This is a genomic window from Nodosilinea nodulosa PCC 7104 (assembly GCF_000309385.1).
Taxonomy (GTDB): Bacteria; Cyanobacteriota; Cyanobacteriia; order Phormidesmidales; family Phormidesmidaceae; genus Nodosilinea; species Nodosilinea nodulosa.
In genome coordinates, this window is sequence record NZ_JH976537.1 from 4002069 (window position 1) to 4055684 (window position 53616).

A 53616-nucleotide genomic window follows, 5' to 3' on the forward strand; every position below is an offset into this window, starting at 1 on the left:
CGTCTGCGCAAGGCCCTCTATTTCCCAGCCCTCGTGATGATTCGCTATTGCCCTGAAATCCAAGCCTTTCGCCAACGGCTCCTCGCCGCTGGCAAGCAGAAGATGCAAGTCGTCGGTGCCGTTATGCACAAACTCATCCGCATCATCTACGGAGTGTTGTCTTCAGGGGAAAAGTTTGACGCCGCTAAATTAGTCCCACAGAACACTTGACCTACAGCGGTCTAAACAGTATCTACAAGGCTTAAACCCAACCTGATATGGCTGTCCACCTAACAACGCAGTTCGTCAGGCAGTGAGCGACCGTCGGAGCAGAAAAATCTGTATCAACCGCCGACCGATACAAAATCGTTATGCCGCTATATTGCAGACTGGACAAAGTATTGACGAATAAATTGATTGTATGCCCATCCTGAATCTTCCTTGAATCGGTCGTCAGGTTGACAACCGTTCTTTAATAGCGAAAGACCATGAAGGACGACATTGCAGAGTCGAATCATGTCCGAATCTTCGGGTACAAAATTTGATAGCGCCTCAGCAATCGCATCTTGGTGCTGACTGATCGATATTCCAGATCCATCAAACTCACTGTCGAGCATTGCCATAAAGAGAATGAGGATACCAGATCGAATTAAGCGATCGTCATCTTGTCCGGTATTGATGCGGTTGATGAGCAACCAGTATGGCCTTGGATAGTCCCCAGCGTAGTCCAAGTCTCCCATTAGACTACGGTATGCCGACAACTCATGAAACAGATAGCAAATGTCTTTAGTAAGCTGCTTGTACAAGACGTAGTCATCATCTTCGCGTTGAGAATCATCAAGACGTAAAGATGGTCGCATGAGAGATCGTGTTTTGCGGCATAACAAACGTTTACGGCAGACAGCTATAACTTAAAACTCAACTCAATCCTGGGCAGCAGCCACCGGAGCCACAAAATCCTCTGGCCCCAGCAGCGAAATGTAGGGGCTGTGGAAGAACTCCTGGGCCACGGCTTCGGCATCCAGAACCGTGACGGCGGCCACCATATCCTGGAACTGCTGGTCGTACTCGACCCCCAGGCCCAAAATTTCGTACCAGCCCAGCAGTTGGGCAATCTGGGCATTGGTCTGCTTGCCCAGGGCGTACTGGCCCAGCAGTTTGTTTTTGGCCGACTGTAGCTCCTCGTCGGAGAGCACCGTGGTTTGCAGGCGCTCGACCTCGAACCGCAGCCCCTCCAGGGCGGTGGCGGCGTTTTCAGGGGCGGTGCCAATGTAGGCCACAAACTGCGATGGCCCCAGCCGGGTGGGATAAAAGGCCGACACGTCGTAGGCCAGGCCGCGTTTTTCGCGCAGTTCCACAAACAGGCGGCTAGAGAGGCCGTTGCCCAGGTAGGTGTTGATTAGCTTCAGGGCCGCGTAGGCGGGATGCGTGACTGAGGCGGCGGGGTAGCCCACCATGACAATGGCCTGGTTGGTTTCCTGGGCGATCGCCGAGCAGGTGGGCGCTGTCGTCACCGCCGGCAGGGCTAGGACCGGGGCGGGCTGAGGTAGAACGGGCCAGTCGCCTAAGGCCTGCTCTACCTGGGCTAGGGCAGCTTCGGGGGTAATGCGACCGACGATGGTAACCACCACGTTGTCGGGGCGCATGTGCTGGTGGTGAAAGTCGATTAGATCGCTCTGGACGATCGCGCTGACCGTTGCCTCAGTGCCAATACCCGGCAGGGCGTAGGGGTGCTCGCCATACATAGCCTGACGCAGCTGGTTAAAGGCCAGCGTAAAGGGCTGCTCCTGCATAGAGCGAATTTGCTGCAGGGTGAGCTTGCGCTCTAGTTCGATTTCGTCGAGGGGGAAGCTGGGCTGCCGCAGCAGGGTGGCGGCCAGGGCAAAGATTTCGGCGAAGTCGGCGGAGACGGTCTTGAGGCTGATGACGCTGTAGTCGGCAGCCGCATCGGTACCCAGGCTGGCGCCTACCGACTCGACTGTTTCTGCGATCGCCATCGACGACAGCCGCTCGGTTCCCTTGGTCAATAGCCCCATCAAAAAGCTCACCAACCCGGCCTGGTGGGCTACTTCAAGGGTGCTGCCCGCCCGGATAAACAGCCGAGCTGAGACAATGTCGGCCACGGGGTTTTCTAAAACCAAAACCGTTAAGCCATTGGCTAAAACCGTGCGGTGCAGGCGAGGCGCTTGAAGAAGGGAGGCTGTCACAGGGTAAGAAATAGTCTATGTAGAGAACAGATTAGTAGGCCAGTCTAACTATAGACCGCCCAGGCTGTAGTCTGCCCGGGCGATCGCCCCAGGTGGCCTAGGCCGGGTGCAAAATAGTGGACACGTAGCGCAACGGCGTGAGGTATCGATCGGCCAGCGGTTGCAGGTGATCTGAGGTGTAGCCTTGCAGGGTGGGCACGTAGGCCAGGCAGCGATCGACGTTGGCAATGGTGCCGTAGTAGCCGTACAGCCCCGCCAGCTGCCCAGGGGCCTCGGTGGAGAAGGCGTAGTCGTTGCACAGCAGCCGCTTGGCCCGCGCTAGCTCGGCATCACTGATGGGTTTAGCGGCCAGCTCGTCGATGCGATCGCACACGATCGCCTCCACCCGATCGACATCGTCGCCCTCCAGCCAGGCCTGGATGGTAAACAGGCTGCACTCCCGCTGGAGCGAAAACCCGGCCCCGATGTCCTGCACTAGCTGCCGGTCTTCCCGCAGCTCGCGCACCAGCCGCGACGATCGCCCCTCGGCCAAAATGGCCGCCAGCAGGTCTAGCCCGTAGGCGGTTTCAAGCTGGTCGATGCCGGGGCCAACCCAGGCCATGGTCAGCCGCGACTGCTCCAGCCGCGGCAGGTGGAGAATTTCGCGCCGCACACCGGGGAGTTCGGGCACCGGGGCGATCGCGGCTGGGGGGCAGGCCGACGGCGCCGCAAAGCCCCGAAAGGCGTGTTTGACCATCGCCACCGTGGGCTCCAACGCAATGCCGCCCGTGATCACCACCGTCATTTGGTCGGGCTGGTAGTGGGCCTGGTGAAAGCAGCGCATTTCTTCAGGCGATCGCTGCTGCAAGATCTCGGCTGTGCCCAGCACCGGGCGACCGTAGGGATGATCCTGGTAGACCAGCTCCGACATGGCCTGGTAGCCCAGCCAGTCGGGGTCATCCTGAGCTTGGCGGATTTCTTCGAGCACCACCTGGCGCTCGCGGCTAAACTCATCGGCGGGGATCGCCGCGTGCAGCAGCAGATCGGCCAGATAGGGCAGTGTCTGGGCCAGCATGTCGGCGGCAATGGTGATGTAGAAATGGGCGTAATCGTGGCTGGTGGCCGCGTTAGTCATGCCCCCCTGGGTCTCGATCGCGTAGTCGAATACCCCCGGCGGCAGCTGGTCGGTGCCCTTAAAAATCATGTGCTCTAGAAAGTGGGCCATGCCCGCCCACTCCGCTGGCTCTGCAATTGCCCCGGCCCTCACCCACACATCGGCCACCACTACGGGGGTCGCCGCAATCTCTTGGTGGATCAGGGTAAGCCCATTCTCCAGACGAATGACACTGGCGGGAAAATCAACCGAATTCAACGGCACAGGCCCTACGAGAAAATACTCAGCAATCCTTTAGCTAGCCTGATCAGCCCTTGGGATATTCAGCTTGGGGGCTAGCTATGTTGTCAATACTAACGTCCAAGTAAGCCAAATCACATTCTTCCTAACCTGGAAACCGACTTTGCTGCTCCCTGACTGGGTTTTATCCCAATAGCTTTATCCCAATAAACAACGTTCCCCCGTCCAATCGGACAGGGGAACGTCAAAAAAATCGAAGGGCCTCACCGCAACGCCGTCTTACCTCAGTTTCCGACCTGGGAAAACCAGGTGGGTGCCTTGGCATCTGGCTTAAAGTTTCCGAGTACAAGCTCGGTCTACTGCCGCCGATACAGCTTGGCTCCCGTTCGGAAGAAACATAGATCGACAAACATTGTTGGTAGTCACCAACGCCGTAGTGAGACCTCCTCCACTATAACCAACAGCCCGGGGCAAACCGCAAGGGGAAACCCGACCGATCCGATCCGGCTATCCCAGCCGCCGTGATCTAATATGGCAGCACCGGGCCTGGCGTCGTTGTTTGTTCCCTGCTTGCTTCTATGGTTTCCGACAATTCTGCTTCCACCGCCCTGAATGAATCTGTGGTTGACCCCGATATGCCGTTGGCAGACTCGTCGGTTCCAGCCTATCCAGATACCCCACAAAAACCAGATGCTGAGGGCAGTTTAGACGGCTTGCCCCCGGCAGAGTTGCCATCTCCAGCGCCTGCCCCTCCTGTTGATCCCCGCACCCAGCTGCGGCTGCGCAGCGATGGGGATCACCTGGTGCTGCTGCTGCCCAGCGGGCCACAAATCGAGGCCGAAGGCGGTGCCCTGGCCTGGGGAGAGCTGTTGCAGCACTTCAAACAGCGGCTCAACGGCGGCGAACCCTTTTGGCAGCCCAATACCGTGGTGCATTTGGCCGCCCGCGATCGCCTGCTCGATGCCCGCCAGCTCCAGGCGCTGGAGGACGTGCTCACCGCCGCCCAGCTCACCCTCAAGCGGGTGGCGACCAGCCGCCGCCAAACCGCCATGGCGGCGGTGGCCGCAGGCTACTCCGTCGATCAGCTAGGGGCCGAAGACACGCTGGTGCAGTCGCCTCCGGCCCCCGGCCAGCCCCTGGCCGAACCGCTATACCTGCAAACCACGGTGCGATCGGGAGTCGAAATTCGCCACCCCGGTACCATTGTGGTGCTGGGGGACGCCAATCCGGGCAGCTCGCTGGTGGCAGGCGGCGATATTCTCGTCTGGGGACGGCTGCGGGGGACGGCCCATGCGGGGTCGGGGGGCGATCGCGATCGCTACATCATGGCCCTGCAAATGCAGCCCACCCAGCTGCGCCTGGCGGATCTGGTGGCCCGCGCCCCCGATGGACCCAGCACCCAATACCTGCCCGAGGTGGCCTACGTGGGCGACGGCGCCATCCGCATTGCCCAGGCCCAGGCCTTTGCCCGCCAGCACTTCGATGCCACCCTGGGGCAGGGGGCACAGCCCACCGACGCCTTTTAGTTGAGCAGATCGCTAAACTTTGGGGTTCTTAGCCTGCGGGCATGACGTATTATTAACGGTTGTTTTCGTCGAGTTGAACGGGTTGTTTAGGGAAAGTTGGTTTCGTCCATGACTCGCATTATCGTAATGACCTCGGGCAAAGGGGGTGTTGGCAAGAGCACCTGCACCGCCAACCTGGGCATGGCCCTGGCCCAGCGCAATCAGCGGGTCGCCGTTGTCGATGCCGACTTTGGCCTGCGCAATCTCGATCTGCTACTGGGCCTAGAGAACCGCATTGTCTACACCGCCCTGGATGTGCTGGCGGGCGACTGCACCGTCGATAAGGCCCTGGTCAAAGACAAGCGCCAGCCCACCCTGGGCCTGCTCGCCGCCGCCCAAAACCGCAACAAAGAAGCCATTACTCCCGAGCAGATGAAAGCGCTGGTGGCGGGCCTGGCCCCCAGCCACGACTTTATTTTGATCGACTGCCCGGCGGGGATTGAGATGGGGTTTCAAAATGCGATCGCCCCGGCCAAGGAGGCGATCGTCGTCACCACCCCCGAAATTTCGGCGGTGCGCGACGCCGACCGGGTGATTGGGCTGCTAGAGGCCAACGATGTCAAATTCACCAAGCTTTTGATCAACCGCATCAAGCCCAAAATGGTGCAGGAAGACCAGATGATGTCGGTTCGTGACGTGCTCGATATTCTGGCCGTGCCCCTGCTGGGAGTCGTGCCCGACGACGAGCGGGTGATCGTCTCTTCTAACCGGGGCGAACCCCTGGTGCTGGAAAAACAGCTCTCCCTGGCTGGGGTTGCCTTCAACAACATTGCCCGTCGCCTGCTGGGTGAAGAGGTGCCCCTGATTGACCTCACGGCGACCCACGACGATCTGTTCAGTCGCCTGCGGCGCTTCCTGCGGGGCAGCTAGCGCCTGCCAACCAGGTTCTTTATCCCTTCTTTTCCCGAGTGGTGTTTGATGTTGTCTCTACCCAGCGCCGATGCTAAGCGAACTTCTTGACAAGCTGTTTAACCGCAACCGCAACCTCTCCAGCCGAGTTGAGGTGAAACAGCGCCTGCAATTCGTGCTCGCCCACGATCGCGCCGATCTGACCCCCGAAGTGGTCGAAAAAATGCGCCAGGAAATTCTCGAAGTCGTCTCCCGCTACGTCGAGCTTGACCAAGAGCACCTGGAATTCACCCTCGAAAGCGACCAGCGCATGACCGCTCTGATCGCCAACCTGCCCATTCGCCGGGTTCGCCCCGAGTTGCCTACCGCCGAAGCCGCAGTTCCCGCTGGGCCTGAATCTGCCTCCGAGACCACCGCTGCTGCCGCTCCCAAACCTGAGACGGCGGAACCTGAGCCCGCTGAATCCACTGCCACCGAACCTGCCTCCACCGAATCTGCCTCCCCCGAACCCAAGCCCGCAGAACCCGCCGCCGCCACCGATGAGTAACCTTCCCAACGCCTGCGCTTCCCTGGCGGCCTGCGTAGACGCCCTGGCCCTAGACACGATTCAGCGCCACGTTTTGATCTGTGCCGACCAGACCAAGCCCAAGTGCTGTGACAAAGCCGAGAGCATTGTCGCCTGGGACTACCTTAAAAACCGGCTAAAAGAACTGGGCCTGGATCGACCCACGGCGCAGCGGCCTACATCGGTCTTTCGCACCAAGGCCAACTGCCTGCGGGTTTGCCACCAGGGGCCAATTTTGCTGGTCTACCCCGACGGGGTTTGGTACCACAGCGCCACCCCAGCGGTGATTGAGCGCATTATTCAAGAGCACCTGATCGGCGGTCGGGTGGTCGAAGACTTTGCTTTCTTGCAGCATCCCTTGCCCAATACCAGAGATTGATCGGATACTCCGAGCCAGAATCATCTTCACAGAGCTTGCTATAATCCCCGGCAGCACCTATGGAATAACAAAAACATGGCAGAGTGGCGGGTGATTGAGGGGGGCATTACAGCGCCCAAGGGCTTTCAGGCAGCGGGCATTGCGGCGGGGCTTAAACCCTCTGGATCGCCCGATTTGGCGCTGATTTACTCAGACTGTGAGGCGATCGCAGCGGGCGTCTTTACCACCAGCCACGTGCGCGCCGCCTGCGTCGACTACTGCCGTCAGCGCCTTGAGGCCCGCCCCAGCGCCCGCGCCATTCTCGTCAACGCTGGCCAGGCCAACGCCTGCACCGGCAACCAGGGCTGGATTGACACGGTTGAGAGCGCGGCCTCCCTCGGTGCGGCCCTGGGCCTGTCGCCCGACGCCGTGCTGATCGCCTCCACCGGGGTGATCGGCCAGCGAATCAAAATGGAGCAGCTGAAGGCGGGGATTCCTACCCTGGTTGAGAGCTTGTCTGCCGACGGCTCTGATGCCGCCGCTGGCGCGATCATTACCACCGACCTGGTGCCTAAAGTTGTCGCCATGGAAACCACCATCCACGATCGCCCTGTGCGCATCGGCGGCATTGCCAAAGGCTCCGGCATGATTCACCCCAACATGGCCACCATGCTGGCCTTCGTCACCTGCGACGCCACCGTGTCGCCCACCCTCTGGCAAGACATGCTGCGCCGCGCCGCCGATCGCAGCTTTAACCAGATCACCGTGGACGGCGACAGCAGCACCAACGACACCCTGATTGCCCTGGCCAACGGCGAGTCGCGCACCCCCGCCATCACCGACGAAGGCGCCGAGGCCGACCAGCTGGAGGCCATGCTAACCGCCGTGTGCCAGTACCTGGCCAAATCCGTGGCCCGCGACGGCGAAGGGGCCACCTGCCTGATCGAAGTCACCGTTAGCGGAGCCGCCAATACCGCCGCCGCTAACCAAGTTGCCCGGGCGATCGCCGGATCATCCCTGGTGAAATCGGCTATTTTTGGCCATGACCCCAACTGGGGCCGGATTGCCGCCGCCGCCGGGCGGGCCGGGGTCACCTTCGATCAGAGCGATCTGCGGGTGCAGCTGGGCGACTTTCTGCTGATGGAGCACGGTCAGCCCCTGGCCTTCGATCGCCCCGCCGCCAGCGCCTACCTGACCGCAGCCACCCAGGGCGAATACCTGAAGACCGACACCGTGGCTATTTACGTCACCCTGGGCGATGGTCCCGGTAAGGGACAGGCCTGGGGCTGCGACCTCAGCTACGACTACGTCAAAATTAACGCCGAATACACGACGTAACCCCACGCTATCGCTCCACGGCGGGGCTGCTGGCGTTGTCCCTAGGCTGGCCTCCTTGGCTTTAGCGCCAGCTGATGACGGCGGTGGGCCAGCCGCGAGTAGGTCTGCCAGTTTTGGGCTTTGCCCTGGAGCTGGGCCTTGAGCTGCTCAGCGGCCAGGGCATAGCCGCCGTCGGCTCCATCAATGAGGTGAAAGTGGCGATCGCGCCGGTCCATAATTAGGCAGGTCATCAGCGCCCGGTTAGAAACATGAACGCCGTAGACCAGATGCCCCTGGGCCAGGCGATCGTCCAGGTAGGCCACAATCTGTTCAGTCTGAGCAGGGCTGCCGGCAATCACCATGCGCAGCATATCGTCAATTTTTTGATAGTCGGAGGCGGCGCGGACGTCAGCTTTATAGCGCCCCCACTCCACCCCGCCGGCCTGCACGTCAAACCGCATCAGGCCCAGGCCCAACAGACTCTCCAAATAGGCCCCAGCCGTGTAGGTTACGCGATCGCGCCACTGCGGGCTGGATGCTCTGGCCTTAGCTTCCGCCTTCAGCCGCTGGGGGTTCAAAGATAGTTTTAGAGCCGCCAGGGATACGGGATGGTAGCTGTCCCCCTCCCCGTAAATGCTTTGGATAGTCTCTAACACCTCACTGTAGAGGAACTCATTCACGTAGCCGCCACTGGGCAGGGCGGCTACGATCAGGCTCAGGGTATGTCCCCCAGGGCTAGGAATATCCTGCCAGCGGCATTCTAGTCCAGCCAGATTGGCGACGGCGCGATCGCCAGGTACATTCAGCCGATAAGCCGGGTCTGTTTTCACCAGGTCGGTGGCATAGGTCAAACCGCCGCCGATAAAGCTGGCCTGACAGTAGGTGGGGCTGAGGCGAAATTTCGCCACCCGCACCGCCTGCTTAGACTCCAGCACGGCCAGGGGCACAATGCCCACGCGCAAATCGAGGCCAAAGGAGTCGTGGGCTAGCGCCCGAATGCCCAGCAGCGCCTCCCGAGCCGCATGCACCGCCGAGGGTGGCACCAGCAGCAGCGCTCCGTCCCCCCCAAATACAAAGGGCACATCCAGCGGAGCCGCGGCATTGAGCACTGCCATAATCGAGCTGGCCCCCAGCACGTTCACCTCTTTGTACTGACCCCGAGCGATCGCCTGGCCCGAGGACACCACGTCGGTAATCAGGGCGTACCAGTCCTGGGGAGCCTCGACGTAGTTGCGAGGGTTGGCTAACTCTAAAAATTGCTCTAGAGGCGGCAAGTCAGCATAAAACTGGTCAGAAGCCATGGAAAGCCAGGCCAAAACCTGATAGTAACGATTAGCTAAATCAACCTGAGTAGCACACCCGTCTCTCTCATTGTGAAGCTCAGATTGCTTCCATCAGGAGACTTATCCCGAGCTATACCAGATCTTTGTATACTGTCTTCAAACCCCAGCCAATCTCTTCGTATCACGTCTTTGTGACGTCACTGTGACATGCCTCCATGCTGTTTCTGGAGAGGGAAGAGACAGCATGCAGCCTAAGTTTTTAAGTCATCTTGACAGTAGCGCGGCTCGACCTGCTATATTATCAAAGCGAAAGCGTTGGGGTGTCGCCAAGTGGTAAGGCACCGGGTTTTGGTCCCGGCATTCCTAGGTTCGAATCCTAGCACCCCAGTTTCAGGTCAATCTTCGTCTTCTTCGTCCTCAATGGCTTGAATGGCGAGGAGAATTTCCTCCTCCTGTGCTTCAAAATCTTCCTCAGACAGCTCGCCCATATCAAAGGAGAGCTGTAGGGCCAAGAGCTGCTTTTGCAGACTCTCCAGGTCGTTGGTGGCAATATCGGCCTGCTCCAGCAGTTTGTTGGCGACCCAGCTCACCCCCTCAATGGGGCCCAGCACAGGGGCAAATAGAAGTTTCAGCAGCATAGTTTTAGCGGTTTAGGGGCAGCTAGTTGAGCTGGGCAAAGTTGTAGGGGGCGGTGAAGTTGTTGTAGCGAATGCGCAGGCGATCGCCAAAGGTGCTGTCTATGGCATCGACGGCCTGGCTGAACTGGGCTTCGCTCTCCCACGGAATCAGGTAGGCGGCATTGTAGATCATAACGTCGGTTTGGGGCGCATTTTCCAGCACGTCCTTTGCCAAAGGAGTCAGGGCCTGGCGGAACTGCTCAACAATGCCCTGCTTGCGCGCCTCCATGGCGGCCTCGATCTGCTGGCCAATGAAGATCACCTGCTCCATACCCAGCTGGGTGCCCTCAAGCTGGTCGCGCTGAGCGCGGAGGTCGGCGTCCTCGGCCATCATCATTTCTAGCTCTGTAGATGGCTCCCACTGCACCTTAACGCTCACCTCGCGGCAGCCGTCAAGCCGATTAAACAGCTGGCTCAGGTCTTCGGCATGGGGGATAACCAGATCTTCCTGCACCTGTTCCCAGCTCTCTACAATCAGGCCAAACTGAAGCGGCAGCAGGGTGCGGTGTCCCTGTTCCATAGCGGCTTCCAGCACCTTTTCGTGGCCCAGCAGGTTTTTGCGGCTCGACAGGTAGCGTTTCTGGCAGGCAATGGAATACAGAAACGTGAAATTGCCCAGCTGTTGGGTCTGCACCACCTGCTCATCTAAGCCGTTTAAGGGGAGCTCAACGGGGCCAGGGGCGGGGAAAATGCCGTACAAGTAGTAGCGATCAGCCATAGGTCGTCTCTGGAGGGCGTCTCTTGGGGGGAATGCCTCTAGGGTGCCCCAAACCTCGGGATTCTTCGACAGGGGCTGCGATCGCCCCATCGATTCACGTTGGCCCATTGCCTTGGGTATAGCTCTAACTCCGGCGGGGCCTGCATCGGCAATAGCGCCAAACCAGGCCCGCTCCCCCTTGACCCGTTACCATCCCATCGACTGGCCAGCTGAGGAGGGCACAGGGACGAGCATCGCCGGTCAAATCTCTGGGATGTAAATCCCTGGGGGTTAATCGCTATAGTGTTTGAGGCATTGTCTTGGCAGATAGGGAGACTAGCAACCGTGGCCATTGTACCTGGGGCAACCAATCGTTGGCCGATGATGAGCGCCTGGGCAACTTGGGGAAAGCAGGTTGTGGCCCTGCTGCTGGTGCTGGCTGTAGGCCTGGTCAGCGCCGGATGCAACCCCGCCCGGTTTGCCCAGGCCAGCGCCGATGTGCCTCGGCTGGTGCTCAGCACGCTCAGCGATCCCAAAACCTTTAACCCTATCCTGAGCCAGGAGTCGCCCAATGTTTTCAGCTTTACCTTTGAGGGGCTGACCACCACCGACGGGATTACCGGCGAAACCGTGCCCGCCCTGGCCGAGGGCTGGGAGATCTCTGAAGATGGCAAAATCTTGGTGTTTACCCTGCGCGATGGTCTGCGCTGGTCCGATGGCGAACCCCTCACCGTCGACGATGTGGTGTTTACCTACGACACCCTGTTCAACCCCGACATTCCGACAAACAGCCGCGATGGATTTCGCATTGGCACTCAGGGCCTATTGCCCAAAGTCAGCAAAGTAGACGATCGCCGGGTGCAGTTTACGCTGCCCGAGCCCTTTGCCCCGATGCTGGAAAACACCTCCCTAGAAATTATTCCGGCCCATATTCTCCAGCCTGCGGTAGAGGGTAAAGATGCCCAGGGCAAACCGCTGTTTTTATCTACCTGGGGCACCGACACGCCTCCGGCCCAGATCATTTGCAATGGCCCCTACCGCCTGGCCCAATACATCTCTGGTGAGCGGGTCATTTTTGAGCGCAATCCCTACTACTGGCAGCAAGACGACCAGGGCAACCCTCAGCCTTACATCGAGCAGGTTGTCTGGCAGATTGTCAGCTCTACCGATACGTCCTTTTTCCAGTTTCGCTCCGGCGGTCTAGACATGGAGAGCGTGCAGCCCGACTTTTTCTCGCTGCTCAAACGGGAGGAGGAGCGGGGCAACTTTACGATTTACAATGGCGGCCCTGGTATGGGCACAAACTTCTTTGCCTTTAACCTCAACCGGGCCAGCCGCAACGGCAAACCTCTGGTAGACCCGGTGCGATCGGCCTGGTTTAACAGCGTGGCTTTTCGCCAGGCTGTCTCCTACGGCATCGATCGCCAGACCATGGTCAACAACATCTTCCAGGGATTAGGGCAACCCCAAACCTCGCCGATCTCGGTGCCCAGCCCCTTCTTTGCCCCGCCGGAAATGGGTATTCGCACCTATGATTACAACCCCGAAAAAGCTAAGGAACTGCTGCTGGCCGACGGGTTTCAGTACAACAGCGGGGGGGAACTGCTGGATGCGGCGGGCAACCGGGTGCGGTTTGCTCTGATTACCAACTCCGGCAACAAAATTCGCGAATCGATTGGGGCACAGATCAAAAACGATTTGGCGCGGCTGGGTATTCAGGTTGATTTTCAACCCCTGGCCTTTAATGCCCTGGTCGATCGCCTCACCGACAGCCTGGAATGGGAAGCCCTGGTGCTGGGCCTGACCGGCGGCACCGAACCCAACGGCGGGGCCAACGTGTGGCTGCTCGACGGCGCTCTCCACGCCTTTAACCAAAACGCAGGCCCTGGTCAGGACCCGCTGGAGGGTTGGCAAGCCGCCGACTGGGAGCGTCGGATCGCCGACCTCTACATTGAAGCGGCCCAGATCATCGATGAAGACAAGCGCTTTGAGCTGTATAAAGAAACCCAGCAGCTTACCCAGGAGTACCTGCCCTTTACCTACCTCATCAACAACCTGTCCCTGACCGCCGTGCGCAACCGCGTGCAGGGGGTCAAGTACACCGCCCTGGGCGGCGCTCTGTGGAATATTCAGGAGCTAACCGTCGAGTAGGGGCGGCGTTTTCGCGAGGCTTGGGCATAGCACTGCCTTGGGCGCTGGGAGTAGAGCAAGCAAGCAGCAGGCTCAGTAGCGCTCTAGCAGCATATCCACCTCAGCCGCCAGGGTCATGCCTTCCATGGCGGCTACCTCAGCCTGGCGCACGGCCAGATGAGTTTGGGCTAGCGGTTCGCCGAGGGCGTCTAGCAGTACGCTGTCCTGTTGCAGGGCGGCCAGGGCTGCGGAGAGAGATTGGGGCAGCAGGGCGATGCCGCGATCGCGCCTTTCCTCCTCCGACAGTGCACCGGGGTCTTGCTGCACTGGTCTGGGGAGGGAGTGCTGCTGGGCAATCCCGTCCAGACCGGCTGCGATCGCGCCCCCCAGCGCCAGATAAGGATTGGCGGCCCCATCCACCGTCTTGAGTTCCAAATGGGTTGGGCTGGGCGGCGACGGATTACTCGGCACCCGCAGTGCTGCCTCCCGGTTGTCCATGCCCCAGGCACAGTAGGCCCCGCTCCAGCAGTGGGGCCGCAGGCGACGGTAGGAATTGGGACTAGGGGTCGTAATCGCCATCAGCGCTGGCAAGTGGTGCAAGAGCCCGGCGGCAAAGGATTGCGCGATCGCAGAGAGGCCGCCGCTGTCGTCAGGAATGAGGTTAACATCGCCTTGCCACAGGCTGAGATGCAGATGGCAGCCGCTGCCCGCGTGGGTGTCAAACAACTTCGGCACAAAGGAGGCGATTAAACCATGCCGGTGAGCCACGGCCTTGACGGTTTCACGGTAGACAAGGTGCTGATCGGCAGCGGTCAGGGCATCGGTGTAGCGCACGGAAATCTCCTGCTGCCCCGGCCCCGACTCAGGGTAGTACTGCTCAACGGCAATGCCCTGGGCACCGAGGGCAGCGGCGATCGCCCCAATCACCTCCTGATGCATATCCATCCCCAGGGTCGTGGCAAACGGCGTAGTGTCAGCCGGGAGAATCTTCTCTCCCTCCTTCCGCAGCAAATAAAACTCCGGCTCAAAAGCGGCTTTAACGGTGAAATCCAGATTTGCCGACCGCTGCACCATGCGCTTTAGGAACTGCCGCGAGCACCAAGGCCAGGGCTGCCCATCTTTTACCATTTCTCCTATTGCCCGCGCCTGCCCAGGTGCATAGGGGAGAACCTGTACCGTGCGCCAGTCGGGCACCAGCCAGACCTCCCCCACCGGTCCTAAGCCGCTGCCGGGGGCCACCGCATCCGCCACCACCGGAATCGCCTGCTGCGCCGCCGATAGGCCTAGGGCACAGTCTTCACCGCCCTCTAACCGTCGATTGAGAGCACCGATATGGATGGCCTTACCGCGAATGACATTGCCGTTATCGCACCACACCACCCGTAAGAAACGGATATCGCCCTCCAGCAAACTGGCCAAAACAGTAGGAGCGCTCTCAGGCATAACAAACTCTATCTAAAGTTTCTAAAACAACTCTGACGGCATCTGAACACACCCAGATATCTCAAATTTTCAGCTCAGCTGCGCCGTGCATTCCAAAATCAGCCGCTGGTTCGTAAGGGCATAGGGCTGCACCGCCAGAGCGCCCCGAAACGCCTGAATGGCCTTTTCATGCTGCCCTAGAGCAGCATGGCACAGTCCCAGCCCGTGGAGTGCGCCAAAGTGGTAGGGCACCAGTTCAATGACCCGCTGGCAGTCGACCATAGCCTCTAGGTAGCGGTGCTGCACAAAGTAGAGCACTGCCCGCCGATTCCAGGCTTCGGCAAAGTCCGGTAGCTCAGCTACCAGATCTGACAGAAGCGCCTCTGCTGCCTCGAACTGCCCCCCATCTACCAAAGTTTGGGCCGCTTGCAGCCGCTGGTTGCCTACGCTTCCCTTCTGATAAAACCAGCGCTGCCACAGGGCCGCTGTGGCTAACTCCCGCTGATATTCGTCATCTTGTTTCAGGCTCTGCAGCAGCACTTCCAGGGTTGAGTCATCCATCATGCCTTTGCCTAACCGTAGCCTTGCGACTTTATTATCTAGCATCCTAGCTGAGATTAGCTGTCCTAAGGCGTTCTGGCGTTTTTGACTCGGCCACAAAGCGCTGCAAGTAACAATAAGTGAACTGATTTTTTTAAAGTTGTGAGCTGTTCTAAGCAGATGGGCAGAATACAAATGTGCAAGGGATAAGTCCTAAACACCAGGGCTGTTTCTACCGCTTCTTTGCAGTGGCAACCGGGTGTATCCACAGGAGATTTTCTTGCAGTTTCATTGAACACATTAATTGTTTAGGGGTCCAAAATCATGGCTGTTGAAAAAGTAAACTCTTCCTCTAGCTTGGCTGAAGTTGTCGATCGCATTCTGGACAAAGGCATCGTTGTAGATGCTTGGGTTCGCGTTTCCCTGGTAGGTATTGAACTGCTGGCCATTGAAGCCCGCGTTGTGATCGCCTCTGTTGACACTTACCTCAAGTATGCTGAGGCCGTTGGCCTGACCGCCCAAGCCGCTGTGCCCGCCGCTTAGAAGTCACCTTCGCTCTAGGCTATCTGATGGGGCAGCAGAATGCTGGGCCAAACCTTTGCTAGCTGCCCCATAGTCCCGATTAAGCCAACATCTTTTATATCAACTGTTAACGGCGGTTTCGCCGTCGGCAACCTTCAGAAAAACGCTCCAAAATTGTACCAAGCTGCTCAAAAATAATTTGGTTTTAGGGCCTGGTAAAAAGTTCTTATCACCGCGCGATTTTCTCTCTTTGCCGCTCCAAAAAAACCTCCATACTCTTCATAGCGTTTCATTTTTACTCAAGGGAGAGCAGTCCTGTGACAGCACTTTATGACCAGTGGCAAGCCGCACGACAGCTGCGCCAGAGTGAGGTGGTTAACCGGCGCGACCAGGTTTCTACTGACCTGGGTCGTTGGCAGGCTGACCGGCTGACCCACGCTGTGCAGCTGCGTCAAGACCTCGATCAACTCATGGCCGACTTGCGCGCCAATACAGCGCTGTGGCTAGCCCAAACAACCGCCGATCGCGAGGCCGCAATTCTACCCCGGCAGCAGGCTCGCCAAGCCTATGTCGAACAGCTTCAGGCCGATACTGAAGTACTGCTGGCCAACTACCAGGCCGATCGCCAGATCAACGCCGCTGAGGTACGACAGCAGCTTGAATACGATTGTCAGGTGCTTCAGAACACCGTTAGCGACCTGCGCCTAGAGATTGCCCAGGAACTGCGCCAGGTGCAGCAGCAGGTGGCTGACATCCAGGCCCAAACGGCAGTCGATCGGGCTGGCTATCGCCAGCAGCAGGCCATGGTGCGGGCCGAACTGCTGCCTCAGCTCACCGCCTATGTCGAAGACCTACAGGTGCAGGTGCAGGCCACCCTAAAGGATTTGACCACAGTGCGCCAGCAGGCGGCGGTGCTCAACCAGGAACAGCGGCAGAGCGATCGCCAGGCTTTGGCCGATTCCGTAGACGCTATGTTTGACGAACTGGGTACCTTTCGCCACCAGCTCCAGGCCCAGCGAGCGCAGCTCTCCCACCTGGTGTGGGGCGGCAATGCTGCTGTCCAGCCTGCCGCTGCGCCAATCACCCGTCCCGCCGCAACTCGGCCTGCTGTAACCTCAGCCCCGGCCCGGACAGCGGCTACGTCTAAGCCCGCACCCAAAGCGGTGGCAAAACCCGCTCCATCAAAACCCGCTTTGGCTAAAACGGCTCCGGCCAAAGCCGAGGCTACCAAGGTACCCCCCGCCCGCACCGCAGCGGCAGCTCGCTCGATGCCCGTCGCCACCGCCACGGCTCCGGTTGCCCTGGCTGCGGTGGCCGTCGCTCCGCCCCCTGCTCCGGAGCCCCCTTCCCTTGAAGAGGTGGTGTACAACTACCTGCACCTGGCTCAGGGTGCCCGACTCAGCGAAATTGAAACAGAGCTGGGCATCAATCGATTTCAGGCTGTAGATACCCTGAAATCCCTCATTCAAAAAGACCTTGTGGTTAAGCAAGACCGTACCTATCTCGTGCAAGAGGAAGCCGTTCTGTGAACACTGTTCTACAAGCCCGCCCCCGCAATTTCGTCTCTACCCCCACCCTGGAGCGAACCACCCTGAGAGCCCTGCGATACCTGCAATCGGGCTACTCAATTCACCTCAAAGGACCGGCTGGTACCGGCAAAACCACCCTGGCCCTGCACCTGGCCGATCTGCTGGCTCGCCCAATCATGCTGCTGTTTGGGGATGATGAGTTTAAAACCTCCGATCTGATCGGCAACCAGTCGGGCTACACCCGCAAAAAAGTGGTCGATAACTACATCCACAGCGTCATGAAGGTGGAAGACGAGCTGCGCCACAACTGGATCGACTCGCGCCTTACCCTGGCCTGCCGCGAAGGGTTCACCATGGTGTACGACGAGTTCAACCGATCGCGCCCCGAGGTCAACAACGTGCTGCTGTCGGCCCTCGAAGAAAAGCTGCTGGTGCTGCCTCCCAGCAACAACCGGGCCGAGTACATTCGCGTCAGCCCTCACTTCCGCGCCATTCTCACCTCCAACCCCGAAGAGTACTGCGGTGTCCACGGCACCCAGGACGCCCTTCAAGACCGTCTGATCACTATCAACATGCCCGAGCCAGACGAGCTGGCCCAGCAGCAAATTTTGGTTCAAAAAGTCGGCATTGACGGCTCCGCCGCGCTGCAAATTGTGCAGTTAGTTAAGGCCTTCCAGGCGTCAGCCGCTCCAGACATGGTCTCTAGCCTGCGCCCCAGCCTGATGATTGCCACCATCTGTCACGATCACGGCATTCTGCCCTTAGCCGAAAACGCCGACTTTCGCGACGTGTGCAGCGACATTTTGCTGGCCCGTTCTAAAGAACCCGCCCCCGATGCCACCCGTCACCTGTGGAACCTGTTTAACCGCTTCGTAGTTTCCCAGGCCGAACTGGTCAACGATCTCACCCTCAAGCCCCAGGTTCAGCCTGCGGCCCGCTTGCACGGTGAAGAAGAGGATGACGCCCCAGTAGTTCCCCTTGAGAGCCTCGTCGAAACTGCCATTGAAGATGTTGTTGTCGGTGATAAACCTGGCTTAGTCAACGATGAACTTGCAGTAGCCAGAGATCCTATCCCCGAAGTTCGAGCTCCCCAGCCTGAGGAACCTGCTCCGGCAGTTGTCCCTGAAACTCAGATTGAAGCCATCGTGGAAGTACCTGAAGCCCTAGTAGAAGCACCTGCTGCGGTTAAGATTCCCGCTGAGCCAGAGATTCCCCAGACCGACGCTAGCCTCAACGACGACATCGAAACCCGGATTTTTGACTATTTGGATGTGACGGGCACCGTCTCTCTCGTTAACATCGAATCAGCCCTGGGTTTAAACCGCTTTCAGGCCGTCAACGCGATCAAGTCGATGCTCGATCAGGGCCTGATCGAAAAGCAGGAAACTGACGGGCAGCTCCAGGGCTATCAGCTGAGTTCTAACTGAAGGTAATACCGCTGTGACTTCCTCCACCCCCGCCCCCCGCCCCCAAAGCCGCAGCATGTCTACGGCTACTCAGGGCTCTTCCCTGGTGGATGTTATCGAGCGGGTGCTTGACAAAGGTATTGTGATTGCTGGCGATATTTCGGTTTCCGTTGGGTCTACCGAACTCCTGAGCATTCGCATTCGTTTGATTATTTCATCCGTTGATAAGGCCCGAGAAATCGGCATTAACTGGTGGGAGAGCGATCCTTATCTGAGTAGCCGAACCAACGAGCTGCTGGAGGCTAATCAGCAGCTCCAAACTCGCTTAGAGACCCTAGAGGCCGAACTCAAGGCCCTGCGACCCGCCGAGTCTACAAGCTAAACCTGGGATGTTTTTAGATTCGATTCAAAGCCCGGTTTCCTGGAAATCGGGTTTCTTTGTCTGGATGTTGGCTTAAAAAAATTTTGGAAATCGCCATGTTAACCCTCCGCACTCCACGCCATATTGCTAGCAGCCGTACGATTCCTAGCTTTCGTTCGGTGCCCAGCCGCAGCCAGGGCAATCGTCCTGTGGATCAGGGGCGCATGGGTCACCACCAAAGCCGTGTCCAGGCCGAAGAAGCCCGCCGCCAGTGGCTTCAGCACCAGTGGCAAAATCGATTCTAGCTCTGGCTGACAGGGCTCAAGGCCACCTCTGAGATGCACTAGACTGAGGCCATGACCCCCGAAAACATCGAGCCAGACCTATTGCCCAGCCTGGCGCTACAGCCCCCCGCCAAAACTGACGCGGGCCTAGCGCCGCTTTTGCTCACTGTCATTGAGCTAGTGCGCCAGCTCATGGAAGCCCAGGTGATCCGCCGGATGGAATCGGGCGATCTCAGTGACGACGACCTGGAACGGGCCGCCGACAGCCTGCGCAAGCTGGAAGAGCAGGTGGTTTCTATGTGCGAAATCTTTGACGTTGACCCCGCCGACCTGAATATCGACCTGGGGGAAATTGGCACCCTGCTGCCCAAAGAAGGCAACTATTACCCCGGCCAAAAAAACCAGAACCCCACTATTTTAGAACTGCTCGATCGCCTGCTCGATACCGGCGTAGTGGTTGAAGGTGATGTGGACTTGGGTATGGCTCGGCTCAACTTGATCCACGCCAAGCTAAGACTGGTGCTGACCTCCAAACCAATTTAGTAGCCCTATCGCCACTGCCACAGCTTAATGGTTTTATCGGCGCTGGCACTGGCGATGACAGTGCCGCTGGCCTCCACGGCCACCCGATGCAGCGGGTTTATGTGAGCCGACAGAGTTTCTTGAATGGTGCCATTGGAGCTGTTCCACAGGCGCAGGGTGCCGTCGCCGCTGCCGCTAACCAGTCGTTTGCCGTCAGGCAAAAAAGCCACGGTATTGACCTCCTGGGTGTGGCCTTGGAGGGTCTGTAGCAGAGCGCCAGTGGCTAAGTCCCACAGGCGGACGGTGCGATCTTTGCTGGCGCTGGCCATGAGCCTAGCGTCGGGGCTAACCGCCACCTGATTTACGGTGTTGGTGTGGCCTATGAACGTCTTTATGACGGCGGCTGTTTGCACATTCCACAGGCGAATGGTGTTGTCGAGGCCGCCGCTGACGAGCTGCTGGTCTGCCGAGGCCCAGGCCACAGTTTTGAGCATGCCTGCCAAGCTGGGCAGGGTTTTGTGCAGCGTGCCCTGGCTGAGGTTCCACAGTTTGAGGGTGCCATCTTCGCTGGCGCTGGCCAGCAGGTTGCCGCTGCTGCCTAACGCGATCGCCGTGACATCCCGCATGTGCCCTTTCAGCGTGTTTCGCAAGGTGCCATCGCCCAGGTTCCACACCTTGATGGTGGCGTCGTCGCCACAGCTGACCAGCATCTGCCCCCGTCGGTCGATGGCGACATCGTTCACCCCCCGGGCATGGCCCTTGATCGAGTGCAGCAAATCCCCTGACTGCCAGTTCCAAACCCGCAGGGTGTCGTCGAGGCTGCCGCTGACCAGAATGGGCTGTTGGGGGTTAAACGCCGCCGTGGTAACCCACGATTGGTGGCCGGTCAGGGTTTGCACCAGCTGCCAGCCGCCGCCTGCGATCGCCGCGCCAGAGCCAGGTGCCCTAGAGCTAACGGGCTTAGAGCTAACGGGTTTAGAACTGGGCGGCTTAGAGCTAGGGGCGCTAGCAACAACCGGCTGGGCAGGCCTGGAGACCGGTCGCCCCGACACCGGGCCTGAAATTGGCTTTGACACAGGTTTGGATGTAGGCTCTGCTGACTCAGCGGCATTGGGCAGCGATGTCGTAGGCATCGTTAAGCCTGCGCCTTGCCCCGGTCCACTCAGACGGGGAGAATCTAGCCCTGTAAATAAGTTTTGGCCCGACTGGCTAGAAACCCAGCCCGGCACAGTGCCCTCCAGCTTGGGCAGGCGTTGCAGATCGTCTAACACATCCCTGGCGGTTTGGTAGCGCTCGCTGACCAGATCCCTGGTCATACAGTTGAGCACCGCTGCCAGACCGGGAAGAATTGTGCGGCCCTGGTTTTGTAAGTACTCCTGCCACAGCCAGCGTCCCTCCTGGGGACTGTAGAGGTCTTCGGGCTTGCAGCCGGTCAGCAGGTGCAGGCAAGTCGCTCCTAAGCTGTAGATGTCGCTAGAGGGGTAGGCCTGACCGCTGCGCAACTGCTCGATGGGGGCGTAGCCTTCGGTGCCAATGCGGGTGCCTGGCTCGTAGCGAATTGCCTCGCTAAATTGCTTGGCCACGCCAAAGTCAATCAGCACTGGCTTTTGGTCAACCTTGCGGCGAATGATGTTGGAGGGGGTGATATCCCGGTGAATGACCCCGTGCTCGTGAATGAAGTGCAGCACCGGCAGCAGATCTTCCAGCAGCTGGCGCAGACTGCCTTCGCTGTAGGCGGCCTGGGCCGCAATTTCCTGGTGCAGAGTTCGCCCCTGGATCATCTGCTGCACCAGGTAGAGGTACTTATTTTGCTCGAAGTAGGCCAGCAGGGTAGGAATTTGCGGATGTTCCCCCAGCTCATGGAGTCGCACGGCTTCCTGCTCAAACAGCTGTACCGCTTTTAGAAAGGACTTGGTGCCCTGGGTTTGAGGCGCAAACTGTTTAATCACGCAGCGGCTGTTGAGGCGATCGGCATCAAGGGCAAAGTAGGTGCGCCCAAAGCCGCCGCGGCCAATGAGTTTGAGCGGGCGATAGCGGCCTCTTAGCCGAGCTTCTAGGGGGTTGCCGCAGGTAGGGCAAACTTCGGCCAGGGTGGCGTGATTGGGCTGGGCACAGTGGGGATTGAGGCAGCAGATCATCACAGCGGTAAACCCAGGGATGCAGAGGCATAGCTTTTGCTTATGCCCACTTCCATTTAACCTGCAATCGGTCGGAGAGGGGGGATTTTGCCCGTAGTCCAGGGCGTGGATGCCCTGCTAACTACGCGGCTGCAGGCGAGTAGCTACTGGCCCTGGGTTAACGGCGGGAGCGGTGGCATAGGTAGTCTTGTAGCAGTCTGTGGGGCGATCGCCCTCTAAACCTTTTCCCGACCGTGGGGCATTGGGCACCAGATACCCGGCCCAGCCCCACGGCCAGCGCTATATTTCGTAACAATATAGGGCGATCGCGCCAATCCTTCCAAACCCGTGCGGTATGGTGAAGAACAGTCCTTAACTGAGCAATTCACCGCCGCCCCTATGACCCTGGCCCAGCCTCCCCACAACAAAGCCAAAGCCCTGCGCCCAGGGGCCACCCGCCCCGCCAAAGAACTCTGTAGCGAGTGCGGCTTTTGCGATACCTACTACATTCACTACGTCAAAGAGGCCTGCGCCTTTCTCAATCAGCAGTTTCCTACCCTGGAGCAGCAGAGCCACGGGCGCAGCCGCGATTTAGAGACCGACAATGAGGTCTACTTTGGCGTTCATCAGGACATGATGGCCGCCCGCAAGCAGCAGCCCATTGAGGGGGCGCAGTGGACGGGCATTGTCAGCACCATTGCCATTGAGATGCTCAGCCGGGGCCTGGTAGAAGGGGTGGTGTGCGTGCAGAATACAGAACGCGATCGCTTTCAGCCCCAGCCCATCCTGGCCACCACCCCCGCAGAAATTCTGGCGGCGCGGGTCAACAAGCCCACGCTGTCGCCCAACCTGTCGGTGCTAGAGCAGGTCGAGCAGTCGGGCATGAAGCGGCTGCTGGTGATCGGGGTGGGGTGTCAGATTCAGGCGCTGCGGGCGATCGAAAAGCAGCTCGGGCTAGAGCAGCTCTACGTGCTGGGCACCCCCTGCGTAGACAACGTCAGCCGGGCGGGCCTGCAGAAATTTCTTGAAACCACCAGCCGATCGCCCGATACGGTAGTGCACTACGAGTTTATGCAAGACTTTCGGGTGCATTTCAAGCACGAAGACGGATCCACTGAAACCGTACCCTTCTTTGGCCTCAAGACTAACCAGCTCAAGGACGTATTCGCCCCCTCCTGCATGAGCTGCTTTGACTACGTAAATGGGTTGGCCGACCTGGTGGTGGGCTACATGGGTGCCCCCTTTGGCTGGCAGTGGATTGTCGTTCGCAACGATCGCGGCCAGCAAATGCTAGATACCGTCATGGATCAGCTTGATACCCAGCCGGTGATGTCCCAGGGCGATCGCAAGGCCGCCGTGCAGCAGAGCATTCCCGCCTACGATAAGGCCGTCACGCTGCCCATGTGGGCGGCCAAGCTGATGGGCGTGGTAATCGAGCGTATCGGCCCCAAGGGGTTAGAGTACGCCCGCTTTTCCATCGACTCCCACTTCACCCGCAACTACCTGTACGTGAAGCGCAACTATCCGCAAAAGCTGGCCGCCCACGTGCCCGAGTTCGCCAAGCGCATCGTCGGCCAGTACAAGCTGCCCGATTGACGAGAGGCTGCGCAAAAAAGATGCCGCAATTCCAAAGACTCTCGCATCAAAGGCTGATTACTCCTTAGAGATAGCTCGCACAATGCTCAGGCCTTGAGCCAGCGATCGCTATATAATAGGCCCCAAACATTCTCCCTGTTCCCATGGCCAAATTTGATGCGGTTCAGCTTACAGAGGTCTCCATTAGCCTGCCCTGGGGTATTGGCGCGGCCAAATGGAAGCCCGACACCACTGAGCGCTCTGCCGCCTGGGAACTCTATGTCGAATTAGTCACGCGCATTGCTGTACAGCCCCTTGATGCCGACGCTGGATTGGTGCGAGAAGCCCTCAACTCGCTCTACAGCCTATTCGGCTCTACCCGCGAGGTTTTGCGAACCGCAGGCCCGAAGGTGGGTGCCTCAAAGGAATCTGTAGGGGGTATCGCGATCGCTGTTCTCAACCACGGTCTGCGCCCCTTTCTCTCCAAATGGCACCCCATTCTGCAAGAGTGGGAAGCGCAAAAGCCCCAGGGGGTCAGTGCCGTTGCCCATGAGAAGGGGTGGGAGCTAGAGCCTATTCTGCGTCAAGAGCTTAGTGAACTCAGGAATGGCCTCGAAGCCTATGCCCAAGCCTTAGCGAAAATTGCGGGCATCAGCGATTAGCGGTCTACGTATATAACCGCCCACTGGGGTAGTAAAGTTACTCGAATTTGATTAAGTATCGAAAAAATACTCAGTGCACATCATAAAGTTCTCACTAAGATAGAAGCCTAGGTGCACACGTCTGAATCCGTTCATCTGCCTCCGGCGTATTGGGAGGAAGGTCACAAATATAGCCAGCGATCGAGGCCCCTGGTCAAACGACTTTACAGCCCTGATCGCTCCGCTACAATAGCTGGGTATTTTAGTAGGTAAACGCTGGTCGCTTCCGTAGAAGTGCCCACGACGTTTACTGGCCTTTACACGGCCAATGGAGCACGCCCGTTTTCTTAATCTGTCCCGTAGCCGTCTCAATTTTGGCGCCTGGCAATGGCCAGGGCCTACCAAATTTACTACCGCTGTAAGGCCAATGCCTCCCAACGGGGCCTTACCTCCCGCGATTTCTCGGTTTTGTCGTTTGGCACATCGGTCTTAAAAACATGAGTCGTCATCTACTGCGAAAAGCTTTGCGGCTTCCTCAAGCGGCAATCAAGCGATTGGTTACCGGGCTGCTACAACTTGTGCTGTTGGCCAACCGACCAAGCCGCCTGGCCCGGTCGGGTTTTGTGCTTCCCACCACAGTGCTACTGGTGCTCATGGTGGTGCTTACGGCTACTGCCCTTACCTATCGCTCCTTTACCCGCAGCGATATGGCCATTTCTCAGCGAGAGCAGCAGGTCATCTCAAACGCTGCCACTCCTGCCATCGACCGAGCCAAGGCCAAAATCGAGTTTCTATTTCAGACCGACAACCGATTCCCTAGCGGGGTGCCCGCCAGCGACATTCTGGCCGACCTCATGCTGATCACAAATAACTATGCGGGCTATACAGGACGGGTTACCCGCCTGCCCGGTGCCAATGACCCCTACACCCTCCCGGGCGAAACCCGGGTCGATATCAACGGCGATGGTGAGCTAGACAACGCCTGGTCATTTAATACCGACATCAATGGCGATGGCACAGTCGATGCCAACGAAATCGTTGTCTACTCCATTCTGGTAGACGATCAGGGGCTTAAGACCGCATCTACAACGAAAGTTGAAGGTCCCATCAACCAGGCGAAAGCCGATGCCCTGGTTACCCGCACTGGCCCTCTGGCTACTACTGAAGCCAGCGCAACCTGTGCTGGGGCAATCGCCGAGGGCGGCTGGCAGGTGGTGCAGCAGGGCAACAACTCCACCCTGCAAAAGAACTTCCAGGTCAATGCCTTTGTGGCCAACCTCAACGATGCCAACCGCACCTTTGAAACCCTAGAGTTTCAGCAGTCGCGCACCGCAGCTCGGGCCAACAAGTGGGGTGCCTGGTTCCGCTACGACTTAGATATCTCTCCTGGCCCAGAATTCAACTGGAACGGGGCCATGCACACCGATGGAAACTTTTTTACCATTAGCAGCGGCTACCGGGCTCATATGGTGAGTTCCCACAACTCTTGTCTCTACAGCAAAGAATCCTCTGAAATTTCGCTATCTGAAGTTGACCTCGATGGCGATGGTGCCGCGACCCCTGGCAAAGTTGTGAATGTCGCACCCTCCGGTGCACCTGTTAATAATAAGAAAGAATTCCAGGGCCAGGCCGTTAGGGGCACCTTGCGATACGACGATACAACTAGCGGCAGTAACCCCACAATCCACGTGTGGAATGGCGCTGGCGTAGCCGCCAAAATTGACTTAGCTCTTACCAATACTACCGACTCCGTCAAAAACGGTGGTTCGAACAACGTCCGCCCGACGGACGTTGCCATGAACCCTTTGGCCCTGTTTACGCGGGATGTTACCGAGCACGTTAACCCCTCGGGGTGGCAGCACGACCCCACCTGGGATAACGGTGCTGCTAATGGTTTTAAGACTCGCGAGCGTATTATCAACGACGTAGTAGCGCGCCCCTTTGTGGACGACTTCTACCGAGCCGACAACCGCTGGGGGCCAAAACCCCGCTACGACAGCCGCGATACTGCCCTTGACGTTACGAACAACGCTGCTACCATTGGCGATCGCATTACTGGCCTGGGCAAACTCACCGACGAAACCAACGGACTAGACGGCTATTGGGAGCGTCAGTCGATTTCAACCGGTATGCGCCTGATTATGGGCCAGCGTCTGGAGTTGGGCAATGCCAATGTGTGGAACTCTAGCCCCATTGCTGGCAGCACCTGGGATACCGCAAGAACCCAGGGTGACCCGCTATATCCAGCCAAACTCAGGCCAAAAACTACTCCTGGCGGCAATGCTAATATCAACGACCGATATGGCTTATCCCACGAGTACCTGCAGCGCAAAGCCTTGCGCGACAACCTCGCCGCTGTCCAGGGCATGGCCGTATACCATTACCAAATCAACAACGGCACCTTCCCCGCCGCCTGCATGGCCATGACGGCCCACCCCGGCACGGCCCAAACCATTCTCAACAGCCGCACCTTTGGCACCTACGCCACCACCGGCAATCTCCGCGCTGACTTCTTAAACGGTAACGGCACCAACGGTTGGGAGTTTCAGTTTCCTAGCGCCTATGCCACCGAAACGACCTTTGCGAGTCAGCTGGACGTCGGCCAGCCCTTAGGTAAAGCCCTCAGAAACCTGGCCTACTTTGCAGGCGATCCTCAGGGGGGTTCCCCTTCCTTTAAGCCCGTGCAGGATGTGGCTGGTGCGACCAATGCTGCTGTGCACCCGGCCCCCTACCTCAGCATGTGGGGTGATTTCTCGCCGCTGCGACGCATCTTTACCGAGTATCTCGATGCGGGAACACCTGTTACCTATGCCAACCTCAGCCCTGCCGATAAAGCGACTCTGCACAGCGCGGCTTGTACGGTCAGCCTGCTGGCCTACAACATCCGAAACGACTACTTAGAAGCCCGCGCATTAGCTGATAACCCCATTGCTGGCGTCAACTTTCAGAATATTTCCACTCAAATGCGAAATGCGCTGCAGCGGATTAGCAACTATGTGGGTCGTACCGGTGCTAACGACCCAACCATTAGAGGCATCAATGCATCTCAGCTCTTTGCCCTGATGGGTAAAAGCAGAGACTGGGTAGACAACAATATTGATAGCAGCACCTGTGAATCGGGCTTTTCCGATTCGGCTGGCTACCAAAAAGAGTGCGACTTTGGCGAATACTTTGCCGAGTACACTCGCCAGGACTGGATCACAATTTTGAGTAGCCAGGCTACCAACGCAACAGCAGCCGAAGTAAATGCTATTACCAACTTCACTCAGCAGATTGATTTTTTAACCAGTACCATTCGCGATCGCGAACTGGGCTTTAGGGAGGGGTTGCCTGTAAACGGCCTAGCTTCCAGTGGAACAAATACCGTCACTTGGGATCCATCAACTCAATATACAGAACCCCTGTCTCTCACTTCTACCAGTGCCGCCTTCAAACTGCGGTGCGACCCTAACTTCTTTAAAGGCACTGTTGCTTCCGGTACAGGAGGTAAAGACGATCTTGGCATTCTTGGCTACATCGCCTGTAGTCAATCTACCCAGATGCTTGTGCGCTTTCCGTCGCTATATTACCTATTTCCCCTAGTCCAGCACGACATCGACGGCGACAACGGCACCCGCACCGAGCAGCCCGCCGCCGAAGAATATATCGCCGATAGCTACGTCAAGCTAGTAAACCCCCCTGATTCCGCAACGGTCATCTTTCGTCGGGTCGGCACCGGCACCGACCCCGTAACCGATGTCGACAACCTTGCTGCTGTACCCAGGTCGACAACAGCTAGCACTTGGACTGTGCCTGCCGCTACGACCTCTGGTGCGCCTAACGTAACAGTAGGCAACGCTAACTACATTGACAACCAAGCTCAGGCCTTTAAAGTCGTTGGCCCTGGCAGTGCGGTCATTCGGGTTCCCTTCTTGGATAAGGGGGTCTACAACGGTCGCGAGCAGCTCAATACTCGGGTACTAGACATCGATATCGAGGCTCTAACCACTCGCAGAGCAACTTCTGGCGGCGACTACTGGCTCTCGGCCAACCCAGATAACCGGGGCGAGGGCGTAGTTTTTGCCTTTAGAGAAGACGCCGTGCGCGAAGACGAAATTACTCGGCCTAAAAACTCCTCGTCCTCAGTCACCTCCGACTATTGTCAGGTTCTTAATAGTGCAACCCCCAAGCGGTTCAACATCGAAACCCAGGACAACTGCAAAATGCTGGCTGATCCTAGCCTGACTCCCCAGGACCCTCCTTTGACGGATGAGCTGATTAGCCTCAAGCCTGTGGACTTCTATGCCGATCCGCTGCGCCAGCCCCATGGCTTTAGGCTGCGTACCTTTAGCGGCAGCCCCGCCGACTTTAGCGGCACCAGTTTTGCCCGCAAAGTGGGTATGACCTTCGTTACCGATAACACCGTCTACATTCAAGGAAATTTCAACCCCCACAGCACCACGGGCAGCGTTAGCAACATCATTGAGGAGTTTACCCAGACCCTCTACAACAAAACCCTTGCTGCGGCCTTTGGCCTACCGTTCTACAACGGCCGAACCACCCTCAATACCAATACCTTTGCCACGCTTACCTCAGACCACTGGCGTCCGGTAGAGATATTGGCCGATGCCGTTAGCATTCTCTCTGGCAGCTTTAAAGACGGCTCTCTGGAAGATGGCTTTGTGAAGGTTAGGCCAGCAAGTTCTGGCGGTGGTGACTCGTCGTACATGAACCAAAACCGTCCTACCCTTTCCACACCCGTGACTACCTGGGTTCGCGAGACTGCGACTACCGGTTCCCCAGTGTGGATTGACCGAAATGGTACCTATTACCAAACTGTTGCAGGGGCGATTCAGCCGTTTTACAGCGTTTACAACAGTGATGCTTTGTGGACAGGCTTTAACACCAACTCTAGCGACAGAAACCGCAATCTCCAAAGTGCTACGACGACATTCGTCAATGCCACCGTTGTCAGCGGGCTGGTGCCCGAGCGGTATCAGCAGGGTTATGGCGGTCTCCATAACTTCCCCCGCTTTGTAGAAGACTGGGACTCGGTTGATTTACACCTTGCCGGATCGCTGATTCAGCTCAACTTCTCGACTAACGCCACAGGCCCCTTTGAACCCGATGCCTGGCAGCCGTCCGAAGATCCTGATTCCAATGAAAATCTTGGTTATTACCGGCCTCCCAACCGTCGCTGGGGCTACGATGTGGCTCTGCTCTATGTGCCCCCAGCCCCCGCTGCCCGCCGCTTTGTCAACATTGGTGCCCCCCGCAGCGAGTACTACCGCGAATTGCCCTCCGACGATCCGTATATCGTCAACCTGCGCTGTGCGGCGAATGCTGCTGGGGCAAGGCTAACGCCTGGTCTGTGTACAAAAACCTAACTAAAAACCGCACTCGTACTGTGACACCAGGAGATTGCCCATCGTGATTACAAATCGACTCAAACGCTATCTTTATCGGGTTGGGGGAGGCTCCCCAGCCCAGGGGCAGCAGGGCCTTACTCTGATCGAATGTCTAGTAGCCATTATTATTGTGGGGCTGGTTGCCAGTGCCATCGCCCCAGCTCTGGTCATTTCGGTGGCAACTCGGGTGCAGAGCCAAAAGGCCGAGCAAGCCCTAGAACTGGCTCAATCTGAAATCGATCGGGTCCGTCTGCTGGTCGAGCGGTCTGAGGCCAATACGTCAAACCTGCCGCCCTCTACAACCATTACAGGCACCAATCCAGACAGCAGAGTGGCTGAGGTGGCAGGCCCAGACTACGGAACACCTGTGGCTTCGGCAACCACGGCTTTTCAAACCCGATCAGCTACCCTAAACGGCAACCAGTTTGCGGTGCAGGTCTACCGCACGCCGGGCAAGTTTGTGGGCAGTGTGCCAGTTACCTTTGGCATGGGTGTGCGGGTGTATGACTACGATGCCGTACTGACAGGCAGCGGCAGTTTAGCTAAAGACCCCGCTGCTTTGCGCATGGTAAATGGTGTAGGGCAGCGGGCTCGACGTCCTCTGGTTGCTCTATACACGACGGTCACCGTAGGTGAGGGCCGTGATTCCCTTTGTCAATACATTAAACACCTGGATACTACGGCTTCGGTGCCTACCGGCTGCTTCTAGGTTGTGCGATCTACAATCGTCTCTTGAGGGTGACACCCTATGGCTAAAAAAGCCGCTATGAATTCAATACTTGCTCGGTTGCTGCGGACTAAGCCTGCTGGCCGTCATGGTTTTACCCTGATTGAGCTTTTGGTCGCGATCGTAGTTGGGTCGCTCATTGTCGGCACTATGCTGTTTTTGGTGGTCGAGCTGCTGAAAGTCAACCGCCGTGAGGAGGTGCTGACCCAAACCCAGCAGGATATGCGCCGTGCTCTCGACTACATTACCCGCGATGCTGGCGAGGCTGTCTATATCTATTCAACTCCTGCTGCGGTTACTAGTCAGCTAGACGGCTTTCCCAACGCTACCGAAGTGCCGGTGCTGGCCTTTTGGCGGCTAGATCCCCTAGACCCAAACAATGCCAGTGTTCGAACCTTTTTCAACAGTTCGTGCTCTTCGGCATTTTCGGGAGCCAAACTCAATGAGTGCAATACCCTACGAGTTCGCCAGGGTTATTACACCCTTGTGGTCTATGCTCTTCAGCAAAATACGGGTAACGACATTTGGGGTGGCAAATCTAGAATTGTGCGTTATGAGCTACCCAAATACACCTCTGCTGGGCTGGCTACCCTAACCAATACATCTGGCTATGCAGAACCGACGGGTTCTACCAATACCTTTAACAACTGGACTAAGGGAACAGGCACTACTCCTCGCAATCTGTCGGTGCTAACCGACTTTGTAGATGATAATGACCCATCTCAGCCCACGACGGGTCTCTGCCCAACAAACTATCTGCAAACTCCAGCCAATAATGCCAATAACTTCTATGCTTGTGTGCGGGAAGACACCACAGCGGCTAATCCTGACGATAGCAACTTAACCATTGGAAATAACCAAACTTTAATTGTGTTTTTGAGGGGCAATGCCGATATCCGAAATGCTGGTCTTGGTGCCTTTTCACAGGCCGGTAGTTTGCCTACTTTAAAGTCTGAAGTGCTGATTCGAGGCGTACTGGATAAGCAGCCTGGGCTGTAGTGGGCTAGGTGCATTGTTGAGTTCATTTGAGCTGAGTTGTTTTACTTTGGTGCCTGCTATGAAACGCCTGTGCACATCGGCTAAACGGTCCGAATCAGGGTTCACCCTGATCGAGCTGCTGGTGGTTATTGTTATTGCTGGGGCGCTAGCCGCGATCGCAGCACCGAGCTGGTTTGCTTTTTCCAGCCGCCAGCGGGCGACCGCCGTACGGAGTGATATTATCCAGGCGGTTAAAAATGCCCAGCAAGAAGCGATTCAACTGAGACAGGCCCGGCGCGTGCAGGTGGTTACTACCGCCGCCAACCCGACGCTTAATGTTGGCTCTTTAACCTACAATTCCAGCGGGGCTGAAGTGTTTACTGGTAGGCCTGAGGTACTTGGTGGAGATGCAAACCGCACCGGGCAAATTACGCTAAGCGCCTACAAGGTCAATACAAACGGCACCAAAGATACAACGGTTAATAGCATAGCCTTTAGCTATCAAGGCATACCCACCGATCGCGACAAACTGCCCTTTGTAATCGCAATTAGTGGTGGACCAGGCACGACTCAGCAGTGCGTGATCGTAGCTAACCTGTTGGGCAACATCAAAACCGCCAACGGCACCGAATGCGATAATCCCAGGGTTGGCCTCAACTAGTCTAGAAACCAAACTCGGGGTCAGCGGCTTCTTAGTTTGCCGAGCCTTTAGCCTGCCTTGGCCTACTCCCGCACAGGCCCATTTCGTGATAAAAACAATGGGCATGTTTTGCTGAGTGAGGTAACCCCGTGAGTGCATTATCCCCATCCCTAGAGGGCCAAGTTGCAGTGGTTACAGGGGCTTCTAGGGGCATTGGCCGGGCAGTAGCGCTTGCCCTGGCTGCCGCTGGCGCTCAGGTCGTCGTCAACTATGCTCGCTCTAGCGCCGCCGCCGATGACGTTGTGGCTGAGATTGCAGCGGGTGGCGGCAGTGCGATCGCCATCCAGGCCGACGTTTCTAAAGCTGACCAGGTAGATGCGCTGATTGGCGGCACTGTGGAAAAGTTTGGTCGAGTCGATATCCTGGTCAACAATGCTGGCATTACCCGCGATACGCTGCTGCTGCGGATGAAGCCCGAAGACTGGCAGGCCGTCATTGACCTCAACCTGACCGGGGTATTTTTGTGCACCCGCGCCGTGGCTAAGCTGATGCTAAAGCAGCGATCGGGGCGCATTATCAACATTGCCTCGGTGGCAGGGCAGATGGGCAACCCGGGCCAAGCCAACTACAGCGCCGCTAAGGCTGGGGTGATTGGCTTCACCAAAACCGTGGCTAAAGAGCTAGCCAGCCGGGGTGTAACCGCTAACGCCGTTGCCCCTGGCTTTATCGAAACCGACATGACGGGTGACTTGAGCAATACCGACGATATTCTAAAATTCATTCCCCTGGGGCGGTTTGGCCAGCCGGACGATATTGCAGGCATGGTGCGTTTTTTGGCGGCTGACCCAGCGGCGGCCTACATCACCGGGCAGGTGTTTAACGTTGATGGCGGCATGGTAATGGCCTAGGCCCGATTCACGGTGCGCAGCAGCCACAGCGTCGACGCCAGCGATGTAAAGTGGGCCAGCAGAGTGTTGGTATTGGCCTGAACCACAAAAATGTCGAAGGCCTCGACATACTGGCCAACGTTGCCGGGCACAAACACAGAGCCTCCCTGGGGCTGGGCTAGCGCCTTGGCCAGCAGTGACCCAATTAGAGCCTGACCGCCAAACAGGGTAATCAACATGCCCGCCATGCTGATCACAATGCCCAGGCGCAGAGCCTGGAGGGCGTCTTTGGGACTAGGGCGCTTGGTGGTGTCACGGCTGCGCAGCCGTCGCCCTAGCTGGGTGTAGCGAAAAGCCCAAAAAGCGCTGAGGTAAACGGCTACCAGTCCGATGGCCGCAAACAGTAGCCCCACCCCTGCCCCAGGGTTACTGGTCTGGCCCGATCGCGTGCTCAGGTTAGCTAGCGCAAACAGCAGCACCAGGCTAGAGATGACCGCCAGCACCGCCTGTACCCAAAAGCTGATCCAACCCACCACGCGAAACGAGCCTGCAATGCGCCGTACGGCGGGGGGAAGGGTGTAGTCAAATTCTGTAGTCATACCTGTGATTTTAGCCTGTGATCTTGACCTGGGAGCAGGGGCTTCTGAATGATACATTTGGGAAAAGCGGCGGGGGTAGGGGTATGGCAGCGTCGATTGACCAGGCAAAGGCCCAGATGCAGGAACTTTGCGATCGCTGGGGAGGGCGCGTCGATTATCTGGCGATTCGCCTAGAGCAATCGGAGGGGACCGATATTTTGCTGCGGGGGGGGCGGGTTGAGACTCTCAGCGAGGCGATCGCGATCGGCGGTCATGTGCGGGCCTGCTACCGGGGTGGCTGGGGCTTTGCCAGCTTCAACGCCCTGGAGAGCCTGGTTTCCTGTGTAGAAGCGGCCGTCGCGGCCGCTCGCCTAGTGGGCGACGATGAGACCCTGCTGGCCCCAGTGGCCCCGATTACTATTACCCGCCGATTGCCCCTGACCGGCAAAGACCCGCGCTCCATCCCTCTGGCCCGAAAAAAAGCCCTGTGCAGCCACTATGCCGACCTGCTGCAAGGGGTAGATAACCGCATCGCAACCACCTCTGTGCGCTACACCGACGTGGCCCAGCGGGTGCTGCTCGCCACTGCCGAGGGGACCCTAATCGATCAGGCTTGGTCCGATATGGAAATGCGCTTTGCCGCCACGGCCCGCGACGGCGACACCGTCCAGACCGGGCGTGAAACCACCGGCTCGCGCAAGGCCTACGAGGACCTCGAAGGTCTGGATAGCCAGGTGAGGGGAGCCGCCCAGAGGGCTGTTGCGGCGTTAGATCTGCCCTCCGTGCACGGCGGCACCTACGAAGTTGTGATCGACCCCATTCTCACGGGCCTGTTTGTTCACGAGGCCTTTGGCCACCTATCGGAGGCCGACATGGCCTACGAAAACCCCGATCTGCTGGAATCGATGAGTATGGGTCGTCGGTTTGGCCCCGACAGCCTGCAAATTTTTGACGGGGCCGCCCCCGAGGGCCACCGGGGCAGCTACTTCTATGACGATGAAGGTACCCCCGCTACTACTACCCAGCTGATTCAAGATGGTGTGTTGGTGGGGCGACTGCACTCTCGCGAAACGGCCGGCAAGCTGGGCGAGCAGCCCACGGGCAATGCCCGCTGCCTGAACTACCACTATTCACCTCTGGTGCGAATGACCAACACCTGGATCGAGCGCGGCAGTACCCCCGTCAACGACCTGTTTGCCGACATCAAAGAAGGTGTCTATGCCCGCAACTGGCTAGAGGGGATGACCAATGGCGAAATGTTCACCTTTACGGCTGGCGAAGCCTGGATGATTCGCAATGGCCAATTAGCTGAGCCCGTGCGCGATGTCACGCTGTCGGGCAATGTGTTTCGCACCCTGGCCGATATTGCAGCTATTGGTAACGACTTTTACTGGGATGAGTCGGGGGGCTGCGGAAAAGGGGGACAAAATGGTTTGCCCGTGGGCTGCGGTGGCCCCAGTTTGCGCATTCGTAACGTCGTAGTAGGGGGCGAAGCCGACGACTGGTATGAGTGATGGTTCAATCAACCAGGGCCGCATTTTGCGCAACCTGATGCGTCTGATGGATGTCACCTGCGGCCACAGCCTCTACGAGGTGCTGCCCCGCGGCGTCCAGGTGTGGCTACCGGATCAAAGCCTGGGCGTGTATCCCGATTTGATGGTGGTGGCGGGCGAGCCACTGCTGCACGATGGCAAGGAGGATCGGGTGCTTAACCCCTGCGTAATGTTTGAGATTTTGGCTAACCCTACCCCTGGCTACAATCCCGATGCGGCCACGCTGCCAGAGCGAGGGGGAATTTTTCGCCGTTGTCGGGGGATTCCCTACCTGCAAGCCTACGTGTTTGTGCACCAAACTGAGGCGCGGGTCGAGCAATTCTACCGGGCCGAGGAAAACCTTTGGGGGATGACCGCCCAGTCGGGGCTAGACTCGGTGGTAGAGTTGGCCATTACCGATGCCCGCCTGCCCATGATGGATATTTATGAGCGGGTAGATTTTAGCCTGCTGGTTTAGGGCGATAGGCGATCGATCGCCCAGCTGCCGTCCTTTTGGTGGTACAAAAAGCGATCGTGCAGGCGACTGGGCCTTCCCTGCCAGAACTCGAAGCTGATGGGTGTGACCCGATAGCCGCCCCAAAAATCGGGCAGCGGCACCTCCTGATTGAGAAACTTTTCCTTCATTTTTTCAAACTGCATTTCCAGCAGCTGCCGGGAGGAGATAATGCTGCTCTGCTGCGATACCCAGGCCCCCAGCTGACTGCCCCGAGGGCGCGATGAAAAGTACCGCAGCGACTCCGCTGCCGAAATTTTGCTGGCGGTACCTGCGATCGCCAGCTGCCGCTCTAGCGGGTACCACGGGAACAGCATGGAAACCTGAGCGTTGGCGGCCATGTGCTGGGCCTTACGGCTGCCGTAGTTGGTAAAAAACACAAACCCAGCGCGATCGAAGTACTTGAGCAATACCGTGCGTTGGTAGGGTGCCCCCGACGCAGAAACCGTAGACAGCACTAGCGCGTTCGGTTCTAGCAACTCAGCCTCGCGGGCCTGCTGAAACCACAGCTCAAACTGAGCGAAGGGGTCGGGGTCAAGGTCAGCTGCATCTAGACCCCGCTGAGTATAGTCGCGGCGCAGTTCACCAATATCCATGGCTTGTCTCTGGGGCTTCTCTGGGACTCAATAGCTAAAAATTAACCTGAAAATTAATCGCGAGAATGGGCAAGCTTAAACAATATCGTCAAGGGCGTCCTTGACCTGGGCGTAGTGGTAGGTAAACCCGCTGGCCTCGGTGCGTTTGGGCAACACCTGCTGCCCCTCAAGCACAACCTGGGCACCGTCACCCAAAATTGCCTCTAGCACAAAATCTGGTACCGGCAGCCAGGAGGGCCGGTTGAGCACTTTGCCGAGGGTTTTGCAAAACTCGGCCATGCGCACCGGATTGGGGGCAGTAGCATTATAGATGCCCACCATCTGCGCGTCTTGAAGAGCTTGCATAATCAGACTCACAAGGTCGTCCCGGTGAATCCACGAAAACCACTGGCGACCGCTGCCAATTGGCCCCCCCGCAAACATCCTAAAGGGGGTCAGCATTTTGGCTACCGCGCCACCCATGCCCAGCACAATGCCAAACCGGAGAATGACCAGTCGGGTGCCGTAGTCTTGAACTGGCTGCGCTGCGCCTTCCCAGGCCTGGCATACCTGGGAGAGAAAGTCGTCTTCGATAGGGGTGCTGGTTTCGTCGAAGGTAGCGGTTTCACTGGTGCCGTAGTAGCCAATGGCCGAGGCGTTGACCCATACGGCGGGCTTAGGGTTGGCCTTGGCCAGGGCTTCGACCAGCTTTTCGGTGCCTATCTTGCGGCTGTCCATGATGGCCTGCTTATGTTCCTCGCTCCAGCGTTCTGAAATAGGCGCTCCGGCCAGATTGACGACCCCATCGCAGCCGGAGAACAGGCCATCTTGCCAGGCGCCCGATTCCAGTGAGCTATAGCCCATTACCTCGACCTTGGGGAAATTGGCCTTTGGAAACACCCGACGGCCATGGTCAACGCTGCGGGTCAAGGCCACAACGCTATGGCCATCGGCCTGGAGCCGTTCTACCAAGCGGCTGCCAACGAAGCCCGTGGCCCCGGTAATTGCAATTTTCATGGGCACCTGATTCTGGGTAAACGAGACCCGGCCATAGAAGCGGGCTTGGTCTAGGATAAACCATCTGCCTGGGACGATTCACCATAGGCCATGCCGTTTGCTTCGGCGTAGCGCTGCATAAAGCGCATCAGGCGATCCCAGTGGTCATCGCGATCGATGACCAGAGAGCACTCTACCCGCTGTAGGTCGTCCCCCTCGGGACCACCAAAAATAAACCGAATTCCCTCTGGCTCGATGGCGATCGCGCCCTCGCTATCCACTAGCTTGAGGGCCTTTGCAAACCGACTGCGGAAACTCTGAAACTGCTCGATCGCGCGCAGCTGCCTGAAGATCAGCAGCATGGTGCGGTTCCCGGTAGCTCGATCTCGCCGCAGGCTGACGTTATCGATGGTTTCGGTAATGCCCTCGTAGAATTCGACGGTGGGAAGCTGGGCAGTCATGGCAGTACGGGTCTAGCGGCGGCGATTGATTAACATTATGTAATACAGCAGGTTGAGAAAGGCGGTGAAGGCGGTGGCTACGTAGGTCAGGGCCGCCGCGCTGAGCACAGCCCGCGCTCCTTTGTTCTCTTCGCCCTGGAGAATGCCCAGCTCATCGACCAGGCGCAGGGCGCGGCGCGACGCGTCGAACTCGACGGGCAGGGTGACGACGTGGAACAGCAGCACCGACGCAAAGAAAATAACCCCCAGCCAGGCCAGGTTCAAAACGTTAAAGATTAGGCCTGCCATGATCAGCATGGGACCCAGGCGAGACCCCAGGTTGACAACTGGGACCAGGGCGGCCCGCAGGTTCATAAACTTGTAGCCTTCGACATCTTGGAGCACGTGGCCGCACTCGTGGGCCGCTACCGCCGCCGCCGCCAGCGACCCCGAGCCGTAGATGCCCTGGGACAGGCGTACGGCCTTGGCCCTGGGGTCGTAGTGGTCGGTGAGTTCACCGGCAACGGGCTCGACTCTAACGCCTTGCACCCCCTTTTTGGCCAGAATGGTTTGGGCTACCTGGGCACCGGTCATGCCCATGGTGGACTGGACTTGGGCGTATTTGTGATAAGTGCCCTTGACCCTACTCTGCGCCCAAAAGGTCAGTACGGCGGTGGGAATGGCAACCAGCAGGATGTAAATAGGGTCGAAAAACATGACCTGGCCGGGAATGAGGATGAATAACAAACCTAATTTTGCGAATCATAGCAGCCCGACTATAAGGATTCTCTAAGCTTCAGATGCTCCTAAGAATTGGGAGGCAGCGGGGGCGGACATGGGTGAAACGCATAGAGATGGGGAGGGCTGATGCGGTAGGTAGGGTTGGCGGGCGGGGGTGGGCAAGGGGGCGATTAAGTTTTCTGCTGGTAGGCGTAGTAGAGGGCCTCTAGAAATGTGCCGGTGGTCATTTCGGTGGGCAGGGTTTCTAGGGCAAGCTGATCTTTAAAGCGGCGGGCAAGCTGTTCGCTGACCAGGGTTTTGGCCTTGGCGCTCATGGCCTGTCGCCGCTGCAAGAACTCGCGTACGGTGGCAAAGTCGTCGGGGGAAAGGCGGGTAATATCGACTAGGCCGAGCAGATCTTGGCCGATCGCCTGCGATCGCTCGGGCACCTGAATCTCGCTGCTTGTCGCCGGGTCGGTCTGCACCACCAGGGTGCCAGCCAGCCAGTCGCCCACCCGCTTCTCGGCTTTGCCCAAAAGAATGCAGAAGAAGCCGACAAAGAAAATATCGTCGATGGGGCGCAGCAGCGATCGCAGCGTTGCCTGGGGCAGTCGCTCAGGCTGACCGTCGTCGCGAATGACGCGAATTTTGGCGTAGCGTTTGCCGGGGGTTTGGCCGTACCACCAGGTTTCAAACAGCGCAAAGTAGCCAATGTAGAGAGCAAAGGCCAGGATGGCGGCGATCGCGGTCAGCCACAGCTGCAGCGTCGCGCTCGGAACCGAGAGCACCGTTTCTATCGCTAGAAGCCGCACCAGCAGAAAGCTATAGACCATGGCCAGACCCAGCAGCCCCGCTCCCAGACAGAGGTAGTCGAGAATCAGCGCCACGGCGCGACTGCCCACCCCAGCCAGCACAAACTCCAGTTCAACGCTCTCGGGGGTGCGGATGGTGACGGTGTTGAAAAGGGGCATGGGGAGGTGGTGAGGGTGGGGGAGAGGGGGAAGGTGGGGGAGAGAGGGAAGGTGGGGAAGGTGAGGAGAGGGGGAAGGTGGGGAAGGTGAGGAGAGGGGGATGTGTGTGGATTATAGGCAGTTCCCCTCATCCCCTCATCCCCTCATCCCCTCATCCCCTCATCCTCAAACTACAGACCTGGATCAAGTTCATCCTCTTGGCGCAGCGACAGATCTAGGCCTTCGCGGCGGCTGCGCAGGTCGTAGTAGAGCACGCCTTTGACCGCCTGCCACAGCGGCAGCACTACCATGCTGCCGATCAGGCTCAGCACCAAGCTGAGGGCAGCGGTAATACCGTAAACAACGCCGTCGGCGGGCAGCAGCTCCAGCAAAATACTGGGGATATAGTTGGTCACCGAGAGAATGGGCAGCTGAATTAAAAACGTGGCCAGAAACACTACCTGAATGCGCATGATGGCTGTCTCCGTTAGCTCCCAGCTGCGGCCCATGCTGCCACCGGCATCCTGCTGGGGCTCGATCGCTAGCACCACCTCAGAGATAAATAGCCGTGAGGCCACCCAAATCAGCGCCACCAGCAAAATGCCTAGGCCAATCAGCATCCCCAGGAAAATGCCCATCACGCCGCCCACCGTTTGATTGATTAGCGCCGATAAAATGCCTGCCGTCAAGAAGCCGATACCGCCACCGGCAATCAATGCCAGCATTGCGCCCCCCAGGTAGGTGGCCAAGTAGGCCAACAGCAGCAAAAAGCCCAGCAGCAAAAACTGCCCCAGCCGGGGAGATACCTGGCGTCGCGCCTCTAGGGAGGTCTCGGGCTGGTTGATTAAATCTCGAAAAGACAGCCTACCGACGGCGCTGGAGAGGGCGTAGTACTTGGCTGAGCCGTACAGCAGCGGGGCAAACCCCACCAGCACCCCCAGCAAACCGCCGATGATCGCACCGACTTCGTCAGCAATCGCAGCGCCGATGCCCGCCAAAATCGCGATCGCCAGCACCAGTCCGACTACCCCAGCCAGCAGCCACAGGGTCGCTAGCACCGCCAGCTGAAAGAAGGTCTTAAAGCGATCTTTGTAGAGCCGCAGAGCCGCGCTGACCACGTCGCCAGGGTTGAGGGGGCCGAGCTGGCTACCCTGCTGTGCAGATAGGTTCATCGGCGCCTCCTCTGGGGCTGGATAAAACGAGATGTAAGACGATGTGCGTTCATTTCGAGGTTAGCCTACACTGCTCTGTAGAATGCCCGTTTTTTACCCTCTGCTTCATGAATGTTCAGCGTTGGATGGCTCGGCGAGAAGCCAGCTGGCGGCAGCTTGAAACTTTGCTGACCCAGGCCGAAAAAGGCGGGCTGCGATCGCTCTCTGGTAGCCAGGTGCGACAGATGGCCAGCCTCTATCGATCTGTATCTGCAGACCTGGCGCGCGCCAAGGGCAACAGCGTTGGCCAGGCGGTCATCAAAGACCTCCAGGGGTTGACCAGCCGCAGCTACAGCCAGATTTATCAGGGTTCTCGTCGGCAGGAATGGCAGGCTCTGTGGGAATTTTACCGCTACGGATTTCCGGCGGTGGTGCAGCAGAGCTGGGCGTATATCGCCGGGGCGACCGGACTCTTTGCCATCGGCGGGCTGATTGGCTGGTGGCTGGCTCGACAGGACCCGGCTTTTCTGACGCTGGTGCTGGGGCAAGAGTTTGTCGAAGAGGTGAAAACCAGCCGAGAGCTCTGGACGGTATCCATCATGGGCGTTGAACCCGTGGCCTCCAGCGGCATCATGATCAACAACATTGGGGTTTCCCTGAAGGCGCTGCTGGGCGGCGTCACCATGTTCATTCCCCAGGGGCCGATGATTACCCCACCGGGCGCGTTTACAGTTTTTCTGCTGGTGTTCAACGGCCTGATGATTGGCTGTGTTGGCGTGCTGGTGGCCCAGGCTAACCTGGCCTACGATTTCTGGGCCTTTGTGCTGCCCCACGGAGTGCTGGAGCTACCGGCTATCTTTATGGCCGGGGGCGCGGGTCTCATCCTGGCCCGAGGTATTTTGCTGCCCGGCCCCTACCGCCGCTTAGATGCCCTCAAGCTCTACGGCCTGCAAGCCGCCCAGCTGCTCTACGGCATTATTCCCCTGCTGGTCATAGCGGGGCTAATTGAAGGGTTTTTCTCACCCCAGACATGGATTCCCAGCGGTTTGAAATATGCGGTAGGCACGGCTCTACTGATTGGTCTGGGGCAGTACTGCCGCACCCAGCGGCCCAGCCCAAATCGACTAGAGCTGTCCTAGAGACAACCCAACGCAGCGATGGCCAGCGCTGCATCAGGCTCTCCCTAGAGAGTTCGTCAGAGAATTTATACCCTAAACGTGAATGACTGTGAGCTGGCTGAGCAGGGGATCGACCAGGGTTTGATGCTTGTCGGCTAACAGCTGGTCCATGTAGGTTTGCAGGCGCTGCCCCTGCTCCAGGTTGGGGACGTACACCTGACCGCTGGGGCGGGTGTACAGGGGCGTGGTGGCTAGGGCCGCTAGGTCGTCGCTGGCGGGGGCCATCACCAGGGGGCCGCTGGCGGTGCTGGGCAGCAGACCGGGTGGCAGGCGACCTTCGAGCAGGGCCATCAGGTGGGCCTGGCAGGCCTCTACGTTAAGCCCCCGCTCCTTGAGCAGGTGCAAAATGCCGCTGAGGGGCATGGGCTGCTCGGGCAGGGCGCGCAGCACCTCCATCAGCAAGAACATGTCGCTGTACTGGTGGCGGGTGAGATCGAGCACCTGGGGATAGCGCACCAGGTTGACCAGCCCGTAGGTGACCCGGCTGCAGCTGGGGGGGCGATCGCTGTGGTACGTATCCTGCACGATGGTGGCGTTGGGAAACTTTTGTCGCAGCCAGCGGGCAATTTTGGGCAGCGAGGCGCTGCCGCCGGTACAGATGACTTGGTTGATGCCCTGGGTATTCAGCCCGGCCTCGCTGAGCAGCCGGTTGAGATGGCCATTGATGCGCTGAATGTAGGGCAGAATGATGCGGTCTTCCAGGTCTTTGCTGCGCACGATCCAGCGCTGGTCGGCTAGCTCCAGCTCAAACTGGGGCTGGTGCTGAAGGATGATCTTGAGGTGACGAGCGGCTTCTAGCACGCTCTGGCCCAGCAGTGAGGCCTCTAGCCGCTGGTACAGGCGCTGGCGACGGGCCAGGTCGGGTTCTGCCGGACGCGGCATTTCGCAGCCGTTGAGGTCTAGATCGTCCCAGTGGGTGCCGTCTAGCTCGGGCATGGCCGCCTGCCAGCCCCAGCCGGTGGCTTCAGAGGCGCGACCATACCCCTCCGCAGGGCGACTCTGGCGGCGTTCGGCTGGGTGCAACAGGTGGCAAATGATGTCGAGATCAATGGCGTCGCCTGCATAGCTCATGGAGTGGAGGGCAAAGTCGCTGTAGGTGAGATCGCCCAGGGCGCTGGGCAGGTTTACAATGCCCACTTCGGTGACGCTGGCCCCAGCAGAGAGCACCACGGTGCCTCCGGTCCAGGGGCAGGCGTAGAGGGTCTGCTGCTGCATGGGCTGGCCGTTGGACTCGGGCAGCGGCGCAGAGGGATCGGGCAGGCCCGACAGCACCGCCGCGATCGCGTCTTCCACGAAGTAGATATCGTCGGGACTGACTGCCAGGCCTGCCCCCAGTACCGCCTCCCGCAGGTTAAAGGTGTAGGTGTCGGGCCAGTTGGCCGGATAGCTGACCACCACCCCACGCAGCTCACCCAGGGCCTGAACAATGGCCTGGGCGTCTAGACCCACCGCCCCGACGGTGAAGGCGGCCTCGGGCGCCAGCCCCTGGGGCAGGGTCGCCAGCAGTGCTTGCAGGCTGTCCTGGAAAATCTGGAGGGGCAGGCGATCGCGGTCAGACCACTGAATTTGGGGTTGGGATGTAGCGTTGTCACCCACCAGCGCCGGAATGCTGAGCTTGAGGTAGGGCTTCAGCGCCTTGAGCAATACCAGGCCCTGGTCGGCGGTGTCGCTGTCGCTCCAGTTGACTGTCAGGGCCGAAGACCCGATCGACTGCACCCGGCAGCGCTCCGAATCCTCAGCTGTGGCCACCGAGGCCAGGCTAGGGAGCCGAAAGAACTTGTCGGCGGTCACGCCGGAGATGGCGTTATCGACCCAGTAGAGGGGATATACCTGGCCCCCTCGGCGCTCCAGCAGTACTGCCGACAGCCCCGTGGTACCCACATCCAGGCCCAAAAACCACAGTGGGGTAGAGGCTGAGGCCTCAGTCGGGTTGACCTCGGGTGGGGCAGGAATAACCGCAGACTGATCGTCGGAAGCGCTTGGCGACGCGATTTCCGCTGCAATCGCGTCCTCTGCCTCGGCCGCCGCCTCTGGCTCGTCAGGGGTAGGCTCGGGTGCGGCTGATGGGGGAGCGTCAGGGGCAATGACCGGCGGGGCGATCGCCTCGGGAGCTTCCACTGCAAACGGGTTGGCAACCAGCTCTTCCAAAAGTTCGAGCGGCGGTTCGAGCGCCTCTGGCTCTGGGACTGGCTCTGGCTCTGGCTCTGGCCCACTCGCTTCCTGGTCAGGGCTGGCCGGTTCAACCGCCTCCTGCGCCGGTTGCTCCAGAGCTAGATTTTCGGGTTCAAGCAGCGGAATGTCGAGGTCGGTCGAGTTTTCCAGCGCGATCGCATCGAGATCAATGGCCTCGGGGCCAGGAGCTTCTAACTCAGCACCGAGGAGATCATCAAGGGAAAACTCCTCGGCCTGGAGGGCATCGGGGGCCGGGGTGTCGACCGTCAGAGACCCATCGCTCAAGGAATTGCCGCCCAACGGATTATCTACGATCTCTAGATCGGTAGGTTCTAGAGATTCTAGATCGGTGAGTTCCAGGGAGGCCGGCTCCAGGTCAATGGATTCCGAGGGGGTAGCGGCTGAGGTCAAAGGCCAGGTCTCTGCCAGCCCAACGGCCTGCTCTGAGCCAAGCTCTAAAGCGGCCTCAGAGAGCCAGTCAGGGTTTTCCCCCTCGGGAACGACGCTGTCGTTAGCGGCGACTTCTGGGGTAAAACTCTGGTCGGAAGACACCTCTGCTTCGTCTAGGAAAATGAATGGGCGGTCTCTCAGGTCCGCCGCTGTCGGTTCAGGGTTCAGGCCAAAGTCGAGATCGAGGCCAAGATCATCCGCCGCTGGGGGAGTGGTACGATCGCCTTCGTCCTCCACCGATAGGTCGCTCAACAATAGCGGCTCAGGGGCTGCGATCGCCTCGGGTTCTGGTTCCTCTAAGGAAAAGTCGAGATCGAGATCAAGGCTGGGTGCCGGGGCTGTAGGCCCAATGGGTTCTCCCAGCAGCGCATCTAGATTGATAAAGTCAATCATCGCCTCCATGGACTCGGCGGCCTCTGCCGCCGCCGCCTGAATGGGGTCAGGGGCACTGTCCTGCTCTGCCGAATCTAGCTGGCCTGAGTCATCGCCTGAGTCAGCTTCGGTCGAGGGGCTGGCTCCAGCGGCATCTAAAATATTGTCGAGGCTGATCTCCCGCAGCCAGTCCGTGGCCAGTTCCTCCGGCGCGGGGGAAACGGGCTGGTCAGGAGAGAATGCTGCCAGTTCCGAGCGGTCAGCCCAGCTCTCTCCCAGGGCGGCCAGGTCGTCTGGCGCCTCGGCTCTGGGTTCGGGCTCCTCTAGCCCAGCCTCGTCCAGGCTCAGGTTCAGATCGTCTAGGCTAATTGAGAGGGGCGGATTTGGGGAAATAGGTTCGGGTGCCGCCATGCCCCAGGTATCTAGGGTTAGCTCTGGCCCAGGCGTAGCCGATGGATTGGAGTCGATCGCCGCTGAATTCGCAGCGGGTTCTTCCCCCAGCCCCAATCCCTCTAGGGTTAAGTCACTCAGGGACGGTGTGGAAGTCGGTTCAGGCTCCAGGTTCAGCCCCTCCAGGTTTAGCCCCTCCAGGGGCGAAGGGGTGGACGGACTGTCTCTTAAGCCCAGTTCTTCTAAGGTGAGACTGTCCTGGGCCGGGGGTGCCGCCAGTTCGCTGCCAAAGCTCAGTTCCTCCAGGCTTAAATCAGCTGGGGCCAGCCCGGCGGCAGGGTCCTCCAGACTCCCGCTGGTCGCCGCATCCCGCGGGGGTGGATCGGGGCGGAGGGCGGAGTCTGGAGGACCGCTGGAGTTGTCTTCAGGATCGAGGCTGAGATCGAGATCGAGGTCCGCCAGAGTAAAGCCAGTGGCGGGCATCGTGGCTTCCGGGGCCGAGCCAAACTGAGGGTTGGTGATGAGGTCGTCAAGGGTTTCCCCAGACTTAGGCTCTGAGTCTAGAGGCGGCAGCGGGTCGAGGGCGAACTCACCCAGCAGATTTTCTAGGGTGACAGAAGGACCGGTGGCCCCGGCAGTGGGGTCCGCTGGTCGATCGGGCTGGGCTGGGTCAGCCGAGAGTTCGGTGAGATCGCCCAGGGTTAGCCCCGACTCGCCCAGGGCTGGCTCCTCGGAGCCCAGGCTCAAGTCTAGATCTGACAAGATTGAGGCCAGCGACGACGCGCCTGACGATGGGGCGGGAGGCTCTGTATCAATAGTGCTAAATAAATTCCCAGATAGATCCTCAGATGCCGCTGCCCCAGGCAGCGGGTCACCAAACAGGTCCGTGGCCGGGGCGATCGCAGAGGGTGTTGAATCGGCGGGCGCTTCGACGGCCTCGCCGAATAGATCAATGCCCGTTTCACTACCTGTTTCATCACCCGTTTCGGTGGAGCCAGTACCGTCTTCGGATAGATCAGGCCCATTTAGCCCATCAAACAAATTCAGGGCCGACACACCAGGGCCATCAGCGTCTGGCGCAGGCATTGGGCTGCTCTCTTTTAGAGATAATTCTGAGGTATTGAACAGATCCAGGTCAGCGGCGTCAGGGCTGGGCGCATCGGGAGCAGCCATGGCGTCACCGAACAGATCGAGCGCTGCCACAGGCTCATTGGGCTCAGGGGGGGGCAATGTCGCCTCCCCCTCCCGGACAGGAGAGGCAATATCGAACAGATCTAGCCCTAACTCGCTGGTTGCAGGAGGCTCGGCGGCGGCCTCGTCACCCCACTGATCCAGGCTGGGCCGATCTAAGCCAGGCACTTCGGAAGGGGGGGCCACCGCCGGAGTGTCGCCCTCCGATAGCTCGACGCTGGCCAGATCTAGATTGGACAAATCTGAGTTGGATAGGCCCGCAGGCAGATCGCCCTGGGCCGAGCCCTCCAGGTTGAGCGCGCCAATGTCGCTGACTGGGGGCTGAGCCTGGTCTTCAAATAAACCCAAGCTGGCCAAATCGAGGGACAGGTCGCCGCCAGGGGCATCGTCTTGATTGGGTTGATTTGGGTCGACCAAATTTAGCCAGTTGAGGTCGCTGGTGGGCGGCTGATTTTGCTCGGAGGTCGGCTCGCTAACGCGGTCGATGCTCAAATCGGGGCTGGTGGAGGCAGACCCCTGCGCCTCCAGCCTTTCTGACTCCCCAGCCGGGTCCTGCGGTGTGGAAGGTGCAGGGGCCTCGTCAAACAGGTCAAGGGTGGAGAGATGGGGAAAGGCGGCCTCGGTAGGGGGCTGATCAACAGGCGATTGACCGCTGCCTTCGGGCAGGGGGGAAGAGAACAGGTCAAGGTCGTCAGAGCCAGCGGCATCAGCAGAGGGCGTCATGGCCCCATCGGGCTGGGTCTCTGCGGACTGGGGCGGAGACATGAGCAGATCTGTCAGGTCTGGCTCTGCGCTGCCTGGCGAGCGGCCCTCTGGGGCGATCGCTGTTTCTAAGTAATTTAAATCCTGCTGGAGCTGATCGACGATGGCTTCATCCAGGCTCAAGTCGTAGGTGAAAGCGGCTGGCTGGTCGTCCTGGGTCAGCAAGTCCTCGTCGGGCGAGGCGGCCATGAATCCGCCCAGGCGATCGTCATCCCCGTCATTGCTGACCTCCAAGTCGCCCGTCTCTCCAGGCCCCGTCGGCAACAGCTCGTCGAAGGATTCTATGGTTTCAGGCAGGTCTACCCCAGCGGCGCTCAGCGAATCGGCCAGGTTGACCTCTAGCGAATCGGCGGTAGCCTCTCCAAATAGATCGTCGAGGCCGCCCTCGGGGAATGCAGCGCTGGCCTCGGCTTCGGCCATTTCGATCGCCCCGGTGAGCTGAGCCAGCTCCTCCGGGCGGGGCAGATCGCTGGTCAAGGGCAGCGGCTGGGGCTCTTCGCTCTGGGCGGCGGCGATCGCTTGGGCGGGCTGGTCAATATCTAGAAAGGCATCCACCACGGCGGCGGCATCCCCACCTTCGGCGGCGGTGCTGGGAGCTGCCGGTGATCCAGCTGCATCAGGCCTGGCTGAATCGGCAAAAAATCCACCTCCAAACAGGCTCTGATACAGCTCGTCGAGGGCTGAGTCAGATTCAAGTCCGCCTGCTTCTACCCCGCTGGCGGATACCTCAGCGCTGAGGTGCGCCTCAGCCTCGGGCAGTGACACCGCCGGGGATGGGTCGGGGGCGGCGACATCGAGGCTGTCGAGCAGTTGCAGATCCAGAGGCTCAGAGCCATCCCCATCGGGGTCAAGGGTTCCATCTAGGGCGCCGTCGAGCTGGAGTTCAGTAATGTCGTCTTCAATTTGAAGCAGCGTAATTTCGTCGTCGTCGAGATCGCCCCCCAGATCGAGCGCCTCAAGGGCCAAGTCGACCTCCAGCTCGGGCGATAAACCACCCATGCCATCGACGGCAAAGGTATTGCCAGCCAGGGTCTCGGGGGCCGAGGTCTCGGGCCGAGGCTGGGGCAGCTCGCGCCGCTGACCCGACTCCAGATAGGCCAGAGTCTCTTGGTTGATCTGCTGGCCCAGATGGTTGACTAGGGCGCTAAACATAAGCTCGCCCTGCTGGCCCAGGGTGTGCATCTGATTTAGCCCCTGGTTGAGCGAATTTTGGTAGCTGTAGATGCTTTGCTTCAGGGTGTCAAATACCGATCGCAGCGACTGATCAAGCCCCAGCATGACCTGGTCAGACTGGGCCTGAATTTGCTTGAGAAACTCTAGCCGCTGGGCCGGGGTGAGGTCGGCAGCATCGCCGTCGGCCTCCGACCCCTGGGTGAGGACGTAGGCGTTGGCGGTGGCGGCCTCTAGCCGCTGCACCGACTGGTTGACCTGGGTGCTGAGGTGGGCTTCGAGCTGGTGGGCCATCTGCTGCAGGGCGGCCTCCCAGCTCGGCGGCAGCTGGTGCAGGGCCGCCTGCTGGTCAATCTGCGATCGCTGCTGCTGAAGCTGCTGCACCTCTTGCAGCAACAGCTCTCGCTGCTGCCTGAGGGTGGCCACCTCGTTGCGCAGCGGGTCTAAAATTTGCATGGTCTGCCCGCGCAGATACTGCATTTCTTGCAGCAGCGCCTTGAGCACCTGGCTGGCGGCGGCGGCAGTGGGGTCGTTTGGCAGGCCGCCAGGTGCTGGCGGGGCCTCGGACCCGCCAGCCTTAACTTCTGCCAGGTAGGCCCGCGCGCGGGCCAGCAGCTGGCGCTGATTGGCATCATTCGACATCACCCAGGGCAGCCGAGGTGCGGCCTCTCCCAGAATTGAGTCAATTTCGGCTACCAGAGCTTCCAGTTCATCCTGCTGCACAGCGACCTCTTTGCTTACCTTGTGCCCATTGATTGCCAAAGTGTATGTCAGGCGTCTCCAAAAATCATCACGGCAATGTCCTAGTTTTATCGGTGTTAAAGGACGTAGATGGCCTCAACAATGCTTGGCTTTACTAGCCTTGGATCCACTGGCAATGGGGCTTTCCCAACCGGCGATCGCCCCCGTTCTTCCTGGGATGGAGTGATATAGTGCTAAGCATTTGGGTTCCACAGCCAATCTGCCAGTGAAGAATTCTGCCCCTCCCCTTGGGATAGGATGGGTTGAGGCGATTTGATATCACTAACTTAAACAAAAAAATTAATGTTGGGGTGATTAATGGATGCTCGCTACAACCCTCGAGATACTGACGCCGATCTGAAATTAATTCGTTCGGCGCTGTTATTTCAGGACTTGCCAGAGGAAGCTGTAGCTGAAGCCACTAGCCACGTGGTGTCCCGTCGTCATCCGGCCAATCAGGTCATTTTGCTAGAAAACGACTGGGGCAGCTCGGTCTACTTTATTTTGGAAGGGTGGGTGAAGATTCGCACCTACAACCTCGACGGCAAAGAAGTCACCCTCAATATTTTGGGCAAGGGCGAGCTGTTTGGCGAAATGGCCCCCCTCGAAGAGGTGCCTCGCTCCACCGATGTCATTACCCTGGTGCCTACCGTCATCGGCAGCATGCCCGCCAGCGACTTTGTCAAACTGCTCAATACCCAACCCCTGGCGGGCATTCGCCTGTCGCAGCTAATGGCGCGGCGGCTCAGACAGGTCAATCGCCGGCTGCGGCTGCGCGAGTCTGACAGCACCTCGCGGGTGGCCGACATCATCCTCTTTTTGGCCGATGGGCAGGGGCAGCGCAGCGCCAGCGGCGTCGAGATTCCCAACCTGCCCCACCGGGAACTGAGCAGCCTCAGCGGTCTGGCCCGGGAGACGGTGACCCGCGTACTGAGTAAGCTAGAGAAAAAAGGGCTGATTGTGCGGGACAAAGACCTGATGAATATTCCCGACATTAACGCCCTAGAACGTCTGCTGGTTTAGCCCTCCATGAGTCATCCCCCTGACCCCGGCCCCGGGGCTAATTTTGTGCCCCCGATTGAGGCCGCCGCGAGCGACTTCGATGACTTAGACACCTACCTCGACTACCGTGGCCCATCGACTGAGACAGACGAGCCAGACCTGTCTCACCGGCTCAAGGCTGGCCCTCTGGCCATGGTTGAGACAGCTTTTTTGGCCAGCACCGCCGCGCTGATCTGGCTGGTGAACACCTACTTTCCGCCGGGGCCAATTCTGCGGATTTTGTTTCCGCTGCCGATGGCGCTGGTGTATTTGCGCTGGGGGCCACGGGCCGCGTGGATGTCGGCCCTGGTGTCGGGGCTGCTGCTCTCGGTGCTGATGGGGCCACCGCGCAGCCTGCTGTTTCTGATGCCCTACGCCCTGCTGGGAGTGCAGCTGGGCTTTTTCTGGGTGCGGCGGGCCAACTGGTATGCGTCGATCGCGGTCGGCTCGCTGCTGGGCACGATCGGGTTTTTCTTTCGGCTGTGGCTGTCGTCGCTGCTGGTGGGCGAAGACCTGTGGGTGTACTTGACCACCCAGGTGACCCAAATGCTGAACTGGGGCCTGGAGCGCCTGGTGGGGCTGGGCGTTTTGGATGTGGGCGTCCTGGGTCAGGCCAATGTAGAGGCGGTGCAGTTGCTGGCCCTGCTGTCGGTGTTGGCTAGCAACGTGGTTTACCTGTTTACGGTGCATCTGGCTGCCTGGCTGCTGCTGGGTCGTCTGGGGGCGAAGATTCCGGACCCGCCGGAGTGGGTGCAGGATTTGCTGAAGGATTAGGGGCGTGGGGTGTGTGGGTGCGTGGGTGAGGGGGATGGGGAGTGAGAGGTGAGGGGCTGATTGGGATTTATACGCAGGGTCGGCGGGGAGAGGATTGGCTGAGGCGGGTGCGGGGGTTGCGGCCTGGGCTGGTGCTGACGCTGGGGTTCACCGAGACGGGGCTGGTGGAAGGGATTTCGGCAGCGGGGGCGACACCACGCGATCGCGCCTTTACTGCCCTAGCCGATGCTGAGTTCATGGTCAACGGCCTCATCTCAGCGCCCCAGTATCCCCTGCCACCACTTCACGCTGGGGCTTCTCCGGCGCTGATTTCTAGGGCTGTCATTGCAGGGCAGGATATTCCCCTCGTTGTTCTGAATGCTGGCTTGCCGCTGCCGCCGACCGTCCCTCACCTGGACTTGGGAGGGAAGCCTGCGCAATGTCTGAGCACGGGGGCGGCTTTGCCGTTGGATGCGGTGCATCATCTCTGGCGGCAGGGGTTAGAGCAAGGGGAATTGCTGGAAGCTAACGGCGGCTATCTGCTGCTGGCGGAGTGCGTGGTGGGGGGCACGACCACGGCCCTGGGGCTGCTCACCGGGCTGGGCTTTGATGCGGCGGAACGGGTGAACAGCAGCCACCCCACCTGCAACCACAGCCAAAAGCAGACGCTAGTAGCCCAGGGATTGTCCCGCGCGGGGCTGCCGCGAAACCCCCACCCTCTGGCGGTGGTGGCGGCGGTGGGCGACCCGATGCAGCCGGTGGTGGCGGGACTGGCGATCGCGGCCAGTCGCACCCGCCCGGTGCTGCTGGCGGGGGGCACGCAAATGCTGGCGGTCTACGCGCTGATGGGGGCGATCGCGGCGGCAGAAAGCTATGACTGGAACCCCGACAATGTGGTGGTGGGCACCACGCGCTGGGTGGCGGAGGATGCCACGGGCGATACGGTGGGGCTGGCGGAGCTGACGGGGGGCTGCCTGGTGGCAACGCAGCTGAGCTTTGCAGGGTCGCGGTTTGAGGCGCTGCGGGCTTACGAGCGGGGGTTTGTAAAGGAGGGCGTGGGGGCGGGGGGATGCGCGATCGCGGCCTCGCTCTACCAAAACTGGGGCCAGCCGGAGCTATTGGGGGCGATCGAAGCGCTGCTGGAGCAAAAGTCTCAGCAAGATAGATCCCAGGGTTCTGGCTCCAGTGCTTTGCCTTAAGCAAACGCCCCTACCAGAACCCTGGGATCTGAGGCTGTAGGCTACTCCAGCAGAATGGTTTTGGTCATGATCACCATCCACTGGGCGGGGGTGGCCGCTTCGGCGCTGGACGGCACGGGGATGGGGTCGCTCCAGTCGTTGGGGTCGGCGTAGCCGAGGGCGTGGAGGATTTTGATGGTGCGGTCTAGGGCGGCGAGGCTGCCGTAGAGCATGTGGCGCACTTTCTCAGGGGTTAGGGGTCGGGTGCCTTTGCTATTTCCACTGGGCGGCAGCGGTAGGGAACCGGCCTCTGGGTTGTCGTTGGTGTCTGGTTCGAGATATTCAAACATCGGTTCTGTTTTCCTTTTTGTGGTTTGAGGAAGACAGAACGCGAAAACCCTAGCTAACCACAGCTGAGGTACAAACTGGGAGAGCTAGGGTACGATCGACCTTAGCCCTGCAATCTGCCTTAGAGATTTGCCGGGTTAGCTGTCTGTTGGTGCTGGAACACCTTCAGACAGCGCCAAGATTTTCGAGTTCTGTATGGCTACCGTTCTGCTGAAACGGCTTAATGTAAGACAATACTGGTACAGACGCTCCCCGTCAACCGTAGTGCACAATTTAGTTTGTTCATTTAAGTTATTGGAGATGCCAAAATAGGGACCTCTCAAGAAAACCATTGACCGGGTGCTTATTAATAAGTTTTTCTAGATAATATTGGATATGTAAAGATCTCATCCAGATCGGACATTTGATTTATTACGAGCGTTAGAGGAAGCAGAGTGAAAGATTATATAAAGGTGCTTGAACTCGCCGCTCAGAACGCTCTTCCCTCCCAAGTAGATAAGCATTCTGATCCGGAAGTTACGCTAGTTCGTGAGCTCATTGAAGCGGGTTACCTCTGGGCCATTGATGCAACCACATTCGATGGCGAAGCATATCTAAATCCGCGAATCACGCTACCAGGTCGCGAATACCTTGCGAATCTTCGATCGAAAACAATTTATAGCCCACCTGACACTTCAACCGCATGGCCTAGAGTTGATCGCGCAATAGGCGAGATTCGGCGTCGCCTTGCTGATGCACAAAACGAAGAACAATTCCAGGCAGTAGGCCTATTGTGCCGAGAGGCTTTAATCTCCCTAGCGCAAGCGGTACACGACCCATCACGATACCCACCGACTGACGGCAAAATCCCTAGCTCATCTGATGCCAAAAGAATGTTCGATGCATACATTGCTATAGAGTTGTCTGGTTCATCACACGAGGCTGCAAGACGCCATGCGAAAGCAGCTTATGATCTTGCAAACGACTTACAGCATCGACGCACCGCAAATTACAGACAAGCGTCACTTTGTGTTGAAGCAACCAATTCAGTAGTTTCAGTTATCGCAATTGTATCCGGGCATCGGGATCCCCCGTAGCCTAACAAGTCGCTCATAGGTTGACGTGGATAAACTTAATCGTTATACACAAGCAGTCTGCATTTTATTCAAACTAGGCTTCGAGACTAATACAGTGTTTTCCTGTGAGATGAGGTCCGAATTAGAATTTGAGATTATTCCGTTTTTAGCAGAAGATTTTAGAGGCCGTAGAGGATATTTCCCCCCTAGACCATTCAAAACCTACAATCTGCCAACCCCCTACAACAGCTTCGGTTCTGAGGCAATATTGATACAGGCAGCAGGGTCAGCGAATCTAGCTTAACTATTATTGAATGTCACTGACGTAAGCCCTATCAAGCTACCAGCTTAGCTTTCAGGACTGAGCGGGGTTCCTGCATTCTCGGGAACGGTTTGGGACGACGTTTGACGACTCGGGGTTCTGAACGGTTGGGGCGAAAGGGAACAATCAGCTCTTGCACAGCGCTTAACAAGGCCTGGTAGCCTCGGTGTTGCTGGGATGGAGCGAGATGGAGAAACTCGGGTCGGAAGTGATTAAATTGTTGCCGAGTGCCCTGAAGGGAGAGCCGTAACGCGTCGACCTCAGAGTCGGCAGTCGCCTCCCACATGAGGGTTCGCAGCAGATTGTAGGTCAACAGATGAACCCAAATGCTTTTGGTCACCATAGCGGGCGTTTTGGCGGCAATCATCTCCATAGCTAAGGTGGTCTTGAGATGAATGTCACTGACGTAAGCCCTATCAAGCTACCAGCTTAGCTTTCAGGACTGAGCGGGGTTCCTGCATTCTCGGGAACGGTTTGGGACGACGTTTGACGACTCGGGGTTCTGAACGGTTGGGGCGAAAGGGAACAATCAGCTCTTG

The 53616-nt window shown here is 58.7% G+C and carries 45 protein-coding genes, 1 tRNA gene, 1 other RNA gene and 1 pseudogene; 28 read left to right on the forward strand and 20 right to left on the reverse strand.

From position 1 onward, the window contains the following. A pseudogene (locus tag LEPTO7104_RS41740) lies at positions 1-210 on the forward strand (IS110 family transposase); the annotation flags it as partial. Between the two features lie 146 nt (positions 211-356). Here the strand turns inward: LEPTO7104_RS41740 and LEPTO7104_RS0118530 are convergent. From LEPTO7104_RS0118530 to ssrS, 4 genes are all read right to left on the reverse strand, one after another. Continuing rightward, positions 357-719: a hypothetical protein gene (locus LEPTO7104_RS0118530; RefSeq protein WP_155523691.1), complete on the reverse strand. Its 363-nt coding sequence runs from the start codon at positions 717-719 to the stop codon at positions 357-359. A 183-nt stretch (positions 720-902) separates the two neighbouring features. Beyond that, entirely contained in the window at positions 903-2186 is a 1284-nt protein-coding gene (locus LEPTO7104_RS0118535; protein ID WP_026072839.1) for a M16 family metallopeptidase, read from the reverse strand. Positions 2187-2283: 97 nt separating this feature from the next. Further along, positions 2284-3537: a M16 family metallopeptidase gene (locus LEPTO7104_RS0118540; RefSeq protein ID WP_017300082.1), complete on the reverse strand. Its 1254-nt coding sequence runs from the start codon at positions 3535-3537 to the stop codon at positions 2284-2286. 241 nt (positions 3538-3778) lie between these two features. Continuing rightward, a non-coding RNA gene (ssrS, locus tag LEPTO7104_RS38475) (6S RNA) lies at positions 3779-3962 on the reverse strand. Between the two features lie 135 nt (positions 3963-4097). On the opposite strand from ssrS, the gene minC reads away from it, so the two are divergent. The 5 genes from minC (at position 4098) to argJ (ending at position 8194) form a co-directional block, all read left to right on the forward strand. Beyond that, complete coding sequence (minC, locus tag LEPTO7104_RS34475) at positions 4098-5045, forward strand: septum site-determining protein MinC (protein WP_017300083.1); 948 nt, start codon at positions 4098-4100, stop codon at positions 5043-5045. A 108-nt stretch (positions 5046-5153) separates the two neighbouring features. Next, positions 5154-5954, forward strand: a complete 801-nt coding sequence (gene minD / locus LEPTO7104_RS0118550; RefSeq protein ID WP_017300084.1) for a septum site-determining protein MinD — start codon at positions 5154-5156, stop codon at positions 5952-5954. 70 nt (positions 5955-6024) lie between these two features. Further along, the gene (minE, locus tag LEPTO7104_RS37150; protein WP_017300085.1) at positions 6025-6480 is read left to right on the forward strand and encodes a cell division topological specificity factor MinE; all 456 of its coding nucleotides are present in this window, start codon (positions 6025-6027) and stop codon (positions 6478-6480) included. After that, positions 6473-6877: a (2Fe-2S) ferredoxin domain-containing protein gene (locus tag LEPTO7104_RS0118560; RefSeq protein ID WP_017300086.1), complete on the forward strand. Its 405-nt coding sequence runs from the start codon at positions 6473-6475 to the stop codon at positions 6875-6877. The genes minE and LEPTO7104_RS0118560 overlap by 8 nt, the downstream gene beginning before the upstream one ends. Before the next feature lie 75 nt (positions 6878-6952). Continuing rightward, positions 6953-8194 (forward strand): bifunctional ornithine acetyltransferase/N-acetylglutamate synthase, encoded by a 1242-nt coding sequence (argJ, locus tag LEPTO7104_RS0118565; RefSeq protein ID WP_017300087.1) that lies wholly within the window; start codon positions 6953-6955, stop codon positions 8192-8194. A 41-nt stretch (positions 8195-8235) separates the two neighbouring features. On the opposite strand, the gene LEPTO7104_RS34485 is transcribed toward argJ, so the two are convergent. Continuing rightward, a complete protein-coding gene (locus LEPTO7104_RS34485; protein WP_017300088.1) occupies positions 8236-9474 on the reverse strand; it encodes a DUF3095 domain-containing protein in 1239 nt (412 codons plus the stop codon). A gap of 298 nt (positions 9475-9772) precedes the next feature. Between LEPTO7104_RS34485 and LEPTO7104_RS0118575 the strand changes: the two genes are divergently transcribed. Continuing rightward, positions 9773-9844: transfer RNA gene (locus LEPTO7104_RS0118575), tRNA-Gln, on the forward strand. 7 nt (positions 9845-9851) lie between these two features. Here the strand turns inward: LEPTO7104_RS0118575 and LEPTO7104_RS0118580 are convergent. Beyond that, positions 9852-10094, reverse strand: coding sequence for a gas vesicle protein GvpG (locus LEPTO7104_RS0118580; protein ID WP_017300089.1), 243 nt, complete (start codon positions 10092-10094; stop codon positions 9852-9854). 22 nt (positions 10095-10116) lie between these two features. Further along, positions 10117-10851: a gas vesicle protein GvpF gene (gvpF, locus tag LEPTO7104_RS0118585; protein ID WP_017300090.1), complete on the reverse strand. Its 735-nt coding sequence runs from the start codon at positions 10849-10851 to the stop codon at positions 10117-10119. A gap of 360 nt (positions 10852-11211) precedes the next feature. On the opposite strand from gvpF, the gene LEPTO7104_RS0118590 reads away from it, so the two are divergent. Further along, entirely contained in the window at positions 11212-12981 is a 1770-nt protein-coding gene (locus LEPTO7104_RS0118590) for an ABC transporter substrate-binding protein (protein WP_017300091.1), read from the forward strand. 72 nt (positions 12982-13053) lie between these two features. Here LEPTO7104_RS0118590 and LEPTO7104_RS0118595 read toward each other — a convergent pair whose 3' ends face one another. Together LEPTO7104_RS0118595 and LEPTO7104_RS0118600 are read right to left on the reverse strand one after the other, a co-directional pair. Further along, entirely contained in the window at positions 13054-14403 is a 1350-nt protein-coding gene (locus LEPTO7104_RS0118595) for a glutamine synthetase family protein (protein WP_026072841.1), read from the reverse strand. Between the two features lie 69 nt (positions 14404-14472). Continuing rightward, a complete protein-coding gene (locus LEPTO7104_RS0118600) occupies positions 14473-14943 on the reverse strand; it encodes a tetratricopeptide repeat protein (RefSeq protein ID WP_017300093.1) in 471 nt (156 codons plus the stop codon). 303 nt (positions 14944-15246) lie between these two features. Between LEPTO7104_RS0118600 and gvpA the strand changes: the two genes are divergently transcribed. From gvpA to LEPTO7104_RS0118630, 6 genes are all read left to right on the forward strand, one after another. Beyond that, a complete protein-coding gene (gene gvpA / locus LEPTO7104_RS0118605; RefSeq protein ID WP_017300094.1) occupies positions 15247-15465 on the forward strand; it encodes a gas vesicle structural protein GvpA in 219 nt (72 codons plus the stop codon). A gap of 296 nt (positions 15466-15761) precedes the next feature. Then, a complete protein-coding gene (locus tag LEPTO7104_RS37155; protein ID WP_155523692.1) occupies positions 15762-16973 on the forward strand; it encodes a hypothetical protein in 1212 nt (403 codons plus the stop codon). Then, positions 16970-18400 carry a gas vesicle protein GvpN gene (gene gvpN / locus LEPTO7104_RS0118615; protein WP_017300096.1) on the forward strand — a complete coding sequence of 477 codons (1431 nt, stop codon included), beginning with the start codon at positions 16970-16972 and terminating at the stop codon, positions 18398-18400. The genes LEPTO7104_RS37155 and gvpN overlap by 4 nt, the downstream gene beginning before the upstream one ends. Positions 18401-18413: 13 nt before the next feature. Continuing rightward, the gene (locus tag LEPTO7104_RS0118620; RefSeq protein ID WP_017300097.1) at positions 18414-18761 is read left to right on the forward strand and encodes a gas vesicle protein GvpJ; all 348 of its coding nucleotides are present in this window, start codon (positions 18414-18416) and stop codon (positions 18759-18761) included. 95 nt (positions 18762-18856) lie between these two features. Next, complete coding sequence (locus tag LEPTO7104_RS0118625) at positions 18857-19045, forward strand: hypothetical protein (RefSeq protein ID WP_017300098.1); 189 nt, start codon at positions 18857-18859, stop codon at positions 19043-19045. Positions 19046-19096: 51 nt separating this feature from the next. Next, complete coding sequence (locus LEPTO7104_RS0118630) at positions 19097-19567, forward strand: gas vesicle protein K (protein WP_017300099.1); 471 nt, start codon at positions 19097-19099, stop codon at positions 19565-19567. A gap of 5 nt (positions 19568-19572) precedes the next feature. Here the strand turns inward: LEPTO7104_RS0118630 and LEPTO7104_RS0118635 are convergent, their stop codons facing one another. Beyond that, entirely contained in the window at positions 19573-21684 is a 2112-nt protein-coding gene (locus tag LEPTO7104_RS0118635) for a serine/threonine-protein kinase (protein ID WP_017300100.1), read from the reverse strand. A gap of 378 nt (positions 21685-22062) precedes the next feature. Here LEPTO7104_RS0118635 and LEPTO7104_RS0118640 point away from each other — a divergent pair, with 378 nt between their 5' ends. From LEPTO7104_RS0118640 to fabG, 7 genes are all read left to right on the forward strand, one after another. Next, a complete protein-coding gene (locus LEPTO7104_RS0118640; protein ID WP_017300101.1) occupies positions 22063-23259 on the forward strand; it encodes a Coenzyme F420 hydrogenase/dehydrogenase, beta subunit C-terminal domain in 1197 nt (398 codons plus the stop codon). A gap of 143 nt (positions 23260-23402) precedes the next feature. Beyond that, positions 23403-23900, forward strand: a complete 498-nt coding sequence (locus LEPTO7104_RS0118645) for a hypothetical protein (protein WP_017300102.1) — start codon at positions 23403-23405, stop codon at positions 23898-23900. 476 nt (positions 23901-24376) lie between these two features. Next, entirely contained in the window at positions 24377-29245 is a 4869-nt protein-coding gene (gene hpsA / locus LEPTO7104_RS0118650) for a hormogonium polysaccharide biosynthesis protein HpsA (protein ID WP_196358133.1), read from the forward strand. A gap of 43 nt (positions 29246-29288) precedes the next feature. After that, entirely contained in the window at positions 29289-29975 is a 687-nt protein-coding gene (locus tag LEPTO7104_RS37160; protein WP_196358134.1) for a prepilin-type N-terminal cleavage/methylation domain-containing protein, read from the forward strand. 39 nt (positions 29976-30014) lie between these two features. After that, the gene (locus LEPTO7104_RS0118660; protein WP_017300105.1) at positions 30015-30992 is read left to right on the forward strand and encodes a prepilin-type N-terminal cleavage/methylation domain-containing protein; all 978 of its coding nucleotides are present in this window, start codon (positions 30015-30017) and stop codon (positions 30990-30992) included. Between the two features lie 58 nt (positions 30993-31050). After that, on the forward strand, positions 31051-31632 hold the full coding sequence (locus LEPTO7104_RS0118665) for a pilus assembly FimT family protein (protein ID WP_017300106.1): 582 nt from the start codon (positions 31051-31053) through the stop codon (positions 31630-31632). 128 nt (positions 31633-31760) lie between these two features. Continuing rightward, positions 31761-32519, forward strand: a complete 759-nt coding sequence (gene fabG, locus LEPTO7104_RS0118670) for a 3-oxoacyl-[acyl-carrier-protein] reductase (RefSeq protein ID WP_026072842.1) — start codon at positions 31761-31763, stop codon at positions 32517-32519. Here the strand turns inward: fabG and LEPTO7104_RS0118675 are convergent. Beyond that, on the reverse strand, positions 32516-33097 hold the full coding sequence (locus LEPTO7104_RS0118675) for a DUF3611 family protein (RefSeq protein WP_017300108.1): 582 nt from the start codon (positions 33095-33097) through the stop codon (positions 32516-32518). The two genes, fabG and LEPTO7104_RS0118675, sit on opposite strands and share 4 nt — an antisense overlap. Positions 33098-33180: 83 nt before the next feature. Between LEPTO7104_RS0118675 and LEPTO7104_RS0118680 the strand changes: the two genes are divergently transcribed. Beyond that, complete coding sequence (locus tag LEPTO7104_RS0118680) at positions 33181-34590, forward strand: TldD/PmbA family protein (protein ID WP_017300109.1); 1410 nt, start codon at positions 33181-33183, stop codon at positions 34588-34590. After that, the gene (locus LEPTO7104_RS34500; protein WP_017300110.1) at positions 34583-35086 is read left to right on the forward strand and encodes a Uma2 family endonuclease; all 504 of its coding nucleotides are present in this window, start codon (positions 34583-34585) and stop codon (positions 35084-35086) included. The genes LEPTO7104_RS0118680 and LEPTO7104_RS34500 overlap by 8 nt, the downstream gene beginning before the upstream one ends. Here LEPTO7104_RS34500 and pdxH read toward each other — a convergent pair. From pdxH to LEPTO7104_RS34505, 6 genes are all read right to left on the reverse strand, one after another. Then, positions 35083-35718, reverse strand: a complete 636-nt coding sequence (gene pdxH, locus LEPTO7104_RS0118690; RefSeq protein WP_017300111.1) for a pyridoxamine 5'-phosphate oxidase — start codon at positions 35716-35718, stop codon at positions 35083-35085. The two genes, LEPTO7104_RS34500 and pdxH, sit on opposite strands and share 4 nt — an antisense overlap. A gap of 75 nt (positions 35719-35793) precedes the next feature. Then, entirely contained in the window at positions 35794-36714 is a 921-nt protein-coding gene (gene thyD, locus LEPTO7104_RS0118695; RefSeq protein ID WP_017300112.1) for a thylakoid membrane protein ThyD, read from the reverse strand. A gap of 50 nt (positions 36715-36764) precedes the next feature. Further along, complete coding sequence (gene psb28, locus LEPTO7104_RS0118700) at positions 36765-37154, reverse strand: photosystem II reaction center protein Psb28 (RefSeq protein ID WP_017300113.1); 390 nt, start codon at positions 37152-37154, stop codon at positions 36765-36767. 12 nt (positions 37155-37166) lie between these two features. Continuing rightward, positions 37167-37850: a zinc metallopeptidase gene (locus LEPTO7104_RS0118705; RefSeq protein WP_026072843.1), complete on the reverse strand. Its 684-nt coding sequence runs from the start codon at positions 37848-37850 to the stop codon at positions 37167-37169. Positions 37851-38044: 194 nt separating this feature from the next. Next, the gene (locus LEPTO7104_RS0118710; protein WP_017300115.1) at positions 38045-38824 is read right to left on the reverse strand and encodes an RDD family protein; all 780 of its coding nucleotides are present in this window, start codon (positions 38822-38824) and stop codon (positions 38045-38047) included. A 170-nt stretch (positions 38825-38994) separates the two neighbouring features. Next, complete coding sequence (locus LEPTO7104_RS34505) at positions 38995-39975, reverse strand: hypothetical protein (RefSeq protein WP_017300116.1); 981 nt, start codon at positions 39973-39975, stop codon at positions 38995-38997. 107 nt (positions 39976-40082) lie between these two features. On the opposite strand from LEPTO7104_RS34505, the gene LEPTO7104_RS0118720 reads away from it, so the two are divergent. After that, positions 40083-41093, forward strand: a complete 1011-nt coding sequence (locus LEPTO7104_RS0118720) for a stage II sporulation protein M (RefSeq protein ID WP_026072844.1) — start codon at positions 40083-40085, stop codon at positions 41091-41093. A gap of 72 nt (positions 41094-41165) precedes the next feature. On the opposite strand, the gene LEPTO7104_RS34510 is transcribed toward LEPTO7104_RS0118720, so the two are convergent. Continuing rightward, positions 41166-48362: a hypothetical protein gene (locus LEPTO7104_RS34510; protein WP_155523694.1), complete on the reverse strand. Its 7197-nt coding sequence runs from the start codon at positions 48360-48362 to the stop codon at positions 41166-41168. Positions 48363-48698: 336 nt separating this feature from the next. On the opposite strand from LEPTO7104_RS34510, the gene LEPTO7104_RS0118730 reads away from it, so the two are divergent. The 3 genes from LEPTO7104_RS0118730 to cobT are packed head-to-tail and all read left to right on the forward strand — an operon-like array spanning position 48699 to position 51373. After that, a complete protein-coding gene (locus tag LEPTO7104_RS0118730; RefSeq protein WP_017300119.1) occupies positions 48699-49403 on the forward strand; it encodes a Crp/Fnr family transcriptional regulator in 705 nt (234 codons plus the stop codon). Between the two features lie 6 nt (positions 49404-49409). Then, positions 49410-50195: a DUF2232 domain-containing protein gene (locus LEPTO7104_RS0118735; RefSeq protein ID WP_017300120.1), complete on the forward strand. Its 786-nt coding sequence runs from the start codon at positions 49410-49412 to the stop codon at positions 50193-50195. A 56-nt stretch (positions 50196-50251) separates the two neighbouring features. Beyond that, positions 50252-51373, forward strand: a complete 1122-nt coding sequence (gene cobT / locus LEPTO7104_RS0118740; protein WP_026072845.1) for a nicotinate mononucleotide-dependent phosphoribosyltransferase CobT — start codon at positions 50252-50254, stop codon at positions 51371-51373. 41 nt (positions 51374-51414) lie between these two features. Here the strand turns inward: cobT and LEPTO7104_RS37165 are convergent, their stop codons facing one another. Continuing rightward, positions 51415-51702, reverse strand: coding sequence for a hypothetical protein (locus LEPTO7104_RS37165; protein WP_017300122.1), 288 nt, complete (start codon positions 51700-51702; stop codon positions 51415-51417). Positions 51703-52134: 432 nt separating this feature from the next. Between LEPTO7104_RS37165 and LEPTO7104_RS40235 the strand changes: the two genes are divergently transcribed. Next, positions 52135-52776, forward strand: coding sequence for a hypothetical protein (locus tag LEPTO7104_RS40235; RefSeq protein WP_155523695.1), 642 nt, complete (start codon positions 52135-52137; stop codon positions 52774-52776). 314 nt (positions 52777-53090) lie between these two features. On the opposite strand, the gene LEPTO7104_RS0118750 is transcribed toward LEPTO7104_RS40235, so the two are convergent. Continuing rightward, positions 53091-53450: a hypothetical protein gene (locus LEPTO7104_RS0118750; RefSeq protein WP_017300123.1), complete on the reverse strand. Its 360-nt coding sequence runs from the start codon at positions 53448-53450 to the stop codon at positions 53091-53093. Between the last annotated feature and the right edge of the window lie 166 nt (positions 53451-53616).

Coding starts and splice junctions, on each gene's coding strand:
- LEPTO7104_RS0118530 (WP_155523691.1), bottom strand. CDS start 719: ATGGGAGACTTGGACTACGCTGGGGACTATCCAAGGCCATACTGGTTG.
- minC (WP_017300083.1), top strand. CDS start 4,098: ATGGTTTCCGACAATTCTGCTTCCACCGCCCTGAATGAATCTGTGGTT.
- minD (WP_017300084.1), top strand. CDS start 5,154: ATGACTCGCATTATCGTAATGACCTCGGGCAAAGGGGGTGTTGGCAAG.
- minE (WP_017300085.1), top strand. CDS start 6,025: ATGCTAAGCGAACTTCTTGACAAGCTGTTTAACCGCAACCGCAACCTC.
- LEPTO7104_RS0118560 (WP_017300086.1), top strand. CDS start 6,473: ATGAGTAACCTTCCCAACGCCTGCGCTTCCCTGGCGGCCTGCGTAGAC.
- argJ (WP_017300087.1), top strand. CDS start 6,953: ATGGCAGAGTGGCGGGTGATTGAGGGGGGCATTACAGCGCCCAAGGGC.
- LEPTO7104_RS34485 (WP_017300088.1), bottom strand. CDS start 9,474: ATGGCTTCTGACCAGTTTTATGCTGACTTGCCGCCTCTAGAGCAATTT.
- LEPTO7104_RS0118580 (WP_017300089.1), bottom strand. CDS start 10,094: ATGCTGCTGAAACTTCTATTTGCCCCTGTGCTGGGCCCCATTGAGGGG.
- gvpF (WP_017300090.1), bottom strand. CDS start 10,851: ATGGCTGATCGCTACTACTTGTACGGCATTTTCCCCGCCCCTGGCCCC.
- LEPTO7104_RS0118590 (WP_017300091.1), top strand. CDS start 11,212: ATGATGAGCGCCTGGGCAACTTGGGGAAAGCAGGTTGTGGCCCTGCTG.
- LEPTO7104_RS0118595 (WP_026072841.1), bottom strand. CDS start 14,403: ATGCCTGAGAGCGCTCCTACTGTTTTGGCCAGTTTGCTGGAGGGCGAT.
- LEPTO7104_RS0118600 (WP_017300093.1), bottom strand. CDS start 14,943: ATGGATGACTCAACCCTGGAAGTGCTGCTGCAGAGCCTGAAACAAGAT.
- gvpA (WP_017300094.1), top strand. CDS start 15,247: ATGGCTGTTGAAAAAGTAAACTCTTCCTCTAGCTTGGCTGAAGTTGTC.
- LEPTO7104_RS0118625 (WP_017300098.1), top strand. CDS start 18,857: ATGTTAACCCTCCGCACTCCACGCCATATTGCTAGCAGCCGTACGATT.
- LEPTO7104_RS0118630 (WP_017300099.1), top strand. CDS start 19,097: ATGACCCCCGAAAACATCGAGCCAGACCTATTGCCCAGCCTGGCGCTA.
- LEPTO7104_RS0118635 (WP_017300100.1), bottom strand. CDS start 21,684: ATGATCTGCTGCCTCAATCCCCACTGTGCCCAGCCCAATCACGCCACC.
- LEPTO7104_RS0118640 (WP_017300101.1), top strand. CDS start 22,063: ATGACCCTGGCCCAGCCTCCCCACAACAAAGCCAAAGCCCTGCGCCCA.
- LEPTO7104_RS0118645 (WP_017300102.1), top strand. CDS start 23,403: ATGGCCAAATTTGATGCGGTTCAGCTTACAGAGGTCTCCATTAGCCTG.
- hpsA (WP_196358133.1), top strand. CDS start 24,377: ATGAGTCGTCATCTACTGCGAAAAGCTTTGCGGCTTCCTCAAGCGGCA.
- LEPTO7104_RS0118660 (WP_017300105.1), top strand. CDS start 30,015: ATGGCTAAAAAAGCCGCTATGAATTCAATACTTGCTCGGTTGCTGCGG.
- LEPTO7104_RS0118665 (WP_017300106.1), top strand. CDS start 31,051: ATGAAACGCCTGTGCACATCGGCTAAACGGTCCGAATCAGGGTTCACC.
- LEPTO7104_RS0118675 (WP_017300108.1), bottom strand. CDS start 33,097: ATGACTACAGAATTTGACTACACCCTTCCCCCCGCCGTACGGCGCATT.
- LEPTO7104_RS0118680 (WP_017300109.1), top strand. CDS start 33,181: ATGGCAGCGTCGATTGACCAGGCAAAGGCCCAGATGCAGGAACTTTGC.
- LEPTO7104_RS34500 (WP_017300110.1), top strand. CDS start 34,583: ATGAGTGATGGTTCAATCAACCAGGGCCGCATTTTGCGCAACCTGATG.
- pdxH (WP_017300111.1), bottom strand. CDS start 35,718: ATGGATATTGGTGAACTGCGCCGCGACTATACTCAGCGGGGTCTAGAT.
- thyD (WP_017300112.1), bottom strand. CDS start 36,714: ATGAAAATTGCAATTACCGGGGCCACGGGCTTCGTTGGCAGCCGCTTG.
- psb28 (WP_017300113.1), bottom strand. CDS start 37,154: ATGACTGCCCAGCTTCCCACCGTCGAATTCTACGAGGGCATTACCGAA.
- LEPTO7104_RS0118705 (WP_026072843.1), bottom strand. CDS start 37,850: ATGTTTTTCGACCCTATTTACATCCTGCTGGTTGCCATTCCCACCGCC.
- LEPTO7104_RS0118710 (WP_017300115.1), bottom strand. CDS start 38,824: ATGCCCCTTTTCAACACCGTCACCATCCGCACCCCCGAGAGCGTTGAA.
- LEPTO7104_RS34505 (WP_017300116.1), bottom strand. CDS start 39,975: ATGAACCTATCTGCACAGCAGGGTAGCCAGCTCGGCCCCCTCAACCCT.
- LEPTO7104_RS0118720 (WP_026072844.1), top strand. CDS start 40,083: ATGAATGTTCAGCGTTGGATGGCTCGGCGAGAAGCCAGCTGGCGGCAG.
- LEPTO7104_RS0118730 (WP_017300119.1), top strand. CDS start 48,699: ATGGATGCTCGCTACAACCCTCGAGATACTGACGCCGATCTGAAATTA.
- LEPTO7104_RS0118735 (WP_017300120.1), top strand. CDS start 49,410: ATGAGTCATCCCCCTGACCCCGGCCCCGGGGCTAATTTTGTGCCCCCG.
- LEPTO7104_RS37165 (WP_017300122.1), bottom strand. CDS start 51,702: ATGTTTGAATATCTCGAACCAGACACCAACGACAACCCAGAGGCCGGT.
- LEPTO7104_RS0118750 (WP_017300123.1), bottom strand. CDS start 53,450: ATGGAGATGATTGCCGCCAAAACGCCCGCTATGGTGACCAAAAGCATT.